The 57,267-nt window shown below is 69.6% G+C and carries 47 protein-coding genes and 2 pseudogenes (2 of these 49 only partly in view); 24 read left to right on the forward strand and 25 right to left on the reverse strand.

All coding sequences use genetic code 11. The features are described from left to right. From AC6JA9_RS32910 to AC6JA9_RS32945, 8 genes are all read right to left on the reverse strand, one after another. A protein-coding gene (locus tag AC6JA9_RS32910) for a type IV pilus secretin PilQ (protein ID WP_483578553.1) crosses the window boundary here: on the reverse strand, positions 1-2,114 show its 5' portion. Its footprint begins 604 nt before the window's first position; only the first 2,114 of its 2,718 coding nucleotides appear in the window; it begins with the start codon at positions 2,112-2,114; the stop codon falls past the left edge of the window. A 56-nt stretch (positions 2,115-2,170) separates the two neighbouring features. Continuing rightward, entirely contained in the window at positions 2,171-2,743 is a 573-nt protein-coding gene (locus tag AC6JA9_RS32915) for a pilus assembly protein PilP (RefSeq protein ID WP_223781758.1), read from the reverse strand. Between the two features lie 43 nt (positions 2,744-2,786). Continuing rightward, positions 2,787-3,371, reverse strand: coding sequence for a type IV pilus inner membrane component PilO (locus AC6JA9_RS32920; RefSeq protein WP_046715648.1), 585 nt, complete (start codon positions 3,369-3,371; stop codon positions 2,787-2,789). A 13-nt stretch (positions 3,372-3,384) separates the two neighbouring features. Then, a complete protein-coding gene (locus tag AC6JA9_RS32925) occupies positions 3,385-4,068 on the reverse strand; it encodes a PilN domain-containing protein (protein ID WP_223748134.1) in 684 nt (227 codons plus the stop codon). Positions 4,069-4,095: 27 nt separating this feature from the next. Continuing rightward, positions 4,096-5,178 (reverse strand): type IV pilus assembly protein PilM, encoded by a 1,083-nt coding sequence (gene pilM / locus AC6JA9_RS32930; protein ID WP_046715650.1) that lies wholly within the window; start codon positions 5,176-5,178, stop codon positions 4,096-4,098. Positions 5,179-5,373: 195 nt separating this feature from the next. After that, positions 5,374-6,792, reverse strand: coding sequence for a sigma-54-dependent transcriptional regulator (locus AC6JA9_RS32935; protein ID WP_141323733.1), 1,419 nt, complete (start codon positions 6,790-6,792; stop codon positions 5,374-5,376). A 57-nt stretch (positions 6,793-6,849) separates the two neighbouring features. Then, positions 6,850-7,971, reverse strand: coding sequence for a sensor histidine kinase (locus AC6JA9_RS32940; RefSeq protein ID WP_408889453.1), 1,122 nt, complete (start codon positions 7,969-7,971; stop codon positions 6,850-6,852). Between the two features lie 16 nt (positions 7,972-7,987). Next, positions 7,988-9,196 carry a prepilin peptidase gene (locus tag AC6JA9_RS32945; protein WP_497958352.1) on the reverse strand — a complete coding sequence of 403 codons (1,209 nt, stop codon included), beginning with the start codon at positions 9,194-9,196 and terminating at the stop codon, positions 7,988-7,990. A 231-nt stretch (positions 9,197-9,427) separates the two neighbouring features. Between AC6JA9_RS32945 and AC6JA9_RS32950 the strand changes: the two genes are divergently transcribed. From AC6JA9_RS32950 to AC6JA9_RS32965, 4 genes are all read left to right on the forward strand, one after another. Beyond that, positions 9,428-9,997, forward strand: a complete 570-nt coding sequence (locus AC6JA9_RS32950) for a prepilin-type N-terminal cleavage/methylation domain-containing protein (protein ID WP_408891820.1) — start codon at positions 9,428-9,430, stop codon at positions 9,995-9,997. A gap of 91 nt (positions 9,998-10,088) precedes the next feature. Then, positions 10,089-11,009: a tetratricopeptide repeat protein gene (locus tag AC6JA9_RS32955; protein WP_408889451.1), complete on the forward strand. Its 921-nt coding sequence runs from the start codon at positions 10,089-10,091 to the stop codon at positions 11,007-11,009. Beyond that, positions 10,990-11,970, forward strand: a complete 981-nt coding sequence (locus AC6JA9_RS32960) for an ABC transporter ATP-binding protein (RefSeq protein WP_408889450.1) — start codon at positions 10,990-10,992, stop codon at positions 11,968-11,970. Before AC6JA9_RS32955 ends, AC6JA9_RS32960 begins: the two co-directional genes overlap by 20 nt. Next, positions 11,967-12,734, forward strand: coding sequence for an ABC transporter permease (locus AC6JA9_RS32965; RefSeq protein ID WP_408889449.1), 768 nt, complete (start codon positions 11,967-11,969; stop codon positions 12,732-12,734). Before AC6JA9_RS32960 ends, AC6JA9_RS32965 begins: the two co-directional genes overlap by 4 nt. A 45-nt stretch (positions 12,735-12,779) precedes the next feature. Here the strand turns inward: AC6JA9_RS32965 and AC6JA9_RS32970 are convergent, their stop codons facing one another. Further along, positions 12,780-14,492, reverse strand: a complete 1,713-nt coding sequence (locus AC6JA9_RS32970; RefSeq protein ID WP_497958353.1) for a tetratricopeptide repeat protein — start codon at positions 14,490-14,492, stop codon at positions 12,780-12,782. Positions 14,493-14,743: 251 nt separating this feature from the next. Here AC6JA9_RS32970 and AC6JA9_RS32975 point away from each other — a divergent pair, with 251 nt between their 5' ends. Continuing rightward, positions 14,744-15,853, forward strand: a complete 1,110-nt coding sequence (locus AC6JA9_RS32975; RefSeq protein WP_483578554.1) for a glycosyltransferase family 4 protein — start codon at positions 14,744-14,746, stop codon at positions 15,851-15,853. Positions 15,854-15,865: 12 nt separating this feature from the next. On the opposite strand, the gene AC6JA9_RS32980 is transcribed toward AC6JA9_RS32975, so the two are convergent. The 3 genes from AC6JA9_RS32980 to AC6JA9_RS32990 are packed head-to-tail and all read right to left on the reverse strand — an operon-like array spanning position 15,866 to position 19,001. Beyond that, positions 15,866-16,435 (reverse strand): class I SAM-dependent methyltransferase, encoded by a 570-nt coding sequence (locus tag AC6JA9_RS32980; protein WP_408889446.1) that lies wholly within the window; start codon positions 16,433-16,435, stop codon positions 15,866-15,868. A gap of 36 nt (positions 16,436-16,471) precedes the next feature. Then, positions 16,472-17,131 carry a class I SAM-dependent methyltransferase gene (locus AC6JA9_RS32985; RefSeq protein ID WP_408889445.1) on the reverse strand — a complete coding sequence of 220 codons (660 nt, stop codon included), beginning with the start codon at positions 17,129-17,131 and terminating at the stop codon, positions 16,472-16,474. A 31-nt stretch (positions 17,132-17,162) separates the two neighbouring features. Next, on the reverse strand, positions 17,163-19,001 hold the full coding sequence (locus AC6JA9_RS32990) for an ArnT family glycosyltransferase (RefSeq protein WP_408889444.1): 1,839 nt from the start codon (positions 18,999-19,001) through the stop codon (positions 17,163-17,165). 200 nt (positions 19,002-19,201) lie between these two features. On the opposite strand from AC6JA9_RS32990, the gene AC6JA9_RS32995 reads away from it, so the two are divergent. Both AC6JA9_RS32995 and AC6JA9_RS33000 read left to right on the forward strand, forming a co-directional pair. Then, positions 19,202-20,188 (forward strand): glycosyltransferase, encoded by a 987-nt coding sequence (locus AC6JA9_RS32995; RefSeq protein ID WP_408889443.1) that lies wholly within the window; start codon positions 19,202-19,204, stop codon positions 20,186-20,188. A 37-nt stretch (positions 20,189-20,225) separates the two neighbouring features. After that, a complete protein-coding gene (locus tag AC6JA9_RS33000) occupies positions 20,226-20,969 on the forward strand; it encodes a class I SAM-dependent methyltransferase (protein WP_408889442.1) in 744 nt (247 codons plus the stop codon). 9 nt (positions 20,970-20,978) lie between these two features. On the opposite strand, the gene AC6JA9_RS33005 is transcribed toward AC6JA9_RS33000, so the two are convergent. The 6 genes from AC6JA9_RS33005 to AC6JA9_RS33030 form a co-directional block, all read right to left on the reverse strand. Next, positions 20,979-22,412: a sigma-54-dependent transcriptional regulator gene (locus tag AC6JA9_RS33005; protein ID WP_497958354.1), complete on the reverse strand. Its 1,434-nt coding sequence runs from the start codon at positions 22,410-22,412 to the stop codon at positions 20,979-20,981. Continuing rightward, positions 22,409-23,992, reverse strand: coding sequence for a two-component system sensor histidine kinase NtrB (locus AC6JA9_RS33010; RefSeq protein ID WP_473567715.1), 1,584 nt, complete (start codon positions 23,990-23,992; stop codon positions 22,409-22,411). Before AC6JA9_RS33010 ends, AC6JA9_RS33005 begins: the two co-directional genes overlap by 4 nt. A 16-nt stretch (positions 23,993-24,008) precedes the next feature. Beyond that, positions 24,009-25,259, reverse strand: coding sequence for a type IV pilus assembly protein PilC (gene pilC, locus AC6JA9_RS33015; protein WP_267699808.1), 1,251 nt, complete (start codon positions 25,257-25,259; stop codon positions 24,009-24,011). A 58-nt stretch (positions 25,260-25,317) separates the two neighbouring features. Beyond that, positions 25,318-26,430 (reverse strand): type IV pilus twitching motility protein PilT, encoded by a 1,113-nt coding sequence (locus tag AC6JA9_RS33020; protein WP_141329361.1) that lies wholly within the window; start codon positions 26,428-26,430, stop codon positions 25,318-25,320. A 39-nt stretch (positions 26,431-26,469) separates the two neighbouring features. Then, the gene (pilB, locus tag AC6JA9_RS33025; RefSeq protein WP_408889439.1) at positions 26,470-28,170 is read right to left on the reverse strand and encodes a type IV-A pilus assembly ATPase PilB; all 1,701 of its coding nucleotides are present in this window, start codon (positions 28,168-28,170) and stop codon (positions 26,470-26,472) included. A gap of 213 nt (positions 28,171-28,383) precedes the next feature. Continuing rightward, positions 28,384-29,313: a bifunctional riboflavin kinase/FAD synthetase gene (locus tag AC6JA9_RS33030; protein WP_497958355.1), complete on the reverse strand. Its 930-nt coding sequence runs from the start codon at positions 29,311-29,313 to the stop codon at positions 28,384-28,386. Between the two features lie 66 nt (positions 29,314-29,379). Between AC6JA9_RS33030 and trmB the strand changes: the two genes are divergently transcribed. The 6 genes from trmB (at position 29,380) to AC6JA9_RS33060 (ending at position 36,368) form a co-directional block, all read left to right on the forward strand. Then, positions 29,380-30,000: a tRNA (guanine(46)-N(7))-methyltransferase TrmB gene (gene trmB / locus AC6JA9_RS33035; protein ID WP_426745313.1), complete on the forward strand. Its 621-nt coding sequence runs from the start codon at positions 29,380-29,382 to the stop codon at positions 29,998-30,000. A gap of 110 nt (positions 30,001-30,110) precedes the next feature. Then, positions 30,111-31,154 carry a diguanylate cyclase gene (locus AC6JA9_RS33040; protein ID WP_497958356.1) on the forward strand — a complete coding sequence of 348 codons (1,044 nt, stop codon included), beginning with the start codon at positions 30,111-30,113 and terminating at the stop codon, positions 31,152-31,154. Between the two features lie 55 nt (positions 31,155-31,209). Continuing rightward, positions 31,210-31,626, forward strand: coding sequence for a hypothetical protein (locus AC6JA9_RS33045; protein ID WP_141329371.1), 417 nt, complete (start codon positions 31,210-31,212; stop codon positions 31,624-31,626). Positions 31,627-32,005: 379 nt separating this feature from the next. Further along, the gene (locus tag AC6JA9_RS33050; protein WP_223748113.1) at positions 32,006-32,869 is read left to right on the forward strand and encodes a hypothetical protein; all 864 of its coding nucleotides are present in this window, start codon (positions 32,006-32,008) and stop codon (positions 32,867-32,869) included. A gap of 71 nt (positions 32,870-32,940) precedes the next feature. Continuing rightward, positions 32,941-33,363, forward strand: coding sequence for a cupredoxin domain-containing protein (locus tag AC6JA9_RS33055; RefSeq protein ID WP_141329375.1), 423 nt, complete (start codon positions 32,941-32,943; stop codon positions 33,361-33,363). Positions 33,364-33,419: 56 nt separating this feature from the next. Continuing rightward, complete coding sequence (locus AC6JA9_RS33060; protein WP_497960793.1) at positions 33,420-36,368, forward strand: helicase C-terminal domain-containing protein; 2,949 nt, start codon at positions 33,420-33,422, stop codon at positions 36,366-36,368. Positions 36,369-36,452: 84 nt separating this feature from the next. Here the strand turns inward: AC6JA9_RS33060 and AC6JA9_RS33065 are convergent, their stop codons facing one another. Next, positions 36,453-37,193, reverse strand: a complete 741-nt coding sequence (locus AC6JA9_RS33065; RefSeq protein WP_223748110.1) for a sensor histidine kinase — start codon at positions 37,191-37,193, stop codon at positions 36,453-36,455. Further along, positions 37,190-37,939, reverse strand: a complete 750-nt coding sequence (locus AC6JA9_RS33070; protein WP_074950705.1) for a HEAT repeat domain-containing protein — start codon at positions 37,937-37,939, stop codon at positions 37,190-37,192. The genes AC6JA9_RS33065 and AC6JA9_RS33070 overlap by 4 nt, the downstream gene beginning before the upstream one ends. Before the next feature lie 163 nt (positions 37,940-38,102). Here AC6JA9_RS33070 and AC6JA9_RS33075 point away from each other — a divergent pair, with 163 nt between their 5' ends. The 5 genes and pseudogenes from AC6JA9_RS33075 to AC6JA9_RS33095 form a co-directional block, all read left to right on the forward strand. Further along, positions 38,103-38,885, forward strand: a complete 783-nt coding sequence (locus AC6JA9_RS33075; protein ID WP_223748109.1) for a hypothetical protein — start codon at positions 38,103-38,105, stop codon at positions 38,883-38,885. Positions 38,886-39,244: 359 nt separating this feature from the next. After that, positions 39,245-39,586: pseudogene (locus AC6JA9_RS33080) on the forward strand (DapH/DapD/GlmU-related protein); the annotation flags it as partial. A 192-nt stretch (positions 39,587-39,778) separates the two neighbouring features. Then, positions 39,779-42,475 (forward strand): alanine--tRNA ligase, encoded by a 2,697-nt coding sequence (gene alaS, locus AC6JA9_RS33085; protein WP_497958357.1) that lies wholly within the window; start codon positions 39,779-39,781, stop codon positions 42,473-42,475. Next, a complete protein-coding gene (locus tag AC6JA9_RS33090; protein ID WP_223748106.1) occupies positions 42,472-43,137 on the forward strand; it encodes a hypothetical protein in 666 nt (221 codons plus the stop codon). The genes alaS and AC6JA9_RS33090 overlap by 4 nt, the downstream gene beginning before the upstream one ends. After that, positions 43,134-43,430 (forward strand): annotated as a pseudogene (locus AC6JA9_RS33095) (TIGR02266 family protein); the annotation flags it as partial. The gene AC6JA9_RS33090 and the pseudogene AC6JA9_RS33095, both read left to right, overlap by 4 nt. Positions 43,431-43,471: 41 nt before the next feature. Here the strand turns inward: AC6JA9_RS33095 and AC6JA9_RS33100 are convergent. Then, positions 43,472-45,700 (reverse strand): hypothetical protein, encoded by a 2,229-nt coding sequence (locus AC6JA9_RS33100; protein WP_497960842.1) that lies wholly within the window; start codon positions 45,698-45,700, stop codon positions 43,472-43,474. 295 nt (positions 45,701-45,995) lie between these two features. On the opposite strand from AC6JA9_RS33100, the gene AC6JA9_RS33105 reads away from it, so the two are divergent. Both AC6JA9_RS33105 and AC6JA9_RS33110 read left to right on the forward strand, forming a co-directional pair. Next, positions 45,996-47,504 (forward strand): Hsp70 family protein, encoded by a 1,509-nt coding sequence (locus AC6JA9_RS33105; protein WP_497960796.1) that lies wholly within the window; start codon positions 45,996-45,998, stop codon positions 47,502-47,504. 121 nt (positions 47,505-47,625) lie between these two features. Beyond that, positions 47,626-48,249, forward strand: coding sequence for an outer membrane beta-barrel protein (locus tag AC6JA9_RS33110; protein WP_141329484.1), 624 nt, complete (start codon positions 47,626-47,628; stop codon positions 48,247-48,249). A gap of 9 nt (positions 48,250-48,258) precedes the next feature. On the opposite strand, the gene AC6JA9_RS33115 is transcribed toward AC6JA9_RS33110, so the two are convergent. After that, a complete protein-coding gene (locus tag AC6JA9_RS33115) occupies positions 48,259-49,602 on the reverse strand; it encodes a glutamate--cysteine ligase (protein WP_483578555.1) in 1,344 nt (447 codons plus the stop codon). Between the two features lie 60 nt (positions 49,603-49,662). Here AC6JA9_RS33115 and AC6JA9_RS33120 point away from each other — a divergent pair, with 60 nt between their 5' ends. From AC6JA9_RS33120 to AC6JA9_RS33130, 3 genes are all read left to right on the forward strand, one after another. After that, positions 49,663-50,478 carry an EI24 domain-containing protein gene (locus AC6JA9_RS33120; protein ID WP_497958358.1) on the forward strand — a complete coding sequence of 272 codons (816 nt, stop codon included), beginning with the start codon at positions 49,663-49,665 and terminating at the stop codon, positions 50,476-50,478. Between the two features lie 218 nt (positions 50,479-50,696). Next, a complete protein-coding gene (locus AC6JA9_RS33125) occupies positions 50,697-53,936 on the forward strand; it encodes an MXAN_5808 family serine peptidase (protein ID WP_408889433.1) in 3,240 nt (1,079 codons plus the stop codon). 174 nt (positions 53,937-54,110) lie between these two features. Beyond that, the gene (locus tag AC6JA9_RS33130; protein WP_223748102.1) at positions 54,111-54,998 is read left to right on the forward strand and encodes a hypothetical protein; all 888 of its coding nucleotides are present in this window, start codon (positions 54,111-54,113) and stop codon (positions 54,996-54,998) included. Positions 54,999-55,007: 9 nt separating this feature from the next. On the opposite strand, the gene AC6JA9_RS33135 is transcribed toward AC6JA9_RS33130, so the two are convergent. Next, the gene (locus AC6JA9_RS33135; RefSeq protein WP_473571603.1) at positions 55,008-55,733 is read right to left on the reverse strand and encodes a glycerophosphodiester phosphodiesterase; all 726 of its coding nucleotides are present in this window, start codon (positions 55,731-55,733) and stop codon (positions 55,008-55,010) included. Between the two features lie 113 nt (positions 55,734-55,846). Here AC6JA9_RS33135 and AC6JA9_RS33140 point away from each other — a divergent pair, with 113 nt between their 5' ends. Further along, the gene (locus AC6JA9_RS33140; RefSeq protein WP_141329496.1) at positions 55,847-56,071 is read left to right on the forward strand and encodes a twin-arginine translocase TatA/TatE family subunit; all 225 of its coding nucleotides are present in this window, start codon (positions 55,847-55,849) and stop codon (positions 56,069-56,071) included. A 109-nt stretch (positions 56,072-56,180) separates the two neighbouring features. Here the strand turns inward: AC6JA9_RS33140 and AC6JA9_RS33145 are convergent, their stop codons facing one another. Then, on the reverse strand, positions 56,181-56,996 hold the full coding sequence (locus AC6JA9_RS33145) for a hypothetical protein (RefSeq protein ID WP_426745309.1): 816 nt from the start codon (positions 56,994-56,996) through the stop codon (positions 56,181-56,183). Positions 56,997-57,002: 6 nt separating this feature from the next. Then, positions 57,003-57,267, reverse strand: the end of a protein-coding gene (locus tag AC6JA9_RS33150; RefSeq protein WP_497960798.1) for a hypothetical protein. The gene runs 830 nt beyond the window's last position; only the last 265 of its 1,095 coding nucleotides appear in the window; its start codon lies off the right edge, out of view; the stop codon is at positions 57,003-57,005.

The raw sequence follows: 57,267 nt of genomic DNA on the forward strand, positions 1-57,267 counted from the left end.
AAGTTCGGCACGGCCGGCAGACCCGCGGCGCCGATGCTCGGCGAACCGCCCGTCACGGCGACGTTGTTCGGGAAGATGAGGCCCGTCGAGTTGCCCGTGGCGGCGGCGGCGCGAGCCTGACCACCCCACTGCACGCCGAGCTGACGGCTGAAGGTCGTGCTCGCCTCGACGATGCGGCTCTCGATGAGGACCTGCGGCGTCTGCGTGTCCAGGCTGCGCACCAGCGAGCGGGCCTTCTCCGTGTTGGAGCGCACGTCCTTGACGATGAGCACGTTGGTGCGCGTGTCCACCGTCACCGTGCCGCGCTCGCTCAGGACGTCCTTCACGCGGGCGGACATGTCAGCGGCCACCGCGTAGTTCACCGGGATGAGGTTGACCAGCAGGTCCTCCTGCTGCTGGAGCGACTTCTTGCGCTCCTGGCGCAGCCGGGCCTCCTCCTCCAGCGTCTTGAGCGGGGCGATGCGGATGATGTTGCCGAACTCCTCCTTGCCCAGCTGCTTGGTGCGCAGGATGAGGTCCAGCGCCTGGTCCCAGGGCACGTTGCGCAGGCGGATGGTGACCCGGCCGCTCACGTCGTCCGCGACGACCACGTTCTTCTTCGAAATCTCCGCGATGACGCGCAGGAGGTTCTGGATGTCGATGTCCTTGAACTCGAAGGACACGCGCTTGCCACGGTAGCGGGCCTGCTGCGGCGCGCCCTCGGCGGCGTAGGCGGGCGCCTCGGCGGTGAAGCCGGCGGTGCGCTGCGCGACCGACACCTCGTCCGTCTTCACGCCCTTGACGTCCAGGCGCCACGACAGGGTGTTGCCGCTCTGGCTGACCTTCTCCTCGATGGCGCCGTCGGCGGCGACCACCACGCGCACCTTGCGGCCCTCACCGGGGACGCTGAAGGCGCTGATCATCTTCACCGGCGTCTCCAGCGCGCTGGTGTCCAGGCTGCGCTCGAGCTTCTTGGGCAGCCGGGCGTTGTCCAGCGTCAGCACCGCGCTGCGCGGGTCCGGACGGTCCACCTTCCAGCCCGCGGTGCCGGACAGCTTCAGCACCACGCGGCCACCCGCCCCACCCTCCTGGAACGACAGGTCCTTGACCTCGACCACGGACGCGGTGGCCGGAGCCTCCACGACCACGGGGGCCGGACGCAGGGGCTCCACCTCGGCGACCGAGGCGATGACCTCTTGCGGCGCGGGCGACGGCGCGGCCTTGCGGGCCACCGCGCCACCGAGCACCACCTCGAGGCCCTTGTCCGCGCGGTCCACGCGGTAGGCGGGCATCTTGCCGCGCACGTCGAGCACCAGCCGGACCTTGTCCGAGTGGGCGCCCACGCGCACTTCCTTCAGGGTCGCGCCGTTGATGCGGGGCGCGCGGGCCGCCAGGCCCACCCCATACAGGTCCACCGCGAGCCGGGGCGGGTCCGCCAGCTCCAGCACCTCGTAGCGCGCGATGTCGCCGTCCGCGCGGATGCGCAGGGTTTCATCGGCGTAGGCGAGCTGGGTGATGCGCTGGGCGGGCTGCGCCACCTCGCGCTCGTCGGCCTCGGCGGCGACGACGTTCTCGGGCAGCGCGGGCTTCGCGGCCGCCTCCTGCTTCACGGGGGCCTCCGCGACGACGGCCGGCTTCACCTCGGCGGCGGGCGCGGGCGTCGTCGGGGCGGCGGGGGCCGTCGCGACGGTCGCGGGCGCGGCGGGCTTCGCCTCGGGGGCGGAGGCCGCTCCATCCACGGAGATGACCACGCGGTTGCCGTCCGCGCGCACGTCGTACTGGGACGCCTTGTCGAGCGCCAGCAGCACCCGGCCGACGCTCGCGCGCTCGTCCGAGAACTGCGACGCCACGACGCCGGACACCGGTCCGGAGCCGTCATGGTGGCCCTTGATACCCGTCGCATCCGCCGACGAGAGGTCCACCACCAACCGCTCCGGCCCACTGAGCCGGAAGACGGTGAAGGTGGGGGGCCGGGTTCCGGTCACCACCACCTGGGCGCCCGAGCCGGTACGGGACACATCCAGGTCCCGAAGCGTATTCAGTTCGGCGCCGCTACTGCTGGCGCCCGCAAGGACGACCGCGAATGCAGTCGCCAACATCCACTTGCCCCTCGTCACAGCGCTCCTCTCGAGCATGCGTCCCCTCACCAAGTTGGAAGCGGGCTGCCGCCCGCGGGCGCGCCACGGGGGCGCTACTCCCCGTAGTTTTTGCCCGTCATTAAATTGTAGCTCGGGTCCTGCCGATCATCGGGCTTGAGCTGCAGGGTCACCGGATTCTTGATGATCTCTCCGTTGCCCGAGAACACCTCGGTCACCGTCAGCGAATCACGGAGGATCTGCGTGACCTTGCCGCCCTGGCGCCCCACGCGGGTGTTGCGGCGCACGATGTGGCCTCGACCCAGCGGGTCTTCGACCATGGCAAGTGGATTGGCGTCGCCCGTGACGACCGCGACCAGCTTCAGCTGGTCCAGGTCGAAGGCGCACAGCGGCTCCGTGCAGGTGGGCGCCGCGATGTTGGGGTTCACCGGCCCCAGCTCTTCCAGCGGGCTGCGGAACGGGTCGCGCTTGCCCACCGGGTTGTACGAGTAGACGTACGGCGCAGCCGCCGCGGCCTCGACCGCGGCGGGGGCCGTCTCCGCCGGCGCGGCGGGGGCGGCCGGCGCGGGAGCCGCCGCCACCGGCGGAGGAGGCGGGGGCGCGTCCTCGCAGGCGGCGAGCGTCAGCGCGAGCGCGGCGGTCGTCATGGTGGCCTTGAACATCTTCATCCTCAATCCCCTTGTCGCCCTACTTCCGGGACGGATCAAGTTTCTAGTTCTTCTGGGTCTCGACGAACCGGAAGGTCGTCGCCAGGAAGCTGCTCTGAAGGACGACCTTCTCGTTCTTCAGCGTCGGCTGCCCCAGGTTGATGTTGTTGACGTTCACGATGCGGCGCATGTTCGCCATCTCCTGCAGGAACATGGCGATCTCGTGGTAGTTGCCGCTCACCGTCATGCGGATGGGGATGCGGGCGAAGAACTCGCCGCCACCCACGTACTCGCGGTCGGGCTGCACCAGGGAGATCTCCAGGCCGCTCTTCTTGCCGATGTCGTTGATCTGCGCGAGCAGCTCCTCGACGTCCTTCTTCTCCGGCAGCTCCGTGAGGGCCTCGGCGAGCTTCTGCTCCAGCACGTCCATCTCGCGCCGGCGCTCGTTGAGGTTCTGGGCGATCTCGCTCTTCTCGGCCAGCTCCAGGTCCAGCGTGCGCCGCTCGCCCAGCTGAGCCTCGATTTGCGTTTCGGTCGGCTCGATGAGCAGGAAGTAGTTGGCGGCGGTCATCAGGATGATGACCGCGGCGAGGCCACCGAACTTGACGCCCGGGGACGCCTTGACGAATTGGTCCAGGTACTTGTCCATGGTGGGGCCTCGGTCAGATGGCGTAGTTCGCGCTGAGGGTGATCTTGAAGTCGACCAGGGGGGGCATGCCCGTGACACCCGCGGACGCCTTGGTCTGCACCGCGCTCGTCAGGTCGATATTGGTGAAGAACGGGGTGATCTGCCCGGCCGGGAACTCCTCGATGGTGGCCTCCGCCGTGAGCAGCTCCACGCGGGACGTCTTCGCGTCACGGCGCTGGTCCACCAGGCGCCCCATGCCCTTGGGCGTCCACACCACGCCGTTCAGGCCGCGCATGAACTCGGCGACCTCGTCGTGGCTGACGGCCGAGCCGTCGATGGACACCGCGCTGGCGGACTCGACGAAGCCCTTCACCCAGACCTTCTTGGGCGTCGCGGACGCGAGCGCGTCCATCATCCGGACCGGGCCGTTGCGCCCCTTGCGCAGCGAGTCGAGCACCGCGAGCTTCTTCTCGACCTCCGCCTTGCGAGCGTTGATGTTCTTCACCTCGCCGATGACCTTCTCCAACTCGGCGATCTTCGCGCGCGTCTGGGCGATGCCCTGGGCGTTGCGCTGGTATTCGGAATCACGGTCGTCGTACCAGAAGTAGTTGCCCACGGCGGCGCCGAGGAGCGCCAGCGCGAAGAGGACCAGGACTTGGCGGCCCTTCTGCTGGGTCTGGACCTTCCGGACGGGAAGCAGGTTGATGCGAATCATCATGTGCGTCGTCTCCAGGAGGTGGACAGGTCAGGCCAGCTTGTCGCCCGGACGCCGGAGCGCCAGTCCCACGGCCACCGCGGCCATGGGCGCCACGTCCATGATGAACGCGGGGTCGAACTTGCGGTTGTCCACTTCGATCTTGCGGAACGGGTTGAGGATCTCCACCGGCACGCCGGTGCGCGCTTCAATCGTCTTGAACAGGGCCGGAATCTTCGCCGTGCCACCCGACAGGTAGACCTTGGTGAAGTTCGAGTCCGCCGCCGTGCCCGCGTAGAAGTCCAACGAGCGCTGGATTTCACCGGCCACCTGCTCGGCCACGCTGGAGAGCACGCGCTCGACGTCCTGGGGCACCACGGCGTCCGCGTCCGCGCGGTTGCCGCCGATCTTCAGCGCCTCGGCCTCCTCGTAGGAGACGTTGAGCTGCTTCTGGATTTCTTCGGTGAACTGGTTGCCACCGATGGTGACGTCACGGGTGAAGACCGTCACGCCGTTGGCGATGATGTTGATGTTCACCACCGAGGCGCCCGCGTTGATGAGGACCACGGTCTCCTTCTCCGGGAGGTCGTAGTTGACGGAGAACATGTTCTGGACGGCGAAGGCGTCCACGTCCACCACCACCGGCGCGAGGCCCGCCTCGGAGACCACGGTGGTGTAGTCGTTGATCATGTCCTTCTTGGCGGCCACCAGCAGCACGTCCATCTGCCCGGTGGCGTCGTTGCCGCCGCCGTCGAGGATCTGCGTGTCGATGTTCACGTCCTTCACATCGAACGGGATGTACTGCTCGGCCTCCCACTGGATGCTCTCCTCGAGCTCCTCCTGGGACATGCGCGGCATCTGAATCTTCTTGATGATGACCGAGTGGCCGGACACGCCGATGGCGACGTCCTTGCCCTTCACCTTCAGCTCGGACATCAGCTCCTGCACCGCCTGCACGATGGCGGTGGAGTTCATCAGCGCTCCATCGACGATGGCCTCCGGAGGCAGCGGCTTCATGCCGAAGCTCTGCAACGCGAAGCCGACCTCGCCGCGCTTGCGCTGCTCCTTGAGCAGGATCATCTTGATGGAGGTCGATCCGATGTCCAGACCGAGTGCCAGTTTGCCCTTCGCCATTCTTGACTCCGTCGAGAGGCGGCCAGCGTAGCACTGGCCGTCAACCCCACCTAAAAAGTGCCCGGAGCCCGCCTGCTCTCCGTTCGGCCGGGACCCCTGCGTTCATGCTGCGCCAGGCCCCCACCACGGTCGCGGAGGCCCGATTTTCCGGCCTCGGACGCATTTGGTCAAATGGGGACGGCACACCCCACCCGGTCATCCCCGCTCCGCCTCGGCGTCCGGGTCGATGCCGTACTCCTTGATCTTGTACAGCAACGCCCGGTGGCTGATGTCCAGCACCTCGGCCGCCCGGGTGCGGTTGCCCTTCGTCCGACGGAGCGCCGCCCGGATGTAGGACTCCTCGAGGTCCCGGATGGCCCGCTTGAGCGACAGGTCACTACCGACCTGTTGCACTCCGCCATCCCCCGCCGTGGCCGGTCCGGGTGCGGGCGCGGCCCACAGCCGTTCGGGCAGGTTGGTCGGGAGGATGTGCGGGCCATCCGCCAGGAGCACCGCGCGCTCCATGGCGTTCTCCAGCTCGCGCACGTTGCCCGGCCACGCGTAGGCGGACATCAGCGCCTCGGCCTCCGGTGACAGCCCCTCCACGGGGGGCTCCCGGTTGAGCTCGCGGTTGAAGCGATGGAGGAACGCGCTCGCCAGGAGCGGCACGTCCTCGCGGCGCTCGCGCAGGGGCGGTATCCGCACGTTCACCACGTTGAGCCGGTAGTAGAGGTCCTCGCGGAACTCCCCCTTCTCCACCAGCTTGCCCAGGTCGCGCAGCGTGGCCGCCACCACCCGCACGTCCACCTTCTCCACCCGGCTCTCGCCGACAGGGCGAATCTCCCCCTCCTGCAACACGCGCAAGAGCTTCACCTGCGCGGGCAGCGGCAGCTCGCCCACCTCGTCCAGGAAGAGCGTGCCGCCGTCGGCCTCCGCGAACAGGCCGCGCTTGGCGGTGCGCGCGTCGGTGAAGGCGCCCTTCGCGTGGCCGAACAGCTCGCTCTCCAGGAGCCCGCCGGGGATGGCGCCACAGTTGACGGCGACGAAGGGCAGCGGCGCGCGGGGGCTCTTCGCGTGCAGCTCCCGGGCGATGAGCTCCTTGCCCGTGCCGCTCTCGCCACTGATGAGCACCGTGGTGTCCACGGGCGCCAGCCTCGCCACCTGCCGGAGCACCGCCTGCAACGGAGCGCTCGAGCCGAGGATGTGGCCCTGGGGCAGTGACGGCAGGCCCGACTGCTTCAGGCGCTTGTTCTCGCGCAGCAGCCGCTCGCGCTCCTCGGCCTTGCGCAGGACGAAGACGATCTCCTCGGGCTTGAAGGGCTTCTGGACGTAGTCGTAGGCGCCCGCGGACACGGCCTCCAGCGCCTGCTCCTGCGAGCCATAGGCGCTCATCACCACGACGGTGAGCCCCGGGTGCGCGGCCTGGGCCTCGCGCAGGAGCGTGAGGCCGTCCTTGCGGGGCATGCGCACGTCACACAGCAGGACGTCGTAGTCGCGCGCGGCCAGCTCCCTCAGGGCCTCCTCTCCATCCGCGACGGCGCGCACCTCGTACTTCCGGTCGGTGAGCACCAACGTGAGGATGTGGCGGATGGAGGGCTCGTCGTCGGCGACGAGGATGGAGCGGAACAGGGACATGGCGGCCTTGCCTCCATCATCCCCCAGAGTCGCGGGAGGAGATAGCTTCTGGCCCGCTCACACGGCGGGGAGGGCCAGGGTGAAGCGCGCGCCGCCCTCGGGGAGGTTCTCCGCGCCCAGTCGCCCGCCCATCACCTGCGCGAGTCGCAGCGACACCGCGAGTCCCAGGCCCGTGCCCTGACGCCCCTTGGTCGTGAAGAAGGGCTCGAACAGGCGGGGCATCACCTCGGGCGGGATTCCCGGCCCATGGTCCCTCACCATCACCCGCACCTCGCCCGCCTCCAGCCGCGTGGCGACGCTGACGCTCCCCTGCCCTCCCATGGCCTGCGCGGCGTTGAGCAGCAGGTTGATGAGGATCTGCGACAAGGGCCCCGGCTCCGCGCGCGCCAGCACCCCGGGCTCGAGCGCCAGCTCCACCGAGACGCCCTCAAGCTCCGGCGCGGCCCGCACCAGTCGCACGCACGTCTCCACCACCGAGCCGACGTCCACCGGCCCCGGCGACGCCGTCTCCGGCCGCCCCAGGTCGAGCAGCCCCCGGACGATGCGGTCGATGCGCTGCACCTCGTGGTCGATGCGCTCCAGGTAGTCATTCAGCTCCGCCGAGGGCGCCTTCATCCGCGCCAGGGACAGGTAGCCCAGGATGCCCGCGAGCGGGTTGCCCACCTCGTGCGCCACACCCGCCGCCAGTCGTCCCACGGTGGCGAGTCGCTCGGAGGTCACCAGCTCCGTCTGCGCGCGGGTCAGCCGCGTGTTCGCCTCGCGCAGGGACTCCATCTGGGAGCGCGTGAGGGACTGCTCCTGGCGCAGCGCATCCGCCAGCCGCTGCAGCGCGCGCTGCATGCGTGACAGCAGCGGGCCGCCCTGCGTGGGCGACAGGTGCGGGTCGGGCTCCAGGCGGCCGAGCTGCTCCACCATCTCCTCGGCCGAGCGCAGCGGACGCCCCACCGTCAGGTACAGAATTCCATAGGCCAGCAGCGTGAGCGCCACCAAGTCCAGTCCGAGCGCCAGCGGCAGGAAGCCCCGCACCTGCGACAGCACCTCCGCGTCCGGCGTGCCCGGCCGAGCCAGCCGCCGCCCCAGCTCCAGGAGCCGGATGAGCACGGGCTGGAGCGACAGCCAGGACAGGCCCGTGCAGAGCGAGGCCAGCAGGAACGCCACGCTGGCGATGCGCCACTTCATCGAGTGCCCGCGCGGCTCACGGCGCGCCCCCCAGGAGCAGCGCGATGTCCATGGGCAGCACCCGCGCCAGCCACGGACCGAGCAGCATCACCTCCAGCCCCGCGAGCGCGAGCCACGGACCGAACGGGATGTTGGTGGGGCCCGGCACCCACTCCTCCTCCTCGCCCGTCTCCTCGTCCACGGGTGCGTCGGGAATCGGCTGGACGAGCAGGCACCAGGGCACCAGGAGCAGCCGCTTCCACAGCGGAATGCCGGGCCGGGTGAACTCCCACGTCATGGTGGGCTCGGGCTCCTCTTCTGGTCCCGCCTCGGCCACGGGCGCGCCACCCGACGGGTGCGCGGCCATCCCGGGCAGTGACACATCATCGGGCGACGGCAGCGTGACGCCGCTCGAGGTCGACGTCGTCGCGACCCCCGATGCCCCATCACCGGCCGCAGACACGTCCTCGGCCGGCGTGGGCCCTGGCCCCGTCGGAGACGGTTGCGCATCCGGAGCCGGCGGTTGCGCCGCAGGCCCCGCGCGTCCCGTGAGGGCGAGCAGCGCAATCCCCACCACCGCGCCCTGGAGCGAGGACAGGAAGAGGATGCCGAGCAGCGCTCGCCAGGAGAGGAACGCACCCAGCAGCGCGACGAGGAACTTGTCGCCGCCGCCCAGCGCCTCCTTCTTGAAGACCTTCCAACCGATGTACTCCATCATGCGGAAGACGAGGAAGCCGAGCACCGCGCCCACCGTCGCGTCCACCACCGCGTCCGCGCCGCGCGGCACCGCCAGCAACAGCCCCGCGGCGATGCCCGGCACCGTCAGCGAGAACGGCAGTATCCAGTGCGCCAGGTCGATGAAGGTGAGCGGTATCAACAGCGACACCAGTACCAGCGCGGGGAACAGCTCGTAGGTCCACCCGAAGCGGCGCAGGCACGCGAGGAACAGGAGCCCCGTGAGCAGCTCCACGAGCACGTAGCGCGGCGAGATGGGCGCGTGACACGAACGACACCGTCCCCTCAGCGCGAGCCACGAGAGCACGGGGATGTTCTCGTACCAGGAGAGCACGTGCCCGCACCGGGGACAGCGCGAGCCGGGCCGGACGATGCTCAGTCCTTCGGGGACGCGCGCGATGACGACATTGAGGAAGCTGCCGATACACAGGCCGAGGACCAGGAGGAAGGCGGTGAAGAGAGGCCCGGCCCAGCCCGGCACGAGGGAGAAGTCCGTCACGGAGCCCGGCATCCTAGCGTCGCGCCCGGAGAGGTCAGCCCCCTGGATCGACGATTTCCGTCAGAAGCAGTGACAAAATTTGGCAACCAGGCGCCCTGCCTGACCGGGTGCGCGGCCCGACCTCGTGGGAAATCCTCAGGTTGGGGTGACTGTTGGCCATGGCACCCTTCGTGCTAAGAATCCGGGCTGTCGTTCAACCCCCCTCTGCACCTGCGGAGCACTCCCGACATGCTGAATCGCCTCATGAAGAAGAAGGGTGGCTTCACCCTCATCGAGCTGATGATCGTCGTCGCCATCATCGGCATCCTGGCCGCCATCGCCATCCCGAACTTCATCCGCTTCCAGGCCAAGTCCAAGCAGTCCGAGGCGAAGACCAACCTGAAGGCCATCTTCACGGCCCAGAAGGCGTACTTCGGCGAGAAGGACAAGTACGTTTCCGACTTCAAGGTCGTCGGCTTCGACCCGGAGCCGGGCAACCGCTTCAGCTACGGCATCAACGGCGCCTGCAACGAGTCCGTCGAGACGACCGCGCGTAACTACAGCGGCGGCTGCATCGGCCAGGACAAGGCCCGCTTCACGGAGGTTCCGACGGTGGCCACCGCGCCGCTGACCGCTGGCGTGGCGGGCACCTGCCCGAACTGCGACTTCTCCGCCATCGCGGTGGGCAACGTCGATAACGACAAGAACGCCGACACGTGGGGCATCACGTCCCTGGCCTCCACGCCCACCACCCTGCAGGGCACCTGCGGCATCGACAGCAACAAGATCGGTGGCGGCGAGCCCGGCAACGCGTACAACGACGTGAGCTGCTAATCACGGGGCCGCCCTGGCTTGACCAGGGCCTCATGCGGTACGAACGGGGCGCCCGAGCAGACCGGGTGCCCCGTCTCCGTTTCAAGGAATGATGCGCAAGCTGACTCCCGTGCTCATGACCGCCGGCCTGCTCCTGGTGGTCCTCCTCTCTGGCCCCCCTCTCGCCCCGCTCTACCTGGGTGACCGCCCCGTGCTGCCACGCGCCGGGTTCCTCAAGGCGCTGTTCAAGGCGCAGATCGGGCTCGTCGCCGACTACTTCTGGATCCTGACCATCAACCGCGTCGGCACCGCTCGGAAGCTCACCGAGTACCGCGACATCTACTACTACGCGGACCTCACCACCGACCTCGACCCCAGGTTCGCCAAGGTCTACACCTTCGCGGGAATCACCATCCCCATCCACCTGGGCCGCGAGGAGTACGCCAACGTCGAGGAGTCCTCGCGCATCCTCCGCAAGGGCATGGTCAACACACCCGAGGACAAGCGCATCCACTTCCAGCTCGCCTACAACCTGATGTTCTTCGAGCGGAAGTACCGTGAGGCCGCCTCCATCATCGAGGAGCTGGCCAAGGAGCCGGGCGCGCCGGAGTGGTACTCGGGCCTGGCCACCCGGTTGTATGCGCAGTCGGGTGACTTCGACACGAGCCTCGGATTGGCGCAGGCCCTGCGCGACAGCGCGGAGGACGACGAGACGCGCGCCTATTACGAGCGCCGTGTGAATGAAATCCTCCAGGAACGGCTGCTCCAGCAGCTCGACGCCGCCATCCAGCGCCACCAGCAGCGAGAAGGCCGACTGCCCGCCTCATTGGAGGCGCTCGTGTCCTCGGGTGACCTGAGGGAGCTGCCCGCCGACCCCCTGGGCGGAAAGCTCTTCCTGGGTGAGGACGGCCGCAGCTATTCCACGGCCGCGCGGTTCCGGCTGGAGCTCATCTACGACGAGAAGACCGAGGACGGCGACCGCCTCGTTCCCAAGCCCCTGGATTCGAAGAACCATGACGCCCAACCCCACTGACGCGCCTCCCATCCAGGTTCGAGGACTCTCGAAGACCTACAAGGTAGGCTTCTGGTTCAACAAGACGGTTCGAGCCCTCCAAGGGTTGGATCTCGAGGTGGGCGCCGGACAGATCTACGGCCTGCTCGGCCCCAACGGTGCCGGCAAGTCCACGACCATCAAAATCCTCATGAACCTGGTGCGCCCCAGTGGCGGAACGGCGCTGTTGTACGGACAGCCCGTGGACCAGGCGGCGACGCGGCGGATGGTGGGCTTCCTTCCGGAGAACCCCTCGCCCTACGAGTACCTGACGGGGCGCGAGTTCGTGACGCTCGCTGGACAGCTGTGCGGCATGGGTGGCCACGAGCTGGACCTGCGAGTGAAAGAGGTGCTCGGCGCGGTGGAGATGAGCCACGCGGAGAAGCTGCAGATCCGCCGGTACTCGAAGGGCATGGTCCAGCGCGTGGCGCTCGCGCAGGCGCTGGTGTCGAAGCCGAAGATGCTCATCCTCGACGAGCCGACGAGTGGCCTCGACCCGGTGGGCCGCCGGCAGATGCGCGACCTCATCCTCGCCGAGCGAGACCGGGGCACCACTGTCTTGTTCTGCAGCCACATCATCCCGGACGTCGAAGCGCTCTGCGACAGGCTCGCGGTGCTCGTGGGGGGCCGCCGCGTGCGTGAGGGCAGCGTCCAGCAGTTGCTCTCCGCGCAGGTGCCCTCCGTCGAAGTCGTGGTCGAGGGCCTGAAGATGGACCAGGTGAAGAACCTGGGCGTGGCGCTGGAGTCCACCCAGGCCCTGGATGGGCGCGTGCTGCTGCAGGTCGCCGACTCGGACAGCCAGCGCCTGCTGGGTCAGGTGCTCGCGGCGGGTGGAAGGGTCAACAGCCTCCAGGCGGCGAAGTTCTCGCTGGAGCAGCTCTTCATGGATGCCCTGAAGGACTCCGGACGGGCGACGAGCGTCGGCGGGGAGATCAACACATGAGCGCGTTCGGCGCGATGGTCTGGAATGGATTCCGAGAGGCGCGCCGCAACCGCGTCACGGTGGTGGTGGGCGCCTTCGCCGCGGTGGTGCTGCTGTCGTCGACGCTGGTGACGGAGGTGACGGTCGCCACGTTCGACCGGGTGCTCACCGACTTCGGCCTGGGGATGATGAGCCTCATCCTCGTCTTCCTCACCATCTTCCTGTCGAGCGGCCTCCTGAGCCGGGAAATCGAGCGGCGCACCATCTTCCTGGTGGTGAGCAAGCCGGTGTCCCGCTCGCAGTTCCTGCTGGCGCGGCTGGCGGGCAACATGCTGACGCTCGCCGTGCTGATGGCGGCGATGATGCTCATCTTCCTGAGCCAGCTGGTCATCTTCCAGGTCAACGTCAATGCCACCCAGGCGCTGGCGGTGGTGGGGCTCTGGTTCGAGCTGCTCGTGCTCACCAGCGCGGGCATCCTCTTCTCCAGCTTCGCGGGCCCCGCCGTGTCGGCCATCGCCACCACGGGCATCTACTTCGCGGGCCACCTGGCCAATGACCTCTTCGACATCGCGCAGCGGCTGGACGACGGTCCCGTGAAGACCGGGGCCACCGCGCTCTACTACCTGCTGCCGAACCTGGAGAAGATGAACTTCCGTCCCCAGGCCACCTATGCCCTGCCCGTGGACGCCTCCACGTTCTTCTCCGGCATCGGGTACGGCCTGGGCTGGGCCGCGCTGTTCACCGCCGCCGCCATCTTCATCTTCGAGCGACGCGACTTCCGCTGAAGCCCCCCGCGAAACGAGGGCCCGTCCACCAGGGCCCCGTGCGCCTCATGGCGAGGCCCCCGCCGCGAGCCTCGCCTTCTGGAGTCCATCCCGCGCGGGAGCCGAGTCCGGCCGCAATCGCAACGCCTCCTCCAATGGCGCAACGGCCTCGGCCGGGCGTCCCAACTGCAACAACGTACGCCCCAGTTCCAGGTGCGAGTCCGCGCGCCGAGGCGCCAGCTTCAACACTGCCCGGAAGCGCTCCACCGCCTCCTCCAGTCGCCCCGACTTGCGCAATGCGAGCCCCAGATTGTGGAGGACGACGGGCTCTTTGGGGCGCAGTGAGTGGACCCGCTCGAGTTGGGGGATGGCCAGGTCCATGCGGCCTAGAAGGGCATATGCGACGGCCAAATCACTCTGCGGCTGGTAGAGGTGGGGCAGCGCCTCGGCCGCGACCTGGAGCGGAGCAACCGCCTCCTCCACTCGACGTGCCTTGAGGTAGGACGCCCCCAGATAGGCGTAGATGCTCGGCTCATCCGGCGTCTTCGAGAGGGTGTCCTCCCACAACGAGATGTCATCGCGCCAATCGGGCACTCGGGCCATCGTCAACGCGGAGAAGACCACCACCACGCCTCCCGCGGCGAGCCCCAGCGCTCTTTGGTGTCCAGGCCAACGCTCGAGCAGCCACTTCACCCCCACCGCCAGCAGGAGGCAGAAGCCCACGGAGGGCAGGTAGAGGAATCGCTCCGCGTAGGCTTCCACGCCACGCAGTTGCATGAGGAAGACGGGCAGCAGCGGCGCCAACAGCCAGACTCCTCCGGCGAACAGGGCCGGAGACACGCGCCATGCACGCCATAGCACCCCCGCCAGCAGCAAGAGCAGGACGCTCCCCACCACCACCTCCGAGGCCAGGGGGGGCACCTGCGTGGGAATCGTCACCACCAGCGGATGAGGCCAGAAGAGCTTCCCACCCAGCTTTCCCATCAACGCCAGCAGGTGGACCGGATACAAGCCCGCGCGCCCTTCACTGCCCTCGAGCGGCACGGAGAGACCAACGGCGTTCAATCGGAGCGCCGCGTACCCCAGGGCGCCCACGCCGAGCGGCGCGTAGCGACGTACCCAGCCCTTGAGCCCCGGTGGTGACACGAGTCCCCCCACCGCCCTGTCGGTGGCCCACAGCACCAAGGGGAGCACCACCGCCACTTCCTTGAAGAGCAAGCCGGCGCCCCACAGGAGGCCTGCCCCCATCCCCCTCCCCCAAGAAGAAGGCCCGCTCACCATGAGCCGCACCGCAAGCATCACCAGGAGCGTCGCGGCCACGTCCATGCAACCACTCACCCAGGCCACCGACTCGGTGTGCACGGGATGCACGGCGAACAGGAGCGCACCCACCAGGGCGCCCCACTCTGCCGAGGAGGAGGCGCCTGCCTCTCGCGCTTTCAAGCACGCACGCAACAGCCAGAGGACGAGCGCACAGACCGCCGCGTGCAGGAGCAGCAGCACCAGATGGAAGCCCCAGGCCTCGAGCCCGAAGACGGCCTGCAGTGAGAAGAAGAGCACGTGCGCGAGCGGCCGGAAGTAGCTCGCCGCGGGGCCTCGCGCGGTGACAGGAATCGGTCCATCGTCGCTGGGGAACAATGGATGCGTGAACGCGTTCGCAAGCCCGCTCCAGGAGCGCAGCCAGGGATTCTCCACCACCAATTGCACATCGTCGTAGACGAACCCGTTGAACAACGCTCCGGCATAGACGAGCGCCGCCACGGAAACAACGAACAGCACCTGGGTTCGAGGGGAGAGGCGAAACGGTCGGGAGTCGGCGGAATCCATCAGCGTCACGGAGTGCCCAGTCTACCGACTTCTGCCTGTCGGAAGGGCCTCAGCACCGCTCGCGACGGAGGCAAGGCACCTGCCGGGCGGTTCCACGCCAGGCCTGGGGGATGGAGCCCAAGTCCGTCCGGGACAGCCCGGGGTCCGAGCCTATACTCGTCCACGCGCGCCCATGGACCGGGCGCCAACAGGGTCCCCGTTCCATGCGAATCCTCGAGGTCTCCAACTTCATGCCGCCCCACCCCGGCGGCATCGAAATCATGATCGACACCCTGTTCCAGGGGCTCCAGCGCCGCGGCCACGACGTGCGGTGGATTGCCGCCTCCACGCCCCTGGAGCCGGGAACGACGGGCCCCTTCGTCCGGGTCTCCGCGTGGAACTGGCTCGAGAAGAACCTGCACGTCCCCATGCCGCTGTGGGCCCCCTCCGGCTGGAAGGAGCTCGACGAGCAGGTGCGCTGGGCTGACGTCATCCACGTCCACGACTGCCTCTACTTCTCGTCCTCGCTGACCACCGCGCTCTCGAAGGGCCGCAAGAAGCCGCTGCTCGTCACCCAGCACGTGGGTGAGGTGCCCTACGGCGGAGTGCTGGACTGGGTGCAGGCGGCCGCCTACCGCACGCTCGGGCGGACCCTGCTGAGCGCCGCCAGCGAGGTGGTGACCTACAGCCCCCACGTCGTGGACTACTTCCAGCGCGTCGGGGTGAAGAAGCCGCTGCGCATCATCCCCCTGGGCTTCGACCCGCGCTTCAAGCCCCTGTCCGAGCAGGAGCGGATGGAGGCGCGACGGGAGTTCGGGCTCCCGGGGAAGGGCGCGCTCGTCCTCTTCGCCGCGCGGCTCGTTCCCAAGAAGGGCGTGCACCGGGTCGCCGAGCTTCAACGCCTGCTGGCCTCCGAGGGCGTGACGCTCGTGGTGGCCGGAGACGGCCCGCTGGCGAGCGAGGTCTCGGACCTCCCGAACACGGTGCACTTGCGACAGGTGGACCATGCGCGCATGCACCTGCTCTATGGCTGCGCGGACGCCCTGCTCCTGCCCTCCGTCGGAGAAGGCCTGCCGCTCACCCTCCAGGAAGGCATGTCGACGGGGCTCCCCGCGGTCGTCTCACGAGACCCGTCCTTCGTCGCCAATGTCTCCGATGCGCCCGGCGTCAGGCTGGAGGAAGGGCTGAGCGCCCAGGCGGAGGCGTTGCGAGAGGTCCTGTCGAATCCGCCACCGCGGAGCGACATCGCGGACTGGGCCAAGGCGCGCTGGGGGCTGGAGCGCTTCGTGACGGAGTACGAGCGCACCCTCGAGGCACTCACGAAGAATCGCTGAGTCCCCGGCCCGTCAGACCCGCTTCCACAACCCCACGAACTGGAACGGATTGAAGACGCGCAGCGGTCCCTTCTCGCACTCGGCCGGGTGGATGAAGGACTGCAACACGAAGCCCTCGCGCGCCATCACCGGCATCCACGACCACTCGTGCTGGTACTGGTAGCGCGACGGGACACCGAAGCGGCGATTGCCCAGCTCGTCCAGGGCACACAGCGTCCAGTAGCCAGCCTTGCTCCGGTAGGTGTGGTCCTTGAGCAGGAAATACTCCCCGGTGCAACGCAGCACCTCCCTGAGCGCGGCCTCGGGGTCTGGCGCGTGGTGCACCACGTCGATGCTGTAGGTGAACGGGAAGGCCCGGTCCCCGAACGGCAGCGTGCGTCCGTCGTAGAGCACTGGCTCGACGAGCACCTGCTCCCGTCGCTGCACGTCCACGGGCACGACTTCACGGGCCCACCCCCGCTCGGTGACGTGCCGGGCGAACCACCCATCGCCCGAGCCGAAATCGAGCGCGCGCTCGAAGCGCGGCAGGCCCGACAAGACCTGCTCCATCAGCGCCAGGACGTTTCCACGGTAGCGACTCATGGACGCAGAGCCCCTCTTCCGGTGGCAGTCGGGATGCTAGCCATGCTCGAGCACCACGCACGTCAGCTCGAAGGGTTTGACGAGCCATGGCCACAGCCACTGCCTGAGCGGGGCACGAGGTGCCTCGGTGCCTGCGCCCTTCCCGGGGTTCAACAACCGCCGGAGCGCGCCCGGAAGGTCCTGCGCGACCAGGTCGCCCAGTCTCCCGCAGGGCACCACCGCCGAAGCCCTCTTCTTCATCCGGGGGAAGAGCGCCGCCAGTTCCTCCACCGAGGGGCGGAACATCGTGTCGATGGGGTCTGGATGCCAGGGAAACGCGCGAGGCACCGAGAGCATCAGGACCCCTCCTCGGGGAACCAAGTCCGACAAGCGGCTGGCAAAGGCCTCACGGTCCTCGACATGCTCGAGCACGCTCGTGCAGCACACCGAGCGAACGCCGAGTCCCTTGAGACGACGGACACAATCGGGGTCCATCAGGTCACCTACGACATCCACGCCCTCGTCCGCCTTGAGGTCTTGATGGATGGCGTGGCCACCGCGTCGACGCAGCGGCGCGAACAGCTCCGCGTCGATCCACCGCTGCTGCACCTCGCGGAAGTATTGGGTGGAGCTCCCCACGTTCAACAGGGAGAAGACCTGCGACAGCTCCAACGTCTCAAGCTGCTGCCCCAGCCACCGCGCTTCTTGCTTCAGCATCCCTGGCTCCAGGACTCGATGCGCCGTGAGGTCATGGCGCCTCCTCGGGGAAGTCGCCGGGACGTTCCTTCACCGTGGGTGGGAACATCGAGGGTGACGCGCTCTCCAACGGGACGATTCGCGGCACGCAATCCCTGCCCACCGACATGAGGAAACCCGAGCGCTGTGGATAGACGCTCTGGAGGAACTGTCGGTCCCGCTCCACGCTGACGTGATTCAGCCACAGAATCGGGTCGTCCCGGTCGGGGTGGTTGTTCTTGCGGAAGAAGACGAAGTGGTTCGCGGGCGCCGAGCGACAGGGCGGCGCGAATCCAGGAGGGACGAAGACGACCGAGTTCTCCGGGACGTCGCGCTCCACGATGTAGCGGGGACGCAAGACGTCGGCGACGAGCTTGCGCAGCGTGATGATTCGAGGTGGCAGGAACATCGTCACGCAGACACACACCAGCCCCACCAGCGCCGCGGGCACCACCGCTCCCAGAGCCCGCTCCGACGCCCACTGCCAGAGCGTCCGCAAGCCTCCCGTGGAGAGCAACACCGTGGGCAGCATCAGTTCCGAGTAGTGGACGGGACCGAAGGTATCCACCCCCGGGTCCGCGACGGGGAGATGGATGACGCAGAAGCTGACCAGGCCCGCGACCAGCCATCGCGCCGGCGCGCCCCGCGCGAGAAACACGAACAAGAAACCCAGGGGCCAACCGAACCCATCCACGCTCAAACGGAAGAGCGCCAGGACCATCCTTCCCGTCGCCAGAACCCAGGACGTGTCGGTGAAGAAGTAGAGGAAGGAGTCGCGCTGCACCTGAGAGGGGCCGAAGGAGACGAAGCGGTATCCGTTCTCCTCCGCATACCGGGCCGCCGCGTGGTAGCCCGTCAGCCAGGGTGAGCCGTTCAGCTCATGGTTGGTGAGCAGGAACAGGCCTCCCAGTGGCAATGCCACGAGCACGAAGAGCAAGGCCTGCTTCCATCGCTCGACGCCTGACAGGCGCCAGGCGCGCACGCACCACAGGACCAGGAACGGAGCGCCCAGCCCCAGGCCCACGGCCGGACGTATCCAGAACGCCAGACAGAAGAAGAGCGCCACCCACGCGCTCGCGGCATGGGGCCGCTGGGAGTCCTGCAAGCGCTCGACCCAATAGAGCATCCACGTCAGCGCGAAGATGGCCGACGTGTGGGACATCAGCGTGGCCGCGCCAATCATGGTCAGAGGGGACACCAGATAGAGCGCCACCGCGACCCGCCCCCAGCCACTCCCCCACCAGCGACGGGCCAGCAGGAACAATCCCACCGCGGTCGCCCCCGAGAGCACCGGGTTCACCAGCCAGGGCATCCCGAGCTTCACGCCGAACGCCATCAGGAAGGGCCAGCCGAGGAAATACTGGCTGTACATCTTCCCGTCGTTGATGACCATGAAGCCATTGTCGAAGAACAGCTTCATCGGCGGAGCGGGCACCCACAGCCGGAACGACGCGAGCAACTCCGCCGCGAACTGGTAGGAGGCCTCGTCATCCACCACCGGCGAGTACCGGAGCACCGAAGCCTGCACGGCCAGGGGAATCAGGGCTCCCAGGACCGCGGCGAGCATCACACTGCGCCGGTCGGGATACTCACGCCACGCCGTGCGCCACGAGGCCAACTGCTCGTCCGTCACCCAGCGAGCCCCCGCGACCGCGACGAAGGCCGCCATGGGAAGCCCGAGGAAGGCCAGGAGCGCGGCCATGACCAGCCAACGGTGCGTGGGCATGTTGATGCTGCCCAGGTTCAGGATGAAGCCATTGAACTGGGACTCCCAGAACGCCCAATAGGCGAGCGCGCAAGCGCACGCCGCGGCGAGAGGGAGCAACAGGGCGCGATATCGAGCGGGGAGCATCAGGAGGCGTCGAGGATGGTCCGCGGCTCCGCGCATTGTCCATGGAAGAGTTCCTGGCCACGGTGGGGACTCCAGACTGCTCGTCGGGAGGGCACTCCAGAAGAACCTCGCGCGTACGGGAGCGGCCTCGGGTGAAGGTTCTTGGGCTAGACTGGGATGACGCTGAACGGTGACGTCCGAGTCCCGCCGGAACAGGTACCATGTCCCAGTCCCCTCCCCGCATCGCGGTCATCCTCCCTTGTCACAACGAGGCCCCCGCCATCCGGGACACCGTGCTCGCCTTCCGCCAGGCGCTGCCCTCGGCGACCCTCTTCGTCTACGACAACGCATCGACGGACAAGACGGCCGAGGTGGCCCGGGAAGCAGGCGCCACCGTCCGAAGTGAAACGCGTCGGGGCAAGGGCAACGTCATCCGACGTGCCTTCGCGGACGTGGAGGCGGACATCTATGTCGTGGCCGATGGGGACGGCACGTATGACGCCTCGGCGGCTTCGCGCCTGGTGGGACTGCTCATCGAGGAGTCCCTGGACATGGTCATCGGCACGCGCATCCACAGCGAGAGGGAGGCCTACCGCGTCGGCCACGTGGCGGGGAACTGGCTCTTCAACCAGGTGGTGGCCCGGCTCTTCGACAAGGGCCAGAGCGACATCTTCTCGGGCTACCGCATCCTGTCGCGGCGCTTCGTGAAGTCATTCCCTTGCATGTCGGAGGGGTTCGAAATCGAAGCGGAGATGAGCATCCACGCCCTCCAGATCCGAATGCCCGTGCGGGAAGTCCCCACCCACTACTCCAAGCGGGTGGAGGGGACCGCCAGCAAGCTGAACACCTGGCGGGACGGCTTCCGGATCCTCTCGCACATCCTTCGACTGCAGCGTTTGCATCGCCCACGTCAGTTCTTCGGCGCGCTGGGTATCGCCATCATCCTGGCGGCGCTGGTCCTGGCCATCCCCATCTTCACCACCTTCATCCAGGTGGGGCAGGTCCCACGGTTTCCCACCGCCATCCTCGCCATGGGCATGGTGCTGTTCGGCTCGCTGCTGGCATTCCTGGGGCTCATCCTGGAGAGCACCAGTCAATTGGCGCTGGAGACCAAGCGGCTGAGCTACCTTTCCATCCCATCCAGTTCCACGCCGACATCCAGGGAGACCTCCGTCCCCCAACAATGCGCGGTTCCCCGGGCCGGTTGAATCAGCGGTCCCTCCCGACGTGCTCGCGAGGTCTTCGGTGGCTTCCATCCACGAACATCACGGACAACAGAAGGCGTTCTTCGAAGCGGACCCGGGTCGTATCGCGACGCGGCTGTTCCGCCATCCGAGCTTCCCTCGCACCATGCGCCGCAAGCTCTCTTTCCTCGCCCGCGAGCTCGCGGGCAGTCGCCATGTCCTCGAGGTGGGCGTAGGTCAGGGCCTCCAGCTCTCCTACTTCCTGAGCCTCATGCCGGAGAGTTGTCGCTACACGGGCGTGGATATCGCCGAGGCCCCCCTGCTGGAGGCGCGGAAACGGCTCGCCCCTCACCTCCAGGAGCGCGTGACACTCCAGCACGCGGTCGCCGAGCGACTCCCCTTCGAGGACGGCACGTTCGACGCCGCGTTCTGCCTGGACGTCCTCCACCACGCGGCCTCACAGCCGTCCATGCTCGCCGAGATGAAGCGGGTCGTCCGCCCTGGTGGCCAGATCATCTGCGTGGAGCCCAATCCGCTCCATCCCGCCAACCTGGTCTTCCTTCGCGACCCCATCGAAAAGGGCATCTTCCAGCTCACGTCCGCCAACGCACGCGAGTGGACGCGGCACGCGGGGCTCGAGCAGCTGCGGCTGGAGAACCTCCCGGTGTTCTTCCCCAGCTTCCCCGGGGCCCTGGAGAATGCCTACGGGTTGATGGAGCGGGTGCTCGCGCGCGTCCCCGTGCTCAACCGCTTCTCCACGACCCGCGTCCTCCGCGCCTCGCGGCCCGAAGAGCCGCGGGGCTGAGGCCCCACCTCACCCGCGTCCCGTCGGCTCCTCCAGCTCATCCGTGAGACCGTGCTTCGCCAGCCGGTAGCGGAACGAGCGGAACGACAGCCCGAGCAGCTCCGCGGCGCGCGTCTTCACACCGCCCGCCTGCTTCAGGGCCGCCAGCAGGTAGCGCCGCTCGCTGTCGTCCAGGTGGCGCTCCAGGTTGAAGCCCGTGCCCAGCGACGGCTCGCCCGGCTCGCCCGGACGTGACACCGGCTCCGACTCGCCACGCACAGCAGGCGGCAGCGTGGACGGGCCCAGCAGGTCCGAGTCCGACAGCGTCGCCGCGCGCTCCACCATGTTCTGCAACTGGCGCACGTTGCCGGGGAACGCGTAGCGCTCCAGCAGGTCCAACGTCTCCTGCGCGAAGCGCAGCGCCGGACGCCCCAGCTCCTCCGCCATCCTCGACAGGAAGTGGCTCGCGAGCAGCGAGATGTCCCCCGCGCGCTCACGCAGCGGCGGCAGCTCGAGCGTAATCACGTTGAGCCGGTAGAAGAGGTCCTCGCGGAAGCGGCCCGCCTTCACCTCTGCCTCCAGCCGCCGGTTGGTCGCCGCGATGACGCGCGCCTGGAAGGGCACCTCCGCCGCGCTGCCCACCGGCTTCACCTTGCGCTCCTGCAACACGCGCAGGAGCTTCACCTGCGTGGCCAGTGGCATCTCCCCTACCTCGTCCAACATCACGGTGCCCTCACCCGCGGACACCAGCAGCCCCGAGCGCTCGTGCAACGCCCCCGTGAAGGCGCCCTTCACGTGGCCGAACAGCTCGCTCTCCAGCGTGCCCTCGTTGAGCGCCGCGCAGTTGAAGGGCAGGAACGGCTGCGCCGCCCGGCTGCCCCGCATGTGGATGGCCCGCGCCACCAGCTCCTTGCCCGTGCCGCTCTCCCCCGTCACCAACACCGTGCTGCGCCCCGGCGCCACCTTCTCCACCAGCGACCACACCGCCTGCATCCGGGCGCTCTGCCCCACCGCCATGCCCAGCCCGGGCAAAAGCCGCGCGCGCAGGGTGGTGTTCTCCTGCCGCAAGAGGCGCTTCTCCAGCGCCTTCTGCACCAACAGCCGCAGCTCGTCGTTGTCGAAGGGCTTGCAGATGTAGTCGTACGCGCCCTCGCGCATCGCCTCCACCGCGGCGGCGGGCGAACCGAAGGCCGTAATCAGGACGACCTCCGGCGGCTCCTTGCGCGCGCGCGCCGTGCGCAGCACGTCCAGCCCGCTGCCCGTCCCCAGCTTCATGTCGGAGATGACCAGGTCCACGCCATCCCGCGCGAGCACCTCGCACGCGGGCTTCACCCCGGGCACGCTCGTCACCACATAGCCCTCGCGGTGCAGGAGCAGCTCCAGGTACTCACGCATGGACAGCTCGTCGTCCACGATGAGGACATGGCCTCGGAAGGCGCCTTCTTGGGCTTGAATGGTCGTCACAGCGGCAACCCCACGACGAACTCCGTTCCCTCGGCCGGGTCCGAGCGCACGCGGATGGAGCCCCCATGCGCGCGGACGATGGAATGCGCGGTCGACAGCCCCAGCCCCGTGCCCCCGTCCCGCGTGGTGAAGAAGGGCTCGAACAGGTGCCCCATCATCTCCTCCGTGATGCTCCCCGCAGAATCCCACACCCGAATCTGCGCTTCCTTCTCGCTCCGGGCCAATCCCACCTTCACCTCACCCCTGGGCCCCGCGGCCTGGAAGCCGTTGCGCACCAGATTGATGAGCACCTGACGCAGCTGGTCCGGGTCCACCGCGGCCATCAACGGCTCGCGCGCGGACACCTCCACCCGCACGTCCCGGGCCAGCGGGTCCGCGCGCAGCATGTCCACCGTCTCCGTCAGGAGTGAATCCAGCGGCACCTCCCGCCGCACCGGCTCCGGAGGCCGCGCGAAACGAAGGAAGTCCTCCACCAGCCGCCCCAGCCGGTCCGACTCGCGCACCAGGATGTTGGTGAGCTTCTGCACCACCACGTCGCTCGAGCGCTCCTGCGCGAGCAGCTGCGCCGAGCCCCGCATCGCCGCCAGCGGATTGCGCAGCTCGTGCGCCAGCTGCGCGGAGAGCGTCCCCAGGCTCGCCAGCCGGTCCGAGCGCTCCAGGTCCTCCTCCATCCTGCGCAGCTCCGTCAGGTCCTGGAACACGATGAGCAGCGCGCCCGACTCGCCCTCCAGCGGCGTCACCGACAGCCCGAGGATGCGCCGGCGGCCATGCTCGGCGCCCACCACCAGCTCGCCTCGCGACGAGCGCGGCGCCAGCACCGCCACCCCCGGCAGGAGCGCCTCCAACGGCTGGCCCACGCCTTCGACGCCCTCCACCTGGAGGATGGCGCGCGCGGCGGCGTTGACGAAGGTGACGCGGCGCTGCGAGTCGCAGGTGATGAGCCCCGAAGGCATGGAGGAGAGGATCTGCTGCTGCAGCCCACCCAACCGGCGCAGGTCCGCCTCGCGCGCCGACAGCGCTCCGCCCGTGGCGGACAGCTGCCGCGACAGGTAGCCCGCCAACACCGCGATGAGCCCCAGCGCCAGCAGGTTGCTGCCCAGCACGAACAGGCCGCGGCTGGACAACACCGGCCCCAGCGGCGCCGCGTCCGTCAGCCGCAGCACCACCACCAGCGAGGAGAAGGACACCGCGCCCGCCGCCGCCACCCACAGCGCGCCGCGCCAGTCCAGCACCACCGCGGCGCCGATGACGGCCAGGCTGTAGAGGAACGTGAGCGGCGAGTCGGAGCCACCACTCAGGTAGACGAGGCCCGTGGCAATGACCACGTCGCCCAGCACCTGCACCCATGCGTCCAGCCGCCCCGCCCTCTCGCGCCGCAGGCGGATGCCCACCACTACCGTGGACGCATAGGCCGCGATGATGACGCCCAGGGACAGCGAGTCCGCCCGGCTCGGCTCCTCGAGGGGCTGAATCAGCAGGCGCCCCACGGTGATGACGAGCGACAGGCTCGCCGCCACCGTGCGGAACAACACCAGCCAGACCAGGCGCACGCGGAGCCTCTCGGCCTCGTCCGCGCGCACGCTGGAGACGACGGAGCTACTTGATGGCACCGGCAATGGAGAAGATGGGCAGGTACATGGCGATGAGGAAGCCGCCGACCACGCCGCCGAGGAACACCATCAGGATGGGTTCAATCATCGCCGTCAGCGCGCTGACGGCGGTGTCGACTTCGTCGTCGTAGAAGTCGGCGATCTTGTTGAGCATGGTGTCCATGGCGCCCGTCGCTTCACCGACGCCAATCATCTGCACCACCATGGAGGGGAACACCTTCGTCTCGAGCAGCGGACCGGCGATGTTCTTGCCCTCGGCGATCTTCCCGCGCACGTAGTAGATGGCCTCTTCCACCGTCTTGTTGCCGGCCGTCTTCGCCGTCACGTCCAGCGCGTCGAGGATGGGCACGCCGGAGGAGATCATCGTGCCCAGGGTGCGCGTGAAGCGCGCCACGGCCACCTTGCGCAGCACGGGCCCGAACAGCGGCATCTTCAGGAACACCTTGTCCCAGAACTTGCGGCCCTTGGGCTGCTTGTAGCTCCAGGAGAAGGACACCACCACCACGGTGATGGAGGCGACCACGTGGAACCAGTACGCCTCCGCCCATGCGGACAAATCCACCACGAACTGGGTGGGGGCCGGCAGCGCCGAGCCGAAGTCCGCGAACATGGCGGCGAACACCGGCGTCACCTTGAGGAGCAGGAGCGCCGTCACGCCGACGGCCACCAGGATGACGATGGCCGGGTAGGTCATCGCGCCCTTGACCTTGCGCTTGAGCTTCTCGCTCTTCTCGCGGTAGGCCGCGAGCCGGTTGAGGATGGTGTCGAGGATACCGCCGACCTCGCCGGCCGCGCACAGCTGGACGTAGAGCTCGTCGAAGACCTTCGGGTGCTCCTTGAGCGCGTCGGCGAAGGTGCTGCCCTGCTCCACCTTGCCCTTGATGGCCAGCAGCACCTTCTTGAAGGCCGGGTTGTCCATCTGGCTGGCGAGGATGTCCAAGCACTGCACCAGCGGCAGACCCGCGTCGATCATCGTCGCGAACTGACGGGTGAAGACGAGGATGTCCTTGCCCGTCACACCGCCCATGCCCGGCAGGGTGATGTCGCCGTCGAGCGCGCTCTTCTTGCGCACCTTGACGGGGTTGAGACCCAGGGACTTCAGACGGGCGTTGACGGCCTCGGAGTCCGAGGCCTCCATCTCACCCTTCTTGGTCTCACCGCTCTTGGTCTTCGCCTCCCAGAGGAACTGGGCGGTGTTCTTCTTGGAAGCTGACTTCTGGACTGCCTGTGCTGCCATGAGCTCGACCTCCGCGGACGCGCGCGCGAGTCTAACCGCTGAATCTCAAAACCAGGAACTAACGACCCGCCGCTCCCCCGGCCGGCCGCTGGGCCCCCGGTACCACGCCGCCCGTGGCCAGGATGTTGCGCAGTTCCTCCGGGTCGCTGGAGCGCCCGAAGGCCTCGTCCTGCGAGATGACCCGTCGGAGCAGCAGCGCCGCCAGGGCCTGGTTGAAGGTCTGCATGCCGTACTTGGCCTGTCCCACCTGCATGGACGAGTAGATCTGATGGACCTTGTCCTCGCGGATGAGGTTCCGGATGGCGGGGTTGGGCACCATGACCTCCAGCGCCAGCACGCGGCCCGGGGCCCCCGCCTTGGACACCAGCGCCTGGCTCATCACGCCCTCCAGCACGAAGGACAGCTGGGCGCGCACCTGCGGCTGCTGGTACGGCGGGAACACGTCCAGCACGCGGTTGATGGTCTGCACCGCGCTGTTGGTGTGCAGCGTCGCGTAGCAGATGTGACCCGTCTCCGCGATGGTGAGCGCCGCCTCGATGGTCTCCAGGTCGCGGAGCTCACCGACCAGCACCACGTCCGGGTCCTGGCGGAGGATGTACTTGAGGGCCGTCTTGAAGTTGCGGGTGTCCGCGCCCACCTCGCGCTGGTTGACCAGGCAGTTCTTGTGCGGGTGCAGGTACTCGATGGGGTCCTCGATGGTCATGATGTGCTCATGACGCTCGGTGTTGATCTTGTCGATCATCGAGGCCAGCGTGGTGGACTTGCCCGAGCCCGTGGGGCCCGTCACCAGGATGAGGCCGCGGGGCTTCTTCACCAGCTCCGCGACGATGGGCGGCAGGCCCAGCTCCTGGAAGGTCAAAATCTTGAACGGAATGGTGCGGAACGCGCCGGCCACCGCGCCACGCTGCATGAAGATGTTGGCGCGAAAGCGCGACAACCCCTTCACGCCGAAGGACAGGTCCAGCTCGTTGTCCTCCTCGAACTTGTGCTTCTGGGCGTCCGTGAGGATGGAGTAGCAGAGCTGCTTGGTCTCCACGGGCGTCAGCGGCGCCGTCTTCAAGGGGACGAGCTCGCCGTCCACGCGCAGCTGGGGCGGGGAGCCGGTGGTGATGTGGAGGTCGGAAGCGCCCTTCTCGACCATCGCCTTGAGGAGCTGGTGCAGGTTGGCCACGGTGGGGGTGTCCTTCGGTCAGTCTGGGGGAGGGAGTGACTAGAAGCGGTCCGGCGCGGTGTTGCCCACGACTTCTTCCAGGGTGGTCGCGCCGTCCATCACCTTCTTGAGACCGCTCATGCGCAGGCTGCTCATGCCCAGGCGGATGGCCTCCTGCTTCAGCTCGGAGGCGGACGCGCCGTTGATGACCAGCTCCTTGAGGCCGTCCCAGAAGGGCATGACCTCGTAGATGGCCACACGGCCCCGGTAGCCGCGGTCGTTGCAGTCGCGGCAGCCGACCTTCTCGTACAGGGTGAAGGTGCCCATCTTGTCCGGGGGGATGCCGGCGTCGATGAGGGCCTGCTCGTCCACCTTGTCCGCGGGCTTCTTGCAGGCCGGGCACAGCCGGCGCGCCAGACGCTGGGCGAGGATGAGGTTGAGCGAGGCGGTCACCAGGAACGGCTCGATGCCCATGTTGAGCAGGCGGCTGACCGTGCCCGGGGCGTCGTTGGTGTGCAGCGTGGAGAGCACCAGGTGGCCGGTGAGGGCCGCCTTCACGCCGATCTCCGCCGTCTCGAAGTCGCGGATCTCACCAATCATGATGATGTCCGGGTCCTGGCGGAGGAACGAGCGCAGCGCGGCCGCGAAGTTCAGGCCGATGTCGTCGTGCATCTGCACCTGGTTGATGCCGGCGAAGTTGAACTCGACCGGGTCCTCCGCGGTGGAGATGTTGGTGCCCACGTCGTTGAGGCTGGAGAGCGCCGAGTACAGCGTCGTCGTCTTGCCCGAGCCCGTGGGGCCCGTCACCAGCACCATGCCGTAGGGCCGGTCGATGGCCTCCTTGAACCACGCGAGCGGCTGCGCGTCGAAGCCCAGCTTGGTCATGTCCAGCTGGAGGTTGCTCTTGTCGAGCAGACGCATCACGACCTTCTCGCCGAAGAGCGTGGGACACACGCTCACGCGGAAGTCCATCTCCTTGCCGCCGCCCATCTTGATCTTGATGCGGCCGTCCTGCGGCAGGCGCCGCTCGGAGATGTCCAGCGAGGCCATGATCTTCAGACGCGAGGTGATCGCGTTGCGCAGCTTCATGGGCGGCCGCATCACCTCGTACATCACGCCGTCGATGCGGAAGCGGACCCGGAAGTCCTTCTCGTACGGCTCGATGTGGATGTCGGACGCGCGCTTCTTGATGGCGTCCATGAGGATGAGGTTCACCAGCTTGACGACGGGCGCGTCATCCGCGGCCTTCGCCATCTCGTCGATGTTCTCCGTCTCCTCCTTCGCCAGCTCGATGTCGTCGCCGACGTCGCCGACGATCTCCTCCATCGAGGGGCCCTTCTCCGCGTAGTAGCGCTCGATCGCCTCGCGGATGGAGACCTCCGAGGCCACCACCGTCTCGATGTTGTAGCCGGTGAGGAACTTCAGGTCGTCCACGGCGAAGATGTTGGACGGGTCGCACATGGCCACGATCAGCGACGGGCCCGCGCGGTTGACCGGAATCACCAGGTGCTTCTCGGCCACTTCCTTGGGCACGAGCTTGATGATGTCCGGGTCGATGTCGAAGTCCTTCAGGTTGATGGCCGGCACGCCGTACTGCTTGGAGAGGAAGTCGGTGAGCTTCGACTCCTCGATGGCGCCCGTCTTGATGAGCGCGGTGCCGATGCGCGTGCCGCTCTTCTGCTGCTCTTCCTGGGCCTTGCGAAGCTGCTGGACGGAGATGAGGTTCTCGCGGACCAGCAGTTCACCCAATCGACCGGACATTCGTGAAGCCTCTTCCTTGTGGCAAAGAAGGACGAAGCGGGCGGGGGCCCACCTCGCTCCAGGGGAGACGCGGGCGTTGCCTCGGGGCCCCACAGCACCTTTGGCACGGTTCCTGACTACGAATTAGAGGGGAGCCGCTCACATCCGTCAAGGCGCCCCCTCGGGCCGCCGGATCCGCCAACCCGTTGAACACTCACGGGAAAAATGCGGGGCTCAGGCGCCGGTCCTGGCAATCACCGTGCGAGCGGTCTCGACATCCCGCTTGATCTGCCCCGTCAGCTCCGCCACGGAGCCGAAGCGCTGCTCGGGGCGCAGCCGCTCCAGGAACTGCACCCGCAGCTCGCGGCCGTAGATGTCCCCGGAGAAATCCAGGAGGTGCGCCTCGATGGTGACCTCGGTGCCGCCGAAGGTGGGCTTGATGCCGATGTTCGCCGCGCCCCCGTGCCACGCGCCCTCCCCCGCCTCCTTGAGGAAGCGCACCCGGATGGCGTAGACGCCCGGCGCCGGCCGCAGCTCGTTCTGCGTGTCCACGTTGGCCGTGGGAAAGCCGATGGTGCGCCCGCGACCCGCCCCCGCCACCACGGTGCCGTCCAAGTCGAACGGGCGGCCGAGCAGGCGGCACGCCGCGGACACCCGGCCCTCCAGGATGTACTCGCGCACCCGCGACGACGAGGCGACGACGCCGTCCACCGTGACGGGCGTCACCACGTGCACCCGGGCGCCCCGGCGGCCCGCGGCCTCGCGCAGCGTGTCCACCGTGCCCGCGCGCGCGGCGCCATAGGTGAAGTCGCTGCCCACCACCACGTGCGAGACGCCCAGCCTGTCGAAGAGCGTGGCCTCGAAGTCCCCGGGCCCCGTGCGGGCATAGTCGCGCGAGAAGGCCTGCACCACGGAGGCCTCCAGCCCACAGGCGGCGAGCAGCTCCAGGCGCCGGGGCAAGAGCGTGATGAGCTTGGGCGCCAGGTCCGGCTGGAGCACCTTGCCCGGGTGGGGGTTGAAGGTGAACGCCGCCGGGGACGCGTGCTTGCGCGCCTCCGCGAAGAGGGCCTGGTGGCCCACGTGCACGCCGTCGAAGTTGCCCAGAGCCAGCGCCCGGCCCTCGAGCGCCCGGCCCGCCTCCGCCACCGAGTGGAAGACCTTCATGCCCCCCCTATACCAGTGTTTTTCCCTGGCCAGACCCCGCTTGGCCGTGGTTGGAGCGCCTGGAACATGCCCCGCCCTCGCCTGCTGCCAGACCCCGTCGGACTCCACCTCGTCGAAATGGCCACCCCTCCCGACTGGGACGCCGAGTTCGGCTTCGCGGGCCCCCTGGAGCTCGAAATCGGCTCCGGCGCCGGCGGCCACGCCCTGGAGTACTGCCGCCGAAACCCCCAGGTGCGCTTCGTCGCCTTCGAGTGGCGCAAGAAGTACGCCCGCGACACCCAGGACCGCGCCGCCAAGGCCGAGATGAAGAACCTGCGCGTCGTCGAGTCCGACGCCCGCTTCGTCGTGCCCCGCATCTTCGCGGACAACTCCCTGTCCGCCATCCACCTCCAGTTCCCCGACCCCTGGTGGAAGCGCTCCCACGCCAAGCGCGCCGTCGTCCAACCCGACTTCGCGAAGCTCCTGCTCGGCAAGCTCGTCCCCGGCGGCCTCTTCGACATGCGCACCGACGTCCAGGACCGCGCCGTCAACATGCTGTCCATCCTGGAATCCGTGGGATTCCACAACCCCTTGGGTTCCGGCGTTTTCCACCCGTATGACCCGGAGGAGGTGCCCTCCACGCGGGAGCGGCGGTACCTGTCGTCGGGGGAGCCGGTGTACCGGGCGCGGCTGCGCAAGCCGCTCTGAGCGCGTGAAGTGACGGGCACTTGCCGTCCCCCTTGGCTTCCGAGGGGACGGCGGGTGAGAATCAGAGCCATTCTGGCAGCGCGGGATGATTGCACTGGGGGCGCAACCGCATGGCGGACGGCGAGAGGAAGAAGACGCAGGAGGTCGCGCGTCGGGCGGGGACAGGCGGGGAGCTGAGTGGGCGGACGGTGCTCATCGTCGACGACGACCCGGCGCATGTGGCGCACGTGCGCGAGGGGCTGGCGCCGCGGGGCTACGTGTTCAAGGAGGCGCACGACGGGACGCAGGCCCTGTCGGCCATCCGTGAGTCGCGGCCGGACCTCATCCTGATGGACGTGGAGATGCCGGGGCTGGGCGGCGTGGAGGTGTGCCGCATCATCAAGGCGAACGCGGGGGAGGACGGGTTCGGCTTCATCCCGGTGATTCTGATGACGGCGCGCCAGGCGGCCGGAAAGGTGGAGGGGCTGGAGCTGGGGGCGGACGACTACCTGGTGAAGCCCTTCGACATGCTGGAGCTGTCGGCGCGGGTGAAGTCGATGCTGCGGCTCAAGGTGCTCCAGGACGCGCTGGTGGAGAAGAACCGGGAGCTGGACCGGGCCAACAAGGAGCTGGCCAAGAAGCGCGAGGAGCTGCTCGCGCTGTCGCGCACGGACGGGCTGACGGGGCTGTACAACCGGCGCTGCTTCGAGGAGCGGCTGAGCGAGGAGTTCGCGCGCTCCAGGCGCTACCAGTCGCCCCTGTCGCTGGTGATGCTGGACATCGACCACTTCAAGCGCATCAACGACACCTTCGGCCACGTCTTCGGGGACCAGGTGCTCAAGGCGGTGGCCCAGACGACGCGCGCGCGGCTGCGCGAGGTGGACATGCTGGCGCGCTACGGCGGCGAGGAGTTCATCGCGCTCCTGCCGGAGACGGCGCCCCAGGACGCGCTCAAGGTGTGCGAGCGCGTGCGCGAGGCCATCGCGGCCCTGGGCGTGGAGCACGTGGGCGCGGACGGACGGCCCCAGCAGGTGCGGCTGACGGCGTCGCTGGGCGTGGCGACGGTGCCCTCCCGGGACTTGGAGACGGCGGAGGCGCTCTTGCGCGCGGCGGACGCGGGGCTCTACGCGGCCAAGGGAGCGGGGCGAAACCGTGTCCAGCAACACGTTCCGTGACACTGCCTCACCAGAGGCTTTCCCCCGGCGCTGGTTTGACCTAAACCCCACTCCCATGCGCCTGACCGCGACGACGCCCTGGTTGCTGGCCCTGCTCCTGGTGGGCATGGGCGGCTGCAACCAGCCCCGCTTCGGCACACCGCAGGACGCCTATACCTCCTTCCACCGGCTGGTGAAGCGCGGTGAGCTGCGTCAGGCCTGGGGCGCGTTGTCCCAGCCGACGCAGGCGGCCCTCCAGCAGCGGGCGCAGGCGGTGAGCGATGCCTCCGGTGGCGCGGTGAAGGCCGAGCCCCTGGGCCTGTTCTTCGCGAATGTCCCCCCTCCTCCGGATGTTACGGAGGTCTCCCTGGTCCGGGAGGCGGGCGACGAGGCGACCGTGCTCGTGCGCTCGTCAGGCAGCACCCATGAGGTCCGGATGGTCCGGGAGCCGTCTGGGTGGAAAGTGGACCTCTCAGCCTCCCTCCAGCCGTGAAGCCGGGCATGCCCGGGCTCCTCGCATCAGGTAACGTACGACTGTGAACGATCGGAAGACACGGCGGGTCATCCCCGCGGTCGAAGTCATCCGGCGGCCGGCCTCGACGCCCGGCAGCGCTGGGCAGAGTCCGTCCCCCTCGGACTCCCCGTCACCCGCGCCCACGCCGCGCCCCACGCCCCGTCCCACCACGGCGGGTCCGGCGGCCCCCGTCGCGCCCCGTCCCGCGGGCGTGGCGCCCACGCCCCGTCCCGCCACCCCGGCGGCGGCCGCCCCGACGAGCCCCACGGCGCCAGCGCCCTCGCCCGCGCCGCGTCCATCGGTGCCGGTGGCCTCCAGCGCCCCCCGCCCCGCGGGCGTGGCGCCGGGCGCCCGGCCGATGGCTCCGCGCTCGCCTGGAGGGCCCGGTGGCCCGGGTGGACGTCCCGGCGGCTTCGGTGGCCGTCCCGGGGGCTTCCGCTCCTCGGCGCCCCGGCCTCCGCCCACGCCCGAGCAGATCCTCGCGCTCGCGCAGCGCGAGCACGTGCCGGCGCGCATCGCCAAGGGTGAGCTGGAAGGCAAGATGAAGTGCCGCATCTGGCGCAAGCTCCACGCCGAGGAGGCCAAGCGCTTCGACCAGGTCTACGAGCTGATGGGCCAGACGCCGGGGCTGTCGCTGGGGGACGCGTTCGGCGTGCTCCAGAGCGGCATGACGGTGGCGGAGTTCATGGCGCGCAAGGAGCGCACCCAGCGCAAGGCGGCCATCAAGCAGGCGCGCGGCGAGGTGGACAACGCCGTCGTCGCCGAGCTGCTCTCGGGCCTCATCGCCGGCAAGACGGAGGTCTCCGTGGTGCTGGCGGAGCGCTCGCTCCTGGACACGCTGGTCGCCGAGGAGCCCATCGCCTTCACGCTGGAGCGCACCGGGCGGCTGGAGAAGCTGCAGGTGGTGCTGCTGGCGCGGCGCGGGGAGTGGGAGCGGCTGCTGCCCGGGCTGGAGCGCGACGCGAAGCTCACCCAGAAGCCCGCCACGGTGGCCCGCCAGCCGGACAAGCGGCCGTACTCGGACCCGCGCGCGTTCCTGGACCACCTGGGCCAGCAGGTGAAGCTGGTGCTGCGCAACGGCATCACGCTGCAGCTGCCGCTGATGCACGTGGGCCGCTTCGACCTGCTGTTGGGCGAGACGGGCCACGAGGTGTTCGTCCCGCTCCACGCGCTGCTGCGCTTCGAGCCGGTCGCCGCGAGCGCTCCCGCCACCGAGGCCTGAAGCCAAGGCCGCGGAATTTCGCGGGGGCGCCGCCCCTTCCTCCATCTTTCGCCGAGCGAGGCACCCACTCCATGCGCCCCTTCTTCTCCCGCATCATCAAGCCCTGGCTCGCGCTGGCCGCGACGGCCGCCATGGTGGGCGCCACCCAGCAGGGCTGCACCAAGGACACCCCGCCCGCCGCCGCCGCGGCCCCCGCGCCCACCGTCCCGGAGAAGCGGGAGAACGGCGTGCGCGTGGTGGAGCTGACGGTGACGGAGAAGGGCTACGAGCCCAGCCCCGTGCAGCTCAAGAAGGACGAGCCGGTGAAGCTGGTGGTGACGCGCAAGACGGACCAGACGTGCGCGACGGAAGTCGTGATGGACGACTACGGCATCAACACCGCGCTGCCGCTGGGCCAGCCGGTGGACATCACCTTCACGCCCAAGACGTCCGGCAAGCTGGTGTACGGCTGCGCCATGGGGAAGATGATTTCCGGCGTTTTCCTGGTGGAGTGAAGACGTAGGCCGAAATCTGGGCACCGCGCCGGGGAGGAGTAGTGTGCCGACCCTGCATGGGCGGCGCGGCGGAGCTCTTCACGCGGCATGTCTTCCTCGACCTCGAGACCACGGGGTTGGATCCACGTGCCGACGAAATCATCGAGCTGGGGTGTCTGTTCTTCGAGAACGGGCGCGAGGTGGACCGCTTCGCGCGGCTGTACTCGGCGTCCAAGCCCCTGCCCCTCACGATTCGTCGGCTCACGGGCCTGACGGACGCGGACCTGGAGGGCCGGCCGCGCTTCGGCGTGGACCTGGAGGACCTCAAGGCGCGGCTGACGGGCTGGACGGTGGTGGCGCACAACGCCTCGTTCGAGAAGGGCTTCCTGCCGGACCTGTTGGGCTCCATTCGCGCGCCGGTGCTCGATTCGTGCGAGCTGATGCACTACCTGCACCCGGAGCTGCCCAGCCACTCGCTGGAGTCGCTCTTGCGCTGGGCGGGGCTGGGCATCCGCCAGCCGCACCGCGCGGTGTCCGACTGCGAGGCGGTGTACGCGGTGCTCGTGCAGACGATGGAGCGCTGCATCAGCGACGGGCGCGGCGAGGACCTCGCGGACCTCGTGGCCACACTGGACCCTCGGGCGGCGCGGCGGCTGGGCTCCGCTGACGTCCTCGAGGAGGGCGCGTTCGATTACGACGAGTGGCCGCTGCTGGAGCTGCTGTCGCGACTGAACGCGGCCTGCCGGGCGAGGCCCACGCCGCTCGCGCTCGAGACGCAAGGCGGCTTCCTGCGCGGACGACCGGAGCGGCGTCGCGCGGCGGGCGTGCCCGCGGTCGCGGAGCCCGAGGCCGAGACGCCGGTGGTGCCGGTGCGGGCCGACGAGGTGTCCGCGATTCTGGGTGCGGGCGGTGCGCTGGAGCAGCGCGAGGAAGGCTTCCGCAGCCGGCCCGCGCAGCTCGACATGGCGCAGGCGGTGGCGCGCGCGTTGTCGGACGGGGAGCAGGTGGCGGTGGAGGCGGGCACGGGCACGGGCAAGTCGCTCGCGTACCTGGCGCCCGCGGCCCTCTTCGCCGCGCGCAACGGGCGCAAGGTCGGCGTGGCGCCGCACACCAAGACGCTGCAGGACCAGTTGCTGGAGAAGGACCTGCCGCGCCTGCACCGCGCGCTGGGGGGCACGTTCGGCTACGCGCTGCTCAAGGGGCAGTCGAACTACCTGTGCCGCCGCCGCGCGCTGGAGGCCACGCGCGTGGAGCCGGGCATGGGGCACAACGCCCGCGCCCCTCGCGCGTACCTGCGCGCGTACCTGCGCCGCAGCGTCGAGGGAGACCTGGACCGGCTGAGCCACTGGTTCCGCGAGCGCTTCCCGGTGCTGATGGGGTTGATGCCGGCGGTGCGCTCCGAGGCGGCGACGACGCTGGGCGACAAGTGCCCGCATCACCACCGGTGCTTCTACCACTCGGCGGTGGCCCAGGCGCGCGAGGCGGACGTGCTGGTCATCAACCAGTCACTCGCCTTCGCGTGGCCCGCGCGCTACCCGAAGCTCGAGCACCTGATTCTCGACGAGGCGCACGAGGTGGAGGACGTGGCCACCACGGCGCTCACCGTGGAGCTGTCGGACCTGGCCTTCCACCGGCTCACCGAGCGGCTGCACGGACGAGACGGACGACACGGCCTGTTCGCCGAGCTGCGGCGCGCGCTGTCCGCCTCCCGGCGCGAGGAGTCCCGCGCGCTGATGGGTCAGGTGGAGGACGCGCTGCGCCGGCTGATGGACGAGGCGCGGGACCTGGGCGCGCGGGTGACGGAGCTGTGTGAGCCCTCGGCGACGGCGGCCGGAGAGGACCCGGACGAGGGCGCCTATGCCCCGGAGCTGCGCGTGACGGAGGCCGTGCGCGCGCTGCCCGCGTGGGCGCCGGTGCGAGAGGGACTGGAGCTGGTGCGCGGCGCGCTGCAGGCGCTGCACACGCTGCTCGCGGTGCGGGTGCTGGAGGCCCTGCCGGAGCTGGCGGCGCGGATGCCGGCGCTGGAGCGCGAGCTGTCCGGCGCGACGACGGAGCTGGGAGAGCTGTCGACGCTGGCCACGGAGCTGTCGGGCGAGGCGGCGGCGGGGCGGTGCTACTCGGCCACGGCCGAGCCCCGGCGTCAGCGCTGGAGCGTGGGCGCGCAGCCGGTGGACGTGTCCTTCCACGTGTCGCGCGACTTCGCCGCGAACAAGCGCGCGCTGGTGCTCACCTCCGCCACGCTGGGCCCGAGCAACGGGAGCGGTACGCCCTTCGTGTTGAAGCGCCTGGGGCTGGATGGCCGGGGCGACAAGCCCGCGCCCCGGTTGTTGCGCGCGCCCTCACCCTTCCAACTGCACGAGCAGGCGCTCGTCGTGCTCGTCACGGACGCGCCGCGCGCGCACGAGGAACCCTTCGTCGACTGGGCCGCGACGCGCATCTCCGGCCTCGCGCAGACGATGGGCGGGCGGCTGTTGGGGCTGTTCGCGTCCACGCGGCGCATGGAGCGCGTGGGCGCGGAGGCTCGCAACCGACTGGAGCCGCTGGGCATCGAGGTGCTGCGGCAGTCCCGTGGACATGGCCGCTCCCTGGCGGCACGGCAGGAGCGCGACACGGGCACGGTGCTCTTGGGCACGAAGAGCTTCTGGCAGGGTGTGGACATCCCTGGGCGCGGCGTTGGGTGCGTCTTCATCGACAAGCTCCCGCTGGAGCCCGCGCTGCGTCCGCTGGTCGCCGCGCGCGAGGAGCCGCTGGCCCGCGCGGGGGGCGAGTATCAGGGATTCCTCCAGTACCGGCTGCCGCGCGCGCTGCTCCTGCTGCGGCAGGGCGTGGGGCGGCTCATCCGCTCCACCACGGACCGGGGCGTCGTCATCATCGCGGACCCGGGGCACCCCAGCTACCGCGCGTACCTGATGAACGCCCTGGAGGGCTACCGCGTGGAGGCGCTGCCGTGGGCGCAGGCGCGCCTGCGCATCCACGGCGTGCTCAAGCAGACGGGGCTCCTCGTGGACTCACCCGCTCCGCGCTGAACAAGGCTCACGCGTCCAGGCGCGCTCGGAAGCGGGACTCCAGCGCGCGCAGCTCGCCTGACGCCCCGCCACGCCAAGCGCGGCTCAAGCGTCCAGGCGCGCTCGGAAGCGGGACTCCAGCGCGCGCAGCTCGCCGAGCGACTCACCCGACGCCCCGCTCCGCTCCGCGACCTCCAGCGCCTTCGCCAAGGCCCGCGCGTCCTCTTCGCTCTGCTCGCGCAGCCGCTGCATCATCGTCCGCGTCGCGTCGAACAAATCCTTCAGCTCGTCACCATCGCGCAGGCCATACGACGGGGGACGCAGCTTGCCCTCCGCCACCTCCCCCACCATGCGCCGGATGCGCAGCAGCGGGCCCGCCACCCGGTGCGTCACGACGATGGTGCCCAGCGCCACCACGGCGATGAAGGCCAACAGGAACGCGCCCAGCACCCACCACGTCGCGCGCTGGCGCCACTCCAGCTCCGCGCGCTGCGCGACGATGGCCGCGCGCTCCTGCTCGTAGGCCGCGTCGATGGTCTGCGCCTTCTCCCGGAAGGCGGCCTCGAACGCCGGGTCATCCATGCGCGCGAGCAGCTCGTTGGAGAGCGTGGCGCTGGACAGCTCCCGGCTCACCTCCGCGGCCTTCGAGCGCGCCTCCACCGCCGTCGCCGTCTCCTGCATCAGCGCCCGCGCCGAGCGCACCAGGAACACGCCCAAGAGCGCCGACAGCACCAGCGTCACGCCGACGATGTACGCGGTCAGCTTGAGCTGGAAGCTCGTATCCAGCAGGAAGTTGCGCCAGCGCCGCTTGGGGGCCGCCTGCTGCGCCGTGCTGCTCGTCGTCATGTGTCGTTGCTCCACTCGAAGGTTTCGGCGGCGTCCTCCACGGCGCGGGGGACCAGCGCCTTGAGGAGGTCCGCGGGCTGCGCGCCCCCGGCCTTCACGTCCACCTGCCCCAGCAGGGACAGGTCCGGGTAGGTCATGCAGACGATGGCCACCCGCAGGCCCCCACCCTCCATGGGGTGGACCTCCGGGGTGATGCGAAATCCCCGCACGCCCAGCTTCTTCAGCGCGCCCTTGGCCTGCGCCTTGGTCTCCTTCGCCGGCGCCAGCACCGCCCCCCGGCGCACCAGCCGCGAGCGCAGCCGTGCCTCGGTGGCCTTCACCAGCTCCGGCGGCAGCGAGCGCGTCAGGTCCTTCATCCCCTCCATGGCGATGTACAGCCGGGCCGGTCGCGCCTGGTACTCCTTCAGCGCGCTCACCGCCTCGCGCACCGCCGCCTGCACCGCCGCGTCCGCCTCGTCCTTGTGGGCCTCCAGGCAGGGCAGCGCGGAGGACTCCAGGAGCTTCGCCAGCGACTTGGCGACGGCGGCGCGCACCAGCTCGCTTGCGTCCTTGAGGCCAGGGCACAGCACGGCCACGGCCTCCGGGTCCTCGGTGGCGCCCAGCACGAGCGCCGCCTGGGAGCGGGAGCGAGGGTCCTTGCCCTGCTGGAGCTGGCGCCCCAGGAACGCAAGACGGGTATCCCCCTGGGCGAGGGTCGCGCCGGGCGCGAGGAGGAGCAGGAGCAGGGAGAGAGCGGGCAGCCGCATGGCGGGGGAGGGCGACTCGCAGTGTAGCGCCGTGTGCCCGGTGACGAACAGTTGCCTGGAGGGCGGGCCGTTCACACCCACCTCCCCTCCCCTCGTAGGCGTCGTGGATCCGACCTGGGGCCATCCTGGGGTAACGTGCGCCCGGTCCAGGAGGGCATGCCCGGTGTCATTCGCTTCCCGGTTGGAAGGTCTGCTGCAGCAAGTGGGATTGAGCGGCGTGGTGGAGGAGGTGCGCACGCGCCTGGGCTACGCGCGCCCGAATCCTCCCCCCGCCCACAACGGCCATGGCGCGCCCCGCCCCATCGAGCGCAGGGAGTCTCCGGTCGCCCCCGCGCCCCCCGGCGCCCCCGAGCCCACGCGCGTCGAGCGCACCCCGCGCCCGCGCCCCATCATCGAGGAGCCACCAGCCCCCGCCGCCGAGGTCGCGGCCGAGGAGCCCGCGCCTCCGACGAAGGCCGCGAAGGCGCGAAAGGCCAAGGTGACGAAGAGCGCGAAGGGCGCCCCCAAGGCTCCCGCGCCGAAGCCGGGCAAGAGCAGCCCCGCCCGGAGCAAGCCCCGCGCGAAGAAGCGCGAGAGCCCGGCCGCGGCCGCATCGCCCACCGCGGACGCGGGACAGGCGGTGGACCGGTTGATGGCGGCGCTGCGGACGCATCCGCGTCACGAGGAGCTCGCCTCCGCGGGCAAGCTGAAGGACCAGCTCGTACGCTCACTGATTCCGCTCTACCTGGCGCGCGCCGCGGAGCTGGACATGGAGGTGACGTCCGGCACGACGTCGCGCTTCTGGGGCGAGCTGGGCGTTACCTACGCGGCCCCCAACGCGGCCAAGGCCCTGAGGCTGCACGCCGGGTACGCCCAGGACACCAAGAAGGGCAAGGCCATCACTGCCAAGGGCGTGCAGTACGTCGAGGACGCACTCAAGCGCCTGCGCGACGGCGAGGCCTCCTGAGCCCCCTTGGCCACCGGGGCGAGTGTCGGACCGGTGGCACTTGGAGGTCCAAGGGGGCGTGGTGAGGTTGGCTGGCGGACGCTCGCGGGCCCCTGGCCAACGAGCAACTGGCCGGGACGCGGGCTCCCCCTAGATTGGCGCGGAGCCATGGCTTCGACGCGCCCGTCCTCCTGGATGCCTCCTCCGACGCCCGCTGCCTCCCACTCCGGGATGGCGTCCTGGGCCGAGGAGCGCCTCCTGGCCCGGTCGTCGTCGAGCCGCCGGGGGACGGGACGGGGTGGGACATGGGTCCGACGGCGCTGACCTTCTACCGGGCCGCGAGGCGGCTTCGCACGCTGGGTGTCCCGATGCTGCCGGGCATGGTGGCCGCGGTGGGCGACCGACTCCTGCACAGCCACGTGGACATCGACGCGCGGCTGCATGCCTCGGTGGGACTGGGCTACGGCGGCGTGGGCGTGGTGGTGGCCCCCGGCGTGGAGGTGGGCGAGGGCAGCTTCCTGTCCCAGAACGTCAGCGTGGAGCCGCAGCTGGGTGTGCCCGGCGTGCCGCGCATCGGCCGCAACGTCTACGTGGGCGTGGGAGCTCAAATCATCGGCCCCGTCACCGTGGGGGACGGCGCGGTGATTGGCGCGGGCGCCCTGGTGACGGCGGACGTGCCGCCCCTGGCCGTGGTGGCGGGCATGCCCGCCCGGGTGGTGAAGGTGAAGCAGACGATGTCACACGGGCACTGACGCGGGGCCTTCCGGGAGGCGGCCCCTGTCCGGTGTCCCCTCCCCCACCGGCCATCCAGGCGGCTCGGGGGTTGTCGGAGTCTCGTCGGTCGGGGCGTCCACCCCTCCATGCACACTCCAAGAACTCCTGCGCGGCCCACTCTTGTGGCATATACCCACACCATGCCTTCCGCCCTGACCGCCTCCGAGATTCGAGAGGCGTTCCTCAAGTTCTTCGAGGAGCGTGGACACCGCCGCGTCCCGTCCTCCTCGCTGGTGCCCGCCAACGACCCGACGCTGCTGTTCACCAACGCGGGCATGGTGCAGTTCAAGGATGTCTTCACGGGCCGCGAGCGCCGTGACTACAGCCGCGCCACGACGTCGCAGAAGTGCGTGCGCGCCGGCGGCAAGCACAACGACCTCGACAACGTGGGCTACACGGCGCGCCACCACACGTTCTTCGAGATGCTCGGCAACTTCTCCTTCGGCGACTACTTCAAGGCGGACGCGATTGCGTACGGCTGGGAGTTCGTGACGAAGACGCTCGGCCTTCCCCCCGCGCGGCTGGCCATCACCGTGTTCAACGGCGAGGGCGGCATCCCCTGGGACGAAGAGGCGTTCGAGCTGTGGGCGAAGCAGGGCGTCGCCCGCGAGCGCATCTACAAGCTCGGCCTGAAGGACAACTTCTGGTCCATGGGAGAGACGGGCCCGTGTGGCCCCTGCTCTGAAATCCACTTCCACCAGGGCGACGACATCCCCTGTGTCGAGGAGGCGGCGGGCAAGAAGTGTCAGGGGGTCGCATGCGACTGCGACCGGTGGCTCGAAATCTGGAACCTCGTGTTCATGCAGTTCGAGCGCAAGGAGAAGGACGCGCCGCTGATTCCGCTGCCCAAGCCGTCCATCGACACGGGCGCGGGCCTGGAGCGCATCGCCTCCGTCGTGCAGGGCAAGCGCTCCAACTACGACACCGACCTGTTCCAGAGCATCATCGCGAAGGTGGTGGAGATCTCCGGCAAGCCGTACTCGCAGGAGACGGGCGCGTCCCACCGCGTGGTGGCGGACCACAGCCGCACCGCGGCGTTCCTCATCGCCGACGGCGTGCAGCCCTCCAACGAGGGCCGGGGCTACGTCCTGCGCCGCATCATGCGCCGCGCCATCCGCCACGGCACGCTGCTGGGCCTGGACCAGCTGTTCTTCTTCAAGGTCGTGGACCGGGTCATCGAGCTGATGAGTGACGCGTTCCCGGAGCTGCGCGACAGCCGGCCCTTCATCCTCAAGGTCGCCGAGCACGAGGAGGAGAGCTTCCGCCGCACGCTCAACCGCGGCATGAAGATGATCGACGAGAGCGTCGCCCGGCTGAAGCAGTCCGGCGAGAAGCTCATGTCCGGCGCGGACGTGTTCCTGCTGCACGGCACCTACGGCTTCCCGTGGGACTTGACGCAGATCATCCTGCGGGAGCACGGGCTCGACGCGGACCTCCCCGGCTTCGAGGAGGAGCTGAAGAAGGAGGCCGAGCGCAACGAGGGCGGCAAGCTCACCAAGGACAAGGCCATCGGCGACGTCTACCTCAAGCTCATCGAGAAGCTGGGGCCGTCGGAGTTCCTGGGCTACGAGGGCGAGGGCCACGAGGGCGAGGGCAGCATCCGCGCGCTGATTCGCGACGGCGTGGAGGCGGTCCAGGCGTCCCAGGGCGACAAGGTGGAGCTGGTGCTGGACCGGACGCCGTTCTACGGCGAGTCCGGCGGCCAGCTGGGCGACACCGGCGACATCGTGGGCCACGGCGGCAAGGCGAAGGCCAAGGTGCTGGACGCGCAGCGCCCGGTGCAGGGGCTCATCGTCCACACGGTGGAAATCACCGAGGGCACCTTCAAGGTCGGCGACATGGTGCAGGCGGCGGTGGACGTGGAGCGGCGCAAGGCCATCCGCGCGAACCACTCCGCGACGCACCTGCTGCACAAGGCGCTCAAGCTGGTGCTGGGCGAGCACGTGAAGCAGGCGGGCTCCGTCGTGGCGGCGGACTTCCTGCGCTTCGACTTCTCGCACTTCGGTCCGATGACGACCGAGGAGTCGGAGAAGGTCGAGGACCTGGTCAACGGCTGGATTCGCGACAACGCGGCGGCGCAGACGCGCGTCATGACGCTGGAGGACGCGAAGAAGTCCGGCGCGGTGGCGATGTTCGGTGAGAAGTACGGCGAGACGGTGCGCGTCGTCACCGTGCACCCGGAGTCCACCGAGCTTTGCGGCGGCACGCACGTCAAGCGCAGCGGCGACATCGGCCTGTTCAAGATTTCGAGCGAGAGCGGCGTGGCGTCCGGCGTGCGGCGCATCATCGCGCTGACGGGCGTGGGCGCGTTCCAGCACGTGCGCGAGCAGGAGCATGAGCTGCGTAAGGTGGCGGAGCTGCTCAAGACGTCGCCCAAGGACGTCGTCAAGCGCGTGGAGGCGACGCAGAAGCGCGTGAAGGAGCTCGAGCGCAAGGTGGAGGAGGTCTCCGTCAAGGCGCAGACGGCGGGCAGCAAGGACCTGCTGGAGCAGGCGCGCGACGTCAACGGCATGAAGGTGCTGGCCACGCGCGTGGACCCGGCGGACGACAAGGTGTTCCGCGGCATGGCGGACCAGCTGCGAGACCGCATCCAGTCGGGCGTGGTGGCCATCGGTGGTGAGAAGGACGGCCGGGCCATCATCCTCGTCGCGGTGACGAAGGACGTGGTGGCCAAGGGCATCAGCGCGGGTGAGCTGGTCCGGGAGATGGCCAAGGAGGTCGGCGGCAAGGGCGGTGGCAAGCCCGACATGGCGCAGGCCGGCGGCCCGGACTCGGCGAAGCTGCCCGCCGCGCTCGACAAGCTGTACGAGCTGGTGAAGGGAGCTGGCGCCGCGTGAGCCCTCGTGTCCGCCTGGCCCTGGTGTCGGTGACGCAGCTCCTGGCCGTGGCCCTCCTGTCGGGGGGCTGCACGAAGGAGGAGCCTGCGTCCGGGGCCCTGGGCACGGCGGACGAGCGCACGCTGCAGAAGCTGCGTCAGGAGGTGGACCGGGTGAACCAGGGCGGCCGTCCCACGCCCGGTCCCGAGTCGACTCGGGGAGACCCGAACGCGCAGCTCGCGGGGCTCGCCGCGGGGTTGGACGATGCGGCGCCCCGGCGGCTGGAGCTGCCGGAGTCGAATGCCACGGTGCACGTGGACACGGTGGCGGTGAAGCTCACGGGCCTGGAGTCCTCGCACTCGGTGAAGGGCTCGGGGAAGCTGAGCATGACGACGGAGGAGCTGTTCCTCCGGGTGCAGTTGGTGACGCAGAACGTGGGTCCCGCGCCGGTGACGATGGATTGGGATGCGGCGCGGGTGGTGGGCGCGCGGGAAGCGACGTATGGGATTGCCCGGGATGCGCAGGTGCTCGCGGGGACGCGTCCGCTGCGCCGCACGTGGGCGCTCGAGGAGCGCTCGGACGTCATCCTCATGTTCGAGCTGCCCCCGCCGGCCCTGAAGGAAGGTGACCTCCAGCTGGTCATCCCGGGGACGGGGGGAGAGGTGCGGATCCCCCTGCGATGAGCGGGCTTGTTCCCAAGCTGCTTCCGCTGCGCATCCGTCTTCCGTACGGCACGGAGGAGGAGTTCATCGACAAGTATGGCTCGAACGTGGCGCGCGGCGGCGTGTTCATCGCCACGCGCGCGCTGAAGCCCGAGGGGACGGGGCTCGCGTTCGAGTTCGTGCTGGCGGATGGGAGCCGGCTGTTGCGCGGCGAGGGCGTGGTGGTGAAGGCGCAGGTGGAGTCGGGCGCGGGGCGCTCCGGCATGACGGTGCGCTTCGTGAAGCTGGACGCGGCGAGCAAGGCGCTCGTCGACCGCGTCGTCGCGCGGAAGGGGCCGCCCGAGCCCGCGCCGCATCAACTGGTTCCCGGGTTGGTGCGCAAGGGACGGCCCACGCCGGCACCCGCGGCACCGCCGGTGAGTCCCGGGGGCTCGAACTCCGAGGCGGCCCGGCCTGGTCCGTCCGAACTGAGTGAGCGGGCGTCGGACGCGGAGGCTGCGCCTCCCGCGCCTGGGTACGAGGCTCCGCGCGATTTCGGTTCGGAGGCGGAGTCGCGGGCCGCTGACGTCGAGGATCCCCGTGACGCGGAATCGGAAGCCGCGTCACCGTCCGCGGGATTTGAAGCATCGCGCGCGGAGCCTGAGCATGAGGCCGTGGCCCGGCATGACGAAGGTTCTGGGACAGGGCCCGTCACTTCGGAATCGACGACGGCGGGCACGGCCGACAACCAGGCGGAGCCGGCACACGCGCAGGTGGATGCGAGCACCGCTCCGCCTCCCGATGCATCCGTGGGCGATACCGGGCTCGACTTCGACATCACCGCGAGCCTGTTCGGTCCCGATGACGACGAGCCCGCCGATGCTTCCGGCCCCCCTGGAGCGCGGCCGCTGACGGCGGAGCCGCTGGGGACGACGGCCTCGCCAGAATCGCGGTCGACTCTCACGGCTGAGGCGCTCTTCGGCGACGACTTCGACGCGCGGGACACCCCGCCTTCATCGCCGACCGCGGAGCCTGCTGAGACAGCGGAACCTGCGACGAGTGCCGATTCAGACTTCATCTCGGAAGCACGGTCCGAGTCGACGCAGCGGCCATCGACTCCTGCCTCGACAGCGAGTGATGCGTCTCGCTTCGAGGCCGTGACGGACGGTTCGGAGCCTTCGACGACTTCGGCTACCGGCGTCGAGGCATCAACGAGCCCCGATGCTGCGGACACGTTGGGCACAGCTCCAACGAGCGATGCCGGGGCCTTCCAGTCAGTCGACCCGACGACCTCTTCGGGGCACGGCACCAAAGGCGTCACCCTCGCCGTAGCATCCGCATCCACGGGCACGACAGAACCCACTCCGTCGACCCAGACCACCGATTCGGTGGAGTCCAGCACCGCGAATGTCTCCAGTGGCCCGGAAGTGCCCCTCAACACGTCCGTGGCCACGGGCAGCACGACAGAATCCAGTTCGTCGACGCCCAGCCTCACGAACATCACCAGGGCCGACGAGGTGTCCTCCATCACGGGCACGACCGAGTCGGCCTCGTCGACACAGCCCACTGAATCGACCACCGTCGGCGCGGCTGGCGTGCCTGCCACTGAGGGAACGACCGAACCGGCGTCGTCGACACAGCCTGTGTCGAACTTCTTCAATGAACCGGAAGTAACGGCATCTACGAGCACGACCGAGTCGGCCGCGGCAGCGCCGACCACTGCATCGACCAGCATCGGTGCAGCGGACGTGACCGCCACCGCAGGAACGCCTGAGTCGGCTTCGGCAACACAGCCCACTCCATCGACCAGCATCGATGCTGCAGGCGTAACCGCATCGACGGGCTCGACTGAGTCGGCTTCGACGACACAGCCCACTCCATCGACCAGCATCGATGCTGCAGGCGTAACCGCATCGACGGGCTCGACTGAGTCGGCTTCGACGACACAGCCCACTCCATCGACCAGCATCGATGCTGCAGGCGTAACCGCATCGACAGGCACGACCGCGTCGGCTTCGACGACCCTGCCCACAGCGCCGAGCGGCATCGGTGCGGTAGGCGTGACCACCACCGCGGACACGACCGAGTCGGCTTCGACACTGCCCACAGCGCCGAGCAGCTTCGAGGCAGCAGACGCGACCACCACGGCGACCACGCCTGAGTTGGCCTCGTCGACACAGCCCACTGAATCGATCGGCGTCGGTGCGGAAGGCGTGACGGCATCCACAAGCCCGACCGATTCGACCCCGACAACACAGTCCACTGCATCGAGCAGCCTCGATGCATCAGGCGCGGCGGCATCCACGGGTACATCCGAGTCAGCCTCGTCGACACAGCCCACTGCGTCGCTCAGCGTCGGTGCGGCAGACACCGAGGGCACGACCGAGTCAGCTTCGTCGACACAGCCCACTGGATCGACCGGCGCAGGTACCGCAGACGTGACCGCCACGGCTGTCACCACCGAGTCGGCCTCGTCGACACAGTCCACTGCATCGACCAGCGTCGGTGCGGCAGACACTGAGGGCACGACAGATTCGGCCCCGTCGACACAGTCCACTGCCTCAACCAGCGTCGGTACGACAGACGCGACCGCCACCACGGGCACGACAGAACCGGGTCAGTCGGCACACGCCACCGCGGCACCGCCCAACAGTACCGGTGCCGCAGGTACGTCCGTCACCACCGCCCCCACTCCCGCGACACGTCCCAACACCGAAGCGCGGACCGCGCCCAGCGACGCCCCGACTCCTCCACAAGATGCCGACACCGCGCGCAATCGCCGCCGCGCGCTGCTCGACGTCCCCGTCTCCGCGCCCACCACCTCCCCCTCGCTCCCCGAGGTCGTCCTCGGCATCGACCTGGGCACCTCTCACGCGCGCGTCGCCGTCTTCCACGACGGCATCGCCCAACTCGTCCCGCTCCCGGGCACCGACGGCCACGAGCTCCCCGCCCTCGTCGCCGTGGACGGCAACGAAGAGCTGCTCATCGGCCCCGCCGCTCAGGTCGAGGCCACTCGCGCCCCACGTCGCGCCGCGCCCGGGCTCATGCGACTGCTCGGCCTGCGCGCACGCTCGCCCCGCCTGCGCACCCTTGCCCCGCAGCTCCCCTTCCCCGTCGCCGCGGACCCGAGCGGGGATGCCTCCGTGGAGCTCGGGGGACGCCTCGTCGCCCCCACGCTCGTCACCGCGCTCCTCCTGCGCGAGCTGAAGCACGCCGCGTCGACGTTCGTCGGCCGCAAGGCCACTCGCGCCGTCATCTGCGCCCCCACCCACTTCACCGACCGACAGCGCGCCGCCCTGCGTGACGCGGCCACCATGGCCGGACTCGATGCCCAGCGCATCCTCACCGCTCCCGCCGCCGCGGCCCTCGCCCACGGTCACAGCAAGGGCCTGGCTCGCAAGCGCGTGCTCGTCGTGGACCTCGGTGGCGGCGGGCTCGGCGTGTGCGTCGTCCAGGTCACCGGCGACGACCTCGAGGTCATCACCACCGGCGGAGACCCCACCGTGGGCGGCCTCGACTTCGACGCCCGCATCGCCGAGGCCCTCGCCAGCGACCTCGCGGCCCAGGGCATCCCCCGCCCCGAGCACCCGCTCGACTGGGGCCCCCTGCGCAGCGCCGCCGAGTCCGCCAAGATGGCCCTCACCGAGAAGGACCAGGTGGACGTCTGCCTGCCCTCGGGAAGCGTCCCCCCGCTCAGCCGCGAGCGCATGGAGGCCCTCACCGCGGACCTCGCCCAGCGCGTGACGTCCGTCGTGCGCGAGGTCCTCGACTCCAACGCACTCTCGCCTCAGGGACTCGACGCCGTGCTCCTCGTGGGTGGCCAGGGCCGCACGCCCCTCGTCCGCCGCCGCCTGGAGGAGAGCCTCGGCGTCCCCGTGCGCGACGACGTGGACGCGCGCGGCGCCGTGGCCCTGGGCGCGGCCCTGCTCGGCCACGGAATCGTGCTCGCCGAGGGCGGCAAGCCCGCCGCCTCCGTCTCCGAGGTCCTCTCCGCCCCCATCGGCGTCGCCGAGCGCGGAGGCACCCAGCGCCGCGTGCTCGAGCGCACGACGCGACTGCCCGCGGGCAAGACACTCGTCATCCCCGTGCCCGCGCCCGGCCCGCTGGAGCTCGCCCTCTTCCAGGGCACCGCGCCGCTCGTCGCGGAGAACGAATACCTCGGCCGCCTCTCGCTCAACGTCGAACGCCCGGGTGAGGTGGAGCTGCACTTCGCGCTCACCGCCGACGCCGCCCTGTCCCTCGAGGCCACGCTGCCAGGCGTGCGCCGCCAGCCTGTCTCCCTCGCCCTGGAGGACCTGGACGACGCGGGGCGCGAGGCGCTCGTCGCCCGCTCGCCGCTGGTGGGCGAGCCCGAGGCGCGTCCCAGTGGCCTTCTCTCCGGGCTGAAGAAGCTCTTCGGCCGCCGCTGAGCGCCCCTTCGTCCGGCTCCTGTCGGACCTTCCGAACCACCGCCGCTCCAGTGGCCTCTCTCTGTAGCCGACTCAACGGATGCCCAGCTTTCCGCTGACCGGATTTACGAGGAGGTAGTCGATGCGACGTTCAATGGTGGGAGGAGTCGCCGTGGCGACCGTGGCGCTGGCGAGCCCCGCGTTCGCGATTGAGGCCCAGAAGGTGGCGGGGGCCCTGGACGTGAGGCAGCAGCCCGAGGTCGGCCTCGACGTGCGATTGGGCCTGGGCAGCTTCACGGGGGACCTGGGCGAAGACGTGGGCGTGGGCCCCCTCTTCAGCATCAACGCCGACGCCCAGGCCTGGAAGTACGTGGGAATCGAAGTCGGCTACGAGCTGCAGCGCATGCCCGTCGACTCGCGGCGCATCGACGATGAGGACGCGGGCCTGTGGCGCAACAACCTGGGCCTGATGGCCAAGGCGGGCCCGCTCATCGACGAGAAGTGGCGGCCCTTCGTCGGCGCCGGCGTGGGCCTGAGCTACGTGGACCCCTCCGACGGCGCGGATGGCGTCTACGACAGCGACTGGATGACCGAGCTCCCGCTCGCCGCCGGCGTGGACTACCGCCTGGGCAGCGTCCTCTTCGCGGGCGCCCGGGCCACCTACCGCCTGCTGGGCGGCGAGAACATGGTGGACCGCCCCGGCACCACCAGCGCCGCCAAGGGCAGCCTCTTCAACGCCAACCTCACCCTGGGCGGCCGCTTCTAGCCCGTCCGCTCACACCGTGCGCAGCGCGAGCACCGTCTCGGGGCGTGGGTCCTTCTCCCACGCCTCGAGCAGCTCCGCCGCCGGCGAGCGCTTCGACGCGGCGACCTCCGCGAGCGGCTCCAACAGCGGCGCATCCGCCGCGTCCAGCCGATTCAGGCCCCGCCGGGCGATGCCCACCATCTCCTCCGCGAGCCGGTACAGCTCGCGCGCGCCCAGCCGCCCCGCGAGGCCCTCGCGCCGGGCCGTGTCGTGGAAGGCCAGGTGCTCCACGTACGTGAGCTTGGGCAACAGCCGCTCCGCCTCGTCCAGCGCGGTGGCGTCGTACAGGATGCCGCGCCACAGGGCCGCCAGCGCGCCCGTCATCGCCGCATTGCCGCAGTCCGCGCCACGCACCTCGACGACCTTCTTCAGCCGCACCTCGGGGAAGAGCGTGGAGAGGTGGTCCGTCCAGTCCGCCAGGTCCGGCGGCTTGCCCTCGAAGCCCTGCTCCATCAACTGTCGGAAGGTGAGCTTCGGGTGCAGATACTGCCCCTGACGGCGCAGGAAGAGCAGCGGCGCGTCCAACGCCCACTCCACATAGGCCCGGTAGGAGAAGGAGCCGTCGAAGAACGCCGGCAGGTAGCCGCAGCGCGTCGGGTCCACCTCATCCCAGACGCGGTTGCGGAAGGACAGATAGCCGGAGGGCCTTCCGTCCACGAGCGGGCTGTTGGCGTACAGCGCGTTCATGATGGGGGACAGCCGGGCCACCACCACCGTCTTGCGGACACAGTCCGCCTCATCCTTCCAGTCGAGCGACACCTGTCCGGTGGCGGTCATCAACATCATGTTCAGCGCCAGCCGACCGCGCTCCGGCAGGGTGCGCCGCATCACCAGGTAGCGGCTCTTGGGCATCCACGGCTGGGTGAACGTGGTCCCCGTGGGCCGGTAGCCCAGGGTGACGAGCCGCAGCCCCAATTCCCCCGCCGCCGCCTTCACCTGCTTGAGGTGGGCCAGGTTCTCCGCGTGCGCCTCGCGCGCGGTGTGGAAGGGGCTGCCGGACAGCTCGAACTGGCCGCCGGGCTCCAGGGAGATGGTGGCCTCGCCGCGCTCGCGCTGCAGGGCGATGACGGGGGAGTCGGGCGTCTCCCGGAACGGGACGTAGCCGTCGGGGGCCAGCCGGTTCAGGAGCGCGCCCACCCCGGAGTCACCCTCGTAGGGGACCGGCTCGGACGAGCCCACGGGGTAGAGGAGCTTCTCGTGCTCGAGCCCCAGGCGCAGCTCGCCCTGGGGTTTCTCGGCGGCGCGAAATCCCGACACCAACATGTCGACGGAGGTGATGGGCTCGGAGGCGGCTCGCTTGAGGTCGAGTGACATGGGCGCGCCCTATATAACGGGGACCTCCGGACCCGCTGTCGATTCGCGCACTGGCCCGCCATGAGCCCTCCCTCTCCCATCCCCACTGTGTCCCCCCAGCCGCGCCTGTCCGATTTCTTCCAGGGGCTGGGGCTCCTCGGCCGAGCCGCGGGCCTCATCCTGCGCTCCCGCCACCTCTTCGTCCTGTCCGCCCTGTGCGCCGTCGTCACCGCCATCGCCCTGGTGGGCCTGGCTTGGCTCCTGTACCACTACGCCCCCCTGGCGCTGGGCTCCGTCTGGACCCAGCCCGAGTCCTGGTACGGCCGAGGCGCCTGGTACACGGTGCTGGTGCTCGCGGGGCTGGTGCTCTGGGTGGTGGGCGCCAACATCGTCCCGCCCCTGCTGCTCGCGCCCCTGCAGGACCCGCTGTCGGAGGCCACCGAGGCCCTCTGTGGAGGAAACGACGGCCCGCCCTTCACCCTGGCCGGCTTCGTGCGGGGCATCACCACGGGCCTGCTCCATACGCTGGCCCGGCTGTTCTTCCTGGTCGCCGGGCTGACGCTCCTGCTGCCCCTGCACCTCATCCCCGGGGTGGGCAGCGTGCTGTGGACGGTGCTGGGGGCCCTGTGGACCATGACCTGGATGGCGGGCGAGTTCCTGGCCGCCCCCATGACGCGCCACCTGTACCCCTTCGCCGAGGTGCGCCGGATGCTCCGCCAGCGCCGCGCCCTCTGCCTGGGCCTGGGGGCGGGCGTCTACCTCCTGCTCTGGGTGCCGATCCTCAATACGTTCTTCCTCCCGGTGGCCATCGTCGCGGGCACCCTCCTCTACCGGGGGTTCCTGAAGGCGGGCCTCCTGCCGCCCCCTCCCGGGGCCAGCCGGGGGGCGCTGCCCTGAAATAAACGCCTCCACCGGCTGTCGGAGCCAGCAGGGCGGGAACGCAGTGCCCGCCAGGGACGTTCTGCCTCTTCAGCGGAGAGTCGACGCCTTGAAGCACCAGAAAGCCGTGATTAGGCTTGCCCGGCCGCTTCAATGCCCAGCTACCGTTTCAAGGGTTCGGATTTTCTAGGCATTTCACGTCACACCCCGGAGTGCCGCACGGTGCTCCAGCTTGGATGAATCACATGCCGCGTTTTCTCCGCCGCATCTCCGCCGTAGCCGTGCTCCTCGGAGCATGGGCCCTCGTGGGCAGCCATCGCGCGCCGATACCGCTGATGATGGGCGCGGCGGAGGCCGGGCAGGGGCAGGGCACCTGGGACGGCAGCCTGCCCTCCGCCAAGGGCGAGAAGGCGCCGCATGACCTCAACAGCCTTCGCGTGCTGACCAAGGTCATCCTCTACGTGAAGGAGAACTACGTCGACCCCAAGCGCATCAAGCCGAAGGAGATGATGATCTCCTCGCTCGAGTACGTGGAGAAGAGCGTCCCGGACGTGCTGGTGGACGGCAACCCGGAGACGGGCAAGCTGGCGGTCAACGTCAACGGCAAGTCGCGCGAGTTCGACATCGCGCACGTCGACTCGCTGTGGAAGATGTCGTTCGCGCTCAAGGACGTCTTCGACTTCCTGTCGAAGAACATGCGCCCCATCGAGGACACGCGCGACATCGAGTACGCGGCCGTCAACGGCATGCTGTCCACCCTGGATCCGCACTCGGTGCTGCTGCGCCCGGAGCTGTACCGGGAGATGAAGCTGTCCACCAAGGGCGAGTTCGGCGGCCTGGGCTTCGTCATCCAGATGCGCGAGGGCAACCTCACCGTCGTCAAGGTGCTGCCCAAGACGCCCGCGCACCGCGCCGGCATCCAGAAGGATGACCGCATCAAGAAGATTGGCGAGGAGTCCACCGTCAACATGGACCTCAACGAGGCCGTGTCCAAGCTGCGCGGCCCGGTGGACAGCCGCATCACCATCACCGTGGAGCGCGACGGCTGGGAGAAGCCGCGCGTGATGACGGTGGCGCGCGCCATGATTTCCATCGAGAGCGTGCAGCACAAGATGCTCTCCGGGAACGTCGGCTACATCCGGCTGAAGAACTTCCAGGGCAACACCACGCGCGACCTGGAGGCGGCGCTGGGCGAGCTGCGCAAGCAGGCGGACACCAAGGGCGGCTTCAAGGGCCTGGTGCTCGATTTGCGCGGCAACCCGGGCGGGCTCCTGGAGCAGGCCATCCAGGTGTCGGACACGTTCCTGTCGAGCGGCACCATCGTCGCGACGGTGGGCCTGTCGGACAAGCTGCGCGAGGAGAAGCGCGCGCGTCCCACGGAGGGCGAGGACGCCTACCCCATCGCGGTGCTGGTGAACGCGGGCAGCGCGTCGGCGTCCGAAATCGTGGCGGGTGCGCTCAAGAACCTGAACCGCGGCGTCATCATCGGCCGGCAGACGTTCGGCAAGGGCAGCGTGCAGGTGCTGTACGACTTCCCGGACGACAGCGCGCTGAAGCTGACCATCGCGAAGTACCTGACGCCCGGCGACGTCTCCATCCAGGAGGTCGGCATCGTCCCGGACATCCAGCTGGTGCCCACCCGCGTCACCGACGAGCGCGTGGACGTGTTCGCGTCGCGCCGCTCCATGGGCGAGGCGGACCTGGACCAGCACTTCGGCAACCCGGACTCCACCACCGTCGCCAAGAAGCGCGAGGACGTGCTGGACCGCGAGAAGCCGCGCGAGAGCCTCAAGTACCTGAAGGTGGACCCCAAGCAGCAGGAGAAGCTGGCCGCCGCCGCCAAGGAGGAGCCCAAGCCCAAGGCCGCCGCCACCGAGAAGGTGGACAAGAAGCCCCACGGCGAGAACGACCCGCTGCTCGACGTGGCGGGCCAGGGCGAGGACCTGGACGACCAGCTCGACGCGGAGTCCCAGGATGAGATCAAGGAGGACTTCGAGGTGCAGTTCGCGCGCGACTACGTGCTGCGCGCGCCGGCCACCACCCGCCAGAAGATGCTGGAGCAGGGCAAGTCCTTCATCGAGCAGAAGCGCCGCGAGGAGGAGACGCGCATCAACAACGCCATCGCCGCGCTGGGGGTGGACTGGAGCGCCGGTCCCACGCCGAAGAACGTGCAGCTGACCGGCACGCTGACGCCGTCCCCGGACGCGAAGATCATGGCCGGCGAGCTCCTGGAGATGGTGGTGACGGCGGAGAACAAGGGCGGCGAGCCGCTCAAGCGCGTTCGCGCCTGGACCGAGAGCGACAACGCGTTCCTGGACCGCCGCGAGTTCATCTTCGGCGCGCTCAACCCGGGCGAGAAGAAGTCCTGGAAGGTGAAGGTGCGCCTGCCCAAGGACCTGACCAGCCGCCGCGACGACGTGACGGTGCGCTTCTTCGACGACCAGGGCGCGCTGCCGGAGACGCGCGTGTCGGAGCTGAACTTCGCCGAGCTGCCGCGTCCGTCCTTCGCGTTCAACTGGCAGGTCATCGACGACTGCGCCGCCTGCAACGGCGACGGCGTGGTGCAGCGCGGTGAGTCGGTGGCGGTGCTGCTGGACGTGACGAACGTGGGTCCGGGCACGGCGCTGGACTCGTTCACGCAGATCAAGAACGGCGGCGACGCGAACATCTTCATCGAGAAGGGCCGCTTCAAACTCGGCGAGCTGAAGTCGGGTGAGACGAAGTCCGCGCGCTTCCAGGTGGAGGTGAAGAAGGGCTACAAGGGCGACACCTTCCCGCTGAAGCTGGCCATCATCGACGAGCCCCTCGAGGAGTTCGTGATGGAGAAGATGGAGCTGCCGGTGAAGGACGCGGCGGTGGCCACGATGGAGCCCAAGAAGGGCTCGGTGCGCATCGCGGAGAAGGTGGAGCTGTTCGGCTCGCCGGTGGAGAACGCCCGCCCGGTGGCGAAGCTGAACGCCGCCGCGGTGCTGCCGGTGGAGGCCTCGACGAAGGGCTTCCTGCGCGTGGAGCTGGAGAAGAACCGCTTCGCCTTCGTGCGCGCCCAGGATGCTCGCGAGGTGAAGGCCGGCAAGCCCGTGGCGCCCAAGATGGCCTGGACGACGACGCGCCGTCCGCCGGACATCAAGCTGGACGCGGACCCGTCCTCGGGCGGCCTGGTGGCCAACGGGGAGAAGTTCACCCTGTCCGGCGTGGTGACGGACCCCAACGGCCTGTTGGACGTCTACGTGCTGGTGAATGACCAGAAGGTCTTCTTCAAGGGCGTGGACCCGGCAAAGGGCGAGCCCAACACGCTGAAGTTCTCCACCGAGTTCACGCTCAAGGAGGGCAACAACAACGTGCTGGTGGTGGCGCGCGAGAGCACCGACTTCGCCAGCCGCCGCACCCTGGTCATCCGCCGCCGTCCGGCGGAGGTCGCCCAGACGGTGCCCGCTCCGGGTCAGCCGGCCGGGACGGTGAAGCCTCGGCAGCAGTAGTCCTCCGGCCCACGGGCCGGACGCAGCCTTCCGGGCGGTCCGTTCCGCCAGTCCTCCTCACGGAGACTGGCGGGAGGGGCCGCCCGTTTTGTTGACGCTCCTCGCGAGCAGGCGTTAGCGTCCGACGCCGTGGGGCGCCCCCGGCCGGCGGGTGCTCGGGAGGCGGTGACTCGAATGCGGACGTTCAGTCGGTGGCTCGCCCTGGCGGCGTGTGTCTCGGGAGCGACCGCGTACGCGGACCAGAACGACCTGCGCATCTCCGAGTTCGGGGACCCGACGACGGCGAACTCCTCCGCCAACGCGGACTTCCAGGCCTTCGCGCGCATCATGGGCGCCGCCATCACCTCGGCGAACCTGATGCCGCCGGAGACGACCGGGCACTCGGCCTGGGCCATCAACGCGGAGCTGTCCGTGGTGTCGCTTCCGGACAGCGTGCGCATCCCCACCGAGAACCCGGAGCAGCCCTCCACGGTGCTCATCCCCTCCTTCCACGTGCGCAAGGGCCTGCCCTTCTCGCTGGAGCTGGGGGGGCGCGTGGGCTGGGTGGAGAAGAGCAGCCAGGTGGTGGCCACCGGCGAGGTGAAGTGGGCCGTCAACGAGGGCTTCACGTGGCTGCCGGACGTGGGCGTGCGCGGCCACGTCACCAAGCTGTTCGGCACCAGGGACTTGAGCCTCACGGTGATGGGCCTGGACCTGGGCGTGGGCAAGCAGTTCCCCCTGGGCGGCATGGTGACGCTGACGCCCTACGGCGGTCTGGACCTGGGCTTCGTGGGCGCCACCAGCAGCCGCATCGACTTCCAGCCGAACCGCTCCTACGAGGACTCCACCGGGAACGACTCACGCGCGGCGCTGGAGGGTACGGCGCCGTACCGGAAGGTGTCCTTCGGCGACAACGTGAACCAGCGCTTCTACGGCGGCGTGCGCTTCATCGGCGGCGTGCTGCAGCTGGGCGCGGAGCTGTCGATCACCCGCACGGGCAGCGTCGAGGACCCGGGCGCGAGCGAGGACCGGGGCCTGCCGGGTGTCTTCGCGTTCAGCACCACGCTGGGCCTGGACTTCTGAGCGGTGCCCTCAGGCCGCGGCGCGCAGGGCTTCGCGCACCGCGCCCGGCCTGTTGGTGATGAGGTAGCTGACGCCCATGCGCTCGAGCTCGCTCGCGCGGGCGGCGTCATCCACGGTCCACGCAGCCACGCGCAGCCCCGCGGCTCGCCAGGTGGCCACCCGCTCCGGCGTGCAGTCCACGTGGTACGGGTGCACCGAGTGCGAGGACACCAGCGGGCTCACCGCGTAGGCCTGCACGCCCCAGCGCCGGTCCGGGTCGATGAGGTAGCCCCGGCGCAGCTCGGGCGCGACGTCGAGCAGCCGGAAGAGGCACAGCGGGTTGAAGCTGGAGATGACCACGCGCTCAGCCATGTCCAGGTCGCGCACGAGCCGGGCCACCTTGCGCGCCAGGCCGTCGTCATCGAAGCGCTCGCACTTGAGCTCGATGTTGACGATGAACTGTGGGGGCAGTGACAGCAGCACCTCCTCCAGCAGGGGAATGCGGGCCGGAGCGAAGCCGAGGGGAGAGCCCACGTCGGCCTTCTGGAGCTTCCACCAGGGGGTGGTGCGCACCTCCCAGGGCAGGCGGGCCAGGCGCTCCAGGCGCTCGTCGTGGCAGACGACGACCTCCCCCGAGCCGCACACCATGGCGTCCAGCTCCACGCCGTCGGCGCCCTGACGGGCGGCCTCGGAGAAGGCTTCCAGGGTGTTCTCGGCGGCGTCGGCGGAGGCGCCTCGGTGGGCAAGCAGGAGCATGGGCGCAGTGTGCGACGGAAGCGGCCGGCACGTGCAGCCGAAGTGCGGGCAGGCGTCCACGGCTGGACGCGCGGCTTGCCTCCCCCGCCCCTTTGCTGCACTGTGCCCTCATCATGGGCCTCGGCCTCGGAGAATTCATCGTCCTCGGCTTCATCCTGCTGGTGGTCTTCTCGGCCGCCCGGATGGGTCAGCTCGGCAACGCGGTGGGCAAGTTCGTCTACTCGTTCCGCAAGGCGTCCAAGGGCGAGGACCTCATCGACGCCAAGTCGCTGCCGTCCTCACGTCGGGGCTCCACCGACGCCGAGTACACCGAGCAGGACGCCCCGCGCCGCCGCTAGGTCGGCCGCCCCTCCCCGCTGCTTCTCGACTGTCCGCGCGGGCCCGCGCCGTCGAGTCCAACGTGGGTTCCCGGCGCTCGGGGCCTCGTGAAGCGGAAGGCTCCTCGATTCAGTCCGGGCCGTGGTGCCCGACGCGAGTTCCGGGGACTTCCGTCGCGCGAGGGCTCGCGGGGCGGAGGGACTCGGGGCCCTCGGCCAGGAGCCGGGAGGCCTGCTCGCGCAGCGAGGCGTGCACGGCGTTGTCCGAGATGAGCTCGCGCAGGTCCCCCGTGTTGAGCAGCGGGACGATTTTCGCGCCCACCTCGGGAGGCAGGTACGGGTTGAAGACGAGCGCCCGGCGCACCGCGTGGCGCACGGACCAGCGCGGGGACCTCCAGATTTCGAGCAGCGGCTCGGGACGCGCGGGACGGCGCGCGGCCACGCGCACCACCAGCTCCTCGGTGAGGCGGGGGTTGATGAGGACGTTGCGCAGGACGGAGGGGTTGCTCACCGTGGCCAGGCGCGACAGCGTGTCCGGGTCCCGGGTGAGCCGGGCCTGCTGCTTGAGGTGCCCGAGCGACTGCGAGAAGGCGTTGGCGTCCGCGCGCGCCGCGGCATCGGGGTTCATCTCGCGCTTCGCGGGGCCCTGGGCGAACAGGTCCGCCACGGTGTCGAGCGACTGCACATGCGCGAGCCTGCGCAGCGCACCCACGTGGGGGATGTGCTCGGCCTCCTGCGCGAGCGCGGCCATGAAGTCGGACAGCACGCAGGTGGCGGGCTCCCAGCCCTGACGGGCCAGGGAGATGAGGTGCCCTACCAGTTCATTCGCGTCGAGCGGGTCTCCGCGCGACAGCTCCCTCGCGGCCGCCTTGCGACGCACCGACGCACCGCCACCGAGCGCGTGGAGGAATCGGGCGACGTTGCGAGCTTCCTCCAGCGAGGGCATGGCGGCTCACTCCGTGGGCTTGGCCTGGGCCGGCGCGGTGGGCTCGGCGGGAGGAGTGGCCGCGGCGGGCGCGGGGACGGCCTCCACCGTGACTTCGAGGCGGAAGCCATCGAGGGCGGCCGGGTACTCGTGGAAGACGAGCAGGAAGGGCGCCCTGGCGCCGGGGGCCACGGAGACGGCGGCGGCGTCCATGCGCTGGCGCAGGGCCAGAGCCGACTCGGTGTTGCTCACCGCGAAGAGTTCCTCGGGCGTGGCCACCGAGCCCGCGAGG

The organism is Myxococcus sp. MH1, assembly GCF_059738865.1.

Bases quoted from the DNA above. Each gene is read 5' to 3' on its own strand.
- AC6JA9_RS32915 (WP_223781758.1), bottom strand. From the start codon at position 2,743: ATGAAGATGTTCAAGGCCACCATGACGACCGCCGCGCTCGCGCTGACG.
- AC6JA9_RS32920 (WP_046715648.1), bottom strand. From the start codon at position 3,371: ATGGACAAGTACCTGGACCAATTCGTCAAGGCGTCCCCGGGCGTCAAG.
- AC6JA9_RS32925 (WP_223748134.1), bottom strand. From the start codon at position 4,068: ATGATGATTCGCATCAACCTGCTTCCCGTCCGGAAGGTCCAGACCCAG.
- pilM (WP_046715650.1), bottom strand. From the start codon at position 5,178: ATGGCGAAGGGCAAACTGGCACTCGGTCTGGACATCGGATCGACCTCC.
- AC6JA9_RS32935 (WP_141323733.1), bottom strand. From the start codon at position 6,792: ATGTCCCTGTTCCGCTCCATCCTCGTCGCCGACGACGAGCCCTCCATC.
- AC6JA9_RS32940 (WP_408889453.1), bottom strand. From the start codon at position 7,971: ATGAAGTGGCGCATCGCCAGCGTGGCGTTCCTGCTGGCCTCGCTCTGC.
- AC6JA9_RS32945 (WP_497958352.1), bottom strand. From the start codon at position 9,196: ATGCCGGGCTCCGTGACGGACTTCTCCCTCGTGCCGGGCTGGGCCGGG.
- AC6JA9_RS32950 (WP_408891820.1), top strand. From the start codon at position 9,428: ATGAAGAAGAAGGGTGGCTTCACCCTCATCGAGCTGATGATCGTCGTC.
- AC6JA9_RS32955 (WP_408889451.1), top strand. From the start codon at position 10,089: ATGCGCAAGCTGACTCCCGTGCTCATGACCGCCGGCCTGCTCCTGGTG.
- AC6JA9_RS32960 (WP_408889450.1), top strand. From the start codon at position 10,990: ATGACGCCCAACCCCACTGACGCGCCTCCCATCCAGGTTCGAGGACTC.
- AC6JA9_RS32965 (WP_408889449.1), top strand. From the start codon at position 11,967: ATGAGCGCGTTCGGCGCGATGGTCTGGAATGGATTCCGAGAGGCGCGC.
- AC6JA9_RS32975 (WP_483578554.1), top strand. From the start codon at position 14,744: ATGCGAATCCTCGAGGTCTCCAACTTCATGCCGCCCCACCCCGGCGGC.
- AC6JA9_RS32980 (WP_408889446.1), bottom strand. From the start codon at position 16,435: ATGAGTCGCTACCGTGGAAACGTCCTGGCGCTGATGGAGCAGGTCTTG.
- AC6JA9_RS32985 (WP_408889445.1), bottom strand. From the start codon at position 17,131: ATGCTGAAGCAAGAAGCGCGGTGGCTGGGGCAGCAGCTTGAGACGTTG.
- AC6JA9_RS32990 (WP_408889444.1), bottom strand. From the start codon at position 19,001: ATGCTCCCCGCTCGATATCGCGCCCTGTTGCTCCCTCTCGCCGCGGCG.
- AC6JA9_RS32995 (WP_408889443.1), top strand. From the start codon at position 19,202: ATGTCCCAGTCCCCTCCCCGCATCGCGGTCATCCTCCCTTGTCACAAC.
- pilC (WP_267699808.1), bottom strand. From the start codon at position 25,259: ATGGCAGCACAGGCAGTCCAGAAGTCAGCTTCCAAGAAGAACACCGCC.
- pilB (WP_408889439.1), bottom strand. From the start codon at position 28,170: ATGTCCGGTCGATTGGGTGAACTGCTGGTCCGCGAGAACCTCATCTCC.
- AC6JA9_RS33030 (WP_497958355.1), bottom strand. From the start codon at position 29,313: ATGAAGGTCTTCCACTCGGTGGCGGAGGCGGGCCGGGCGCTCGAGGGC.
- trmB (WP_426745313.1), top strand. From the start codon at position 29,380: ATGCCCCGCCCTCGCCTGCTGCCAGACCCCGTCGGACTCCACCTCGTC.
- AC6JA9_RS33040 (WP_497958356.1), top strand. From the start codon at position 30,111: ATGGCGGACGGCGAGAGGAAGAAGACGCAGGAGGTCGCGCGTCGGGCG.
- AC6JA9_RS33045 (WP_141329371.1), top strand. From the start codon at position 31,210: ATGCGCCTGACCGCGACGACGCCCTGGTTGCTGGCCCTGCTCCTGGTG.
- AC6JA9_RS33050 (WP_223748113.1), top strand. From the start codon at position 32,006: ATGGCTCCGCGCTCGCCTGGAGGGCCCGGTGGCCCGGGTGGACGTCCC.
- AC6JA9_RS33055 (WP_141329375.1), top strand. From the start codon at position 32,941: ATGCGCCCCTTCTTCTCCCGCATCATCAAGCCCTGGCTCGCGCTGGCC.
- AC6JA9_RS33060 (WP_497960793.1), top strand. From the start codon at position 33,420: ATGGGCGGCGCGGCGGAGCTCTTCACGCGGCATGTCTTCCTCGACCTC.
- AC6JA9_RS33065 (WP_223748110.1), bottom strand. From the start codon at position 37,193: ATGACGACGAGCAGCACGGCGCAGCAGGCGGCCCCCAAGCGGCGCTGG.
- AC6JA9_RS33070 (WP_074950705.1), bottom strand. From the start codon at position 37,939: ATGCGGCTGCCCGCTCTCTCCCTGCTCCTGCTCCTCCTCGCGCCCGGC.
- alaS (WP_497958357.1), top strand. From the start codon at position 39,779: ATGCCTTCCGCCCTGACCGCCTCCGAGATTCGAGAGGCGTTCCTCAAG.
- AC6JA9_RS33110 (WP_141329484.1), top strand. From the start codon at position 47,626: ATGCGACGTTCAATGGTGGGAGGAGTCGCCGTGGCGACCGTGGCGCTG.
- AC6JA9_RS33115 (WP_483578555.1), bottom strand. From the start codon at position 49,602: ATGTCACTCGACCTCAAGCGAGCCGCCTCCGAGCCCATCACCTCCGTC.
- AC6JA9_RS33120 (WP_497958358.1), top strand. From the start codon at position 49,663: ATGAGCCCTCCCTCTCCCATCCCCACTGTGTCCCCCCAGCCGCGCCTG.
- AC6JA9_RS33125 (WP_408889433.1), top strand. From the start codon at position 50,697: ATGAATCACATGCCGCGTTTTCTCCGCCGCATCTCCGCCGTAGCCGTG.
- AC6JA9_RS33130 (WP_223748102.1), top strand. From the start codon at position 54,111: ATGCGGACGTTCAGTCGGTGGCTCGCCCTGGCGGCGTGTGTCTCGGGA.
- AC6JA9_RS33135 (WP_473571603.1), bottom strand. From the start codon at position 55,733: ATGCTCCTGCTTGCCCACCGAGGCGCCTCCGCCGACGCCGCCGAGAAC.
- AC6JA9_RS33140 (WP_141329496.1), top strand. From the start codon at position 55,847: ATGGGCCTCGGCCTCGGAGAATTCATCGTCCTCGGCTTCATCCTGCTG.
- AC6JA9_RS33145 (WP_426745309.1), bottom strand. From the start codon at position 56,996: ATGCCCTCGCTGGAGGAAGCTCGCAACGTCGCCCGATTCCTCCACGCG.